Genomic DNA, 56358 nt, shown 5'->3' on the forward strand with positions numbered 1-56358 from the left:
GCCCTGGGCAGGGGGTCCGGGCGGAGGGCGCCGGCGGTCGCGGCGGCGTCGGCGTGGGTCTGGCAGGCGTCGAGGAGCCAGAGCTGGCGCGGGTGGCCGGGGGCGCCGTCCGAGCGGTAGAAGGCGAGGGCGGCCTCGACGTCCAGGCAGCGCAGGTCGTGCGGGACGGCGTCGGCGAACAGCAGCCGCCGGTCGCGGTCGGCGTCGATCAGGCCGTGGCCGGACCACGCGACGTACAGCCGGTCGCTGCGTTCGGCGGCGAGTTCGCGGGTGAGCACCCGGTGGACGGTGTCGCGGTCGGCCGGCCGGTAGGGGACGCCGGCGGTGCCGGCGAGGGCCGCGTTGCGGGCGAGGGGCGACAGCAGGAGGGTGATGTCCCCGTCCCGCACGCCGAGTTCACGCAGCCGGCCGAGGTGGCCGAGTGCGTCGCGCACCGGGCCGTCCAGGTCCCAGGCCGAGCCGGCCTCGTAGGACTCCACCCCGACGACGAGCGCCCGCATGCGTACCTCCCCGTTCCAGGGTAGGCCCGAACGGACCCAGGGCGTCTAGGTGTTGAGGAGATCCAGGCCCTCCTCCCAGCGGAACTCCACGGTCCTGACGCGGTCGGGGTCCTGGGTGCCCAGGCGGACGCCCATCCCCCGGAGCGTCTCCAGGCTCCGCCGGTAGGCGGGGTGGGCGGCCTGGGCGGTGCTGAGGCACGGCAGGGCGGCGATCGGGACGCCCATGCCGTACGCCTCGCAGAGGATGCCCAGCGCGAGGGTGTCGGAGATCCCGGCGGCCCACTTGTTGAGGGTGTTGAACGTGGCGGGGGCGACCACGACGGCGTCCGGGTCCGGCAGGGGGCGGGGGTCCCCGGGGCGGCGCCAGGCGGAGCGGATGGGGTACCCGGTCTGTGCCTCGACGGCGTCGGTGTCGATGAAGCCGAGGGCGAGCGGGGTGGCCACCACGCCGACGTCCCACCGCCGTTCCTGTGCGGCGGTGATGAGCTTGCCGACGTCGGCGGCGACCCCGGCCGCGCAGACGACGACGTACAGGAAGGGTTTCGGCGGCTGGTGCGGCACGTGCGGTCTCCGGTGGGGTGTCGTGGGGCGGGACGGTGGCCGGTCCCGGTGCGGTACACCGATGGTGGCGCAGGGGGCGCGGCCGGCGGTAGGTACCCTGAGCCCGTCGCGGACTCTCCCATCACCTCGCCCGTACGGCGCAGTTGTCGCGCCGCGCGTCGGCCGGGGTGGCGGATCGATCGGAATCAGGCAGGTGCACAGGGTGCTGGTGGCGGATCGGTACCGGCTGGAGTCGCCCATCGGCCGCGGTGCGATGGGCGAGGTCTGGCGCGCCACGGACGAGGTGCTGGGCCGGCCGGTGGCGATGAAGCTGCTGCTGGGGGACGACTCGGACGCGCAGACGGCGGCCCGGTTCCGGCTGGAGGGCCAGACGGCGGCCCGGCTGAGCCATCCGCACGTGGTGGCGGTGTTCGACTTCGGGGCCTGGGAGGGCCGTTTCTACCTGGTCATGGAGCTGGTGGAGGGCCGCAGTCTGGCGCAGGAGCTGGCGGCCACCGGCTCGTTGCCGGCGGCGAGGGTGGCCGCCGTGGCCGCGCAGACCGCGGCGGGGCTGGCGTCGGCGCACCGGCAGGGGATCGTGCACCGGGACATCAAGCCGGGGAACCTGATGGCGGACGCGGACGGGACGGTGAAGCTCGGGGACTTCGGGATCGCCCGGTTCGTCGACGATCCGGCCGCCGCGCTCACCCAGGCGGGGCAGATCGTCGGCACCAGCCTGTACCTGGCGCCGGAGCGGGCGCTGGGGCAGCCGGCCGGGCCCGCGTCGGACGTGTACTCGCTGGGGTGCGTGCTGTACCACCTGCTCACCGGGCGGCCGCCGTTCCACGCCGACACCGCGACGGCGATCCTCTACCAGCACATCGACACAGCGCCCGTACCGCCGCTGCGGCTGGGGGTGGACGTGCCGCCCGCGTTCGAGAACTACCTGCTGGGCATGCTGGCCAAGCAGCCGGAGGAGCGGCCCACCGCGCAGGAGGTCGCCGACTGGTTCGCGTCGGGCGCCTGGCAGGGGCGGGCGCAGTCGCTCCCCGGCCCGGCCACGGCTCCGGCCGCCGCGCCCGCCCCGGCGCACCGGGGGCCCGCGCGCGTCGCGGCCACGGCACCCGTCGCGGCGCCCGTCCGCCCCGGCGGCCCCCTGCCGACGGCGGCGCCCGTTCCGCCGGGGCCGGCGGGTGGCGGTGCGGGGACGACGTACGCGATGCCGAGCGTCCCGCGGCAGGGCGGGCGGGGCCGGCGTGCCCTGCCGGCCCAGCACGGGGTGGGCGGGGCACGGCAGTTCGTCCGGCGGCGGCCGCGGGTGGCGAGCCTGATCGCCGGGAGCGTGGCGTTCTTCGCCGCCGTGCTGGTGGGCATGGCCCTGTTCTCGCCCGACTCGACGTCGGCGGACACCCCGCAGGTCGAGATCGCGGTGACCCCCACCGACCCGGGCACCACCACCGGCCACTAGGGAGCGTGCGGGACACCGCGGCCCGGGAGGGACCGGGCGGACCCGGCCTGGTCCGGCCGGGGCTTCCCGGCCGCGCGTCCCTTCGGGGGGCCGGGTGCGCGCGGGCAGGCGAGGGGGCGGGTCAGGGGACGTCGGCCAGGGGCGGCATCTCGCCTTCCGCCCTGCTCATGTCGATGACCGAGAAGGCCGCGCCCTGCGGGTCGTGCAGGCTGGCGAAGCGGCCGAAGGGGGTGTCCATGGGGCCCCAGACGGCGGTCCCGCCGCGTTCGGTCGCCCTCGCCACCGCCGCGTCGCAGTCGTCGACGCCGAAGTACACGTTGATGTACGGCGGGACCTCGGGCGGGAACTCGTCGGTCATCGCCATCCGGCCCAGGACGGGGTCCTCACCGACGTGGAAGACCCGGAAGTCCATGCCGTCAGGGGTCTCCATGGTCTTGGCCCGGTAGGGGAAGACGGCCGGGAAGAAGGCGTCGGACTTCGCCAGCTCGCGGGTGAAGACCTCCGCCCAGCAGAACGCGCCCGGCTCGCCCCGGACGTCGAACCCCTCGTGAGTGCCCGACTGCCACACGCCGAAGACCACGCCCCCGGGGTCGCGGGCCAGCACCATGGAGCCGAAGTCACCGACCCGCATCGGCTCCATCAGGAGCTCGCCGCCGTTGTCGCGGATCTTGCGGGCGGTGGCCTCCGCGTCCGGGGAGGCGAAGTACAGGCACCAGGCCGACTGGCCCTCCGCCCCGGGCATCGGCGGTACGACGGCGGCCACCGCGCGGCCGTTCGCGTACGCCTCGGTGTAGTTGCCGAACTCGGTCTGCGACTCGCCGAACGTCCAGCCCAGCACGTCTCCGTAGAAGCTCTTCGCGCCTTCGACGTCCGCGAACATCGCGTCCGCCCAGCACGGCACGCCTTCCGGTTGCACCGGCATGATTCCGTCCCTTTTCCGCTGTTCCGGTCAGGAATTTCACGCTAGCGAGCATTCCGACGGGGCGCGCGCCGACACGGACCCACGGGCAAGGGACTCCCCTCGTGGCCCCCTGCCCGTGTTTTTTCGAGTTAACAGTGACGTAGAGTGGTTGCGCAAGTCTGCTTCTGATGCGGGAGTGGGATGCTCCGCTTTGTCTCCGTCGATTACAGTACGAGCCCGTTGACGGATTCGAACTCGCGCGACGTGGGGACCCCGATGAGCGACGGCGAACAGCGCGGCGGCGGACAGCCCACGCCGCCGCACCGGGGCACGCCCGAACTCCGGACGTTGCAGCAGAAGGTCGAGTACATGGTCGAGAAGACCTTCCCGGGCCAGAAGATCTCGGGGCGGGTCTTCGCCGACCTGGTGAAACAGCGCGGCGGATCCCTCTCCCACAGCTACTTCTCCAACATCCTGGCCGGGAAGGTCACCCACCCTTCCGAGGACATCCTCAAGGCCCTCGGCCTGGGCTTCGGCGTCGACTGGCGGTTCTTCAAGGACGAGTCGGAAGTCGTGGACGACGTCGTCGCGGGCCTCCAGTTCCTGGCGAAACGGCGCACCGGGGAGATCAGCGGGGTCGCCGCGCGCGGCAACGACGAGGACGGCATCCCGGCGGAACTGCTGGAATTCGCCCTCGCACTGCTGGAGGAGACCAAGCAGCCCGGGCGGCAGAACGCCGGACCGGACGAGCCGGACGGCCGGTAAACTCGCCGATCATCACGAGGGCAAGAGGCGTCCATGTCCATGCGCGAGCTGAGAAAAGAGTGCGAAGCCGGACTCGCGGACCTACCCATTCCGGCCCCCTTCACCATCGAGGGGCTGGTGGCCAACATGGAGGCCGCCCGGGGCCGCACCATCGTCCTGCGTGAACTGCCCGACCGCCTGGCGCGCGTCAACGCCGCCTGCGGGCTCCGGCTCAGCTCCGGCACCACCAGCTTCGTCCTCTACCGCCGGCGCCCCACCGCGTACCAGACGCAACACGTCATCCTGCACGAGCTGTGCCACGAGTGGTTCGACCACGGGGCGAGCCTGGACGCCGCCCAACTGCGGCGGCTGCTGCCGGTGTTCGACACCTCGCTGATCTCCCGGGTGCTCGACTCGGGCGCCACCGTCCAGGCCCGGGCGCAGTACGACACGCACGACGAACGGGTGGCCGAATTCGGTGCCTCGCTGATACCCCGGATGGCGCGGGACATGACGAGTGATGACATGGTGGGGCGGCTCGCCAACTCCCTGTCGCGGCCGGTCGCGAACCGGCGACGGGGGTTCTTCCGACGGAACCGCTGAGCACCGCTCGACCGCTGAGACCGAGGACCTTCCCGTGACCGCACTCGATCTGGTCGGCTACCTCATAGCCGGCCTGATGACCGCCGTCGCCCTGTGGCGCATGCCGGCCGCCCTGTGGGGCGACGAGGAGGACCGGCGCCGACGGGCACTGTGGGGCTGCTACGCGGGGTTCGCCGCCGCCCTGTGGACCAAGACGGAGGCCGTGCGCACCGGGCTCAACAACAGTCCCGTCGTCGACCTCGCCGTCCTCATCAAGCACTACACGTCGACGGTGGCGATCCTCGCCATCCTCAGCTACATCGTCGCCATCTACGGCCACTATCCGGCCGACGGCACGGTCCCGCGGCACGTCCGGTTCGCCCGCACGGTCCAGCAGGTCGCGGCGAAGGCGTCCGTCGCGACGCTCGTCCTGCTGACCGTGCTGTTCTTCACGGTCGTCGACCGTTCCACCCCCTCCGACCGGTTCGTGTCCGACCACGCCGGGCAGTGGGGCGCCACGCTCTACATGAGCGTGTTCTACCTCTACCTGGGCGCCGCGTCCGCCGTCTGCGCGTACCAGTGGGCCCTGGCGACCGGCAACGCGAGCCTGCGGCACCTGCGGGTCGGGCTCGGCATGATGACCGCCGCCATGTTCATCGGCGTCGCCTACACGGTGAGCCGGACGCTGTTCATGTGGGCCAGCGTCCTCCACCGGCCCGGTCACGCCTTCGCCCAGAACTTCGACAAGGCCACCGAGCTGGCCCAGGACGTGCTGTTCGCGCTCTTCGCGGTGGGCGCGTCCATCCCGGCGTGCAGCAAGGGCTGGCGGCGGGTGAAGCTCTGGCGGGCCCAGGCGCGGCTGCACCCGCTGTGGCGGGAACTGATGACCGCCTTCCCCGACCAGCCCTTCGAGCCGCCGGCCCCGCTGGTGCGGGAGCTGACCCGGTTCGGCACCCCCTCGGACCTGCGGGTCGACCGGTGGGCCGCCGACATCGCCGACGCGGTGGAGAAGCTGCGGCACTACGTGCCGGACGGCCTGCTCGACGCCGCCGCGTCCGCCGCGGGCGGTCCGGGACCCCTCGCCGACGCGTACTGGATCAAGGCGGCCCTGGCCGCCAAGGCGGACGGGGCACCGGCCGGGAAGGCCGCCGCCGTGCGCCAGCGGCACGCCACCGACCAGGACGACGAGGTGGCGTGGCTGGTACGGGTCGCCGCGGCCTACCGGAGGGTCGGCGCGGACCGGGCGCGCGCCCTGCTCGCCCCCCTGGAGCGCACGTCATGAGCCGCCCCACGGGCACCGGCCCGGAGACCACCGTCCGCCCCGGCGCCACGCGGACCACCGGCCCGGACACCACCGGCCCGCATGCCACCGGCCCGGAGGCCACCGTCCGCCCCGGCGCCGCCGCCGGCGACGACCGCGGTGGGGCCGCGCGTACCGTCACCGACGTCCTCCAGCCCCGCAACGTCCTGCTGGCCGGCATGCTCGGCATCGGCTGGGCGGCGGCCGGCCACTGGTCCGGCCTGCTGTGGGGCCTCCTCGGCGCGCTGTGCGCGGGGCTCGTCCCGGCCGGGTACATCGAGTGGGAGCGGGGGCGCGGCACATGGGGCGACCGGCACGTCGTCGACCGCACCAAACGGGCGCCGATCTTCTTCGTGATCCTGGGCTCCATCGGCACCGGCTCGGTCGTCATGGTCCTGGGGCACGCCCCGGCGGGGATCCTGGCCGCCATGCTGGCGCTGTGGGTGATGACCGTGGGGCTGCTCGCGGTGAACACCGTCTGGAAGATCTCCGTCGACTCGGCCGTCGCCTCGGCCGTGGTCGCCCTGCTGTCGGTGGTTCACTCGCCCTGGTGGCTGGCGGCGTACGCGATGACCACCGCCGTGTGCTGGTCCCGGGTGGCGCTGCGTTACCACACGATCGCGCAGACGGTCGCGGGCGCGGCGCTGGGCGCGGCGACCGCGGCGGCGGCCTGGTTCATGTGAGCCGTCGGGCCACCCCTGGTGGCGGTCAGCCGGCGGCCAGGAGCTCCGCGAGGAACGCGTCCAGCTCCTCCAGGCGCTCCTGGCCTTCGGGGATCTCGTGGTAGGTCCGTTCCAGGAAGCGGCGCAGCGAGGGCACCCACACGGTGAAGACGGCGGTGTGCAGCAGTTCTATTCGCAGCTCCTCCCGGGTGCCGTTGAGAACCGGCCACATCCGTACGTCGCCCTCGCCGACCGCGTGGGCCATGCCGTCCCGGAGCATGTCGCGGTCCAGGCGCCACTCGGCGTACACGAACCCGGCGTGGGTGAAGCCGACCGTCACCGCGTACGGGTCGCGCGGGTCGTAGGTCAGGTGGGCCAGGACGGGGAGCTCGTGGCCGTCCGGCGAGAGAAGTCGCATGAAGACCTTGTCACGCAGGACCGCGTTCATGTCGTTCCTCCTGAGGGATGGGGGACGGGAGCCCCCTAGCAGGTGCCCCGGGAAACCCGAGTAATGCGGAGGAGGGGGTGACCCGCGGTACTCCGGTCGGCCCTCTCCCGCCCTGCGGGGGGTGCGCCCCGTCCCTACCGTGGCTGAATGATCGTCAGTTCGTTTCTGGCCGCCGCCCTGCTGTTCGTCCCCGCGGTGCCCGGGGTGCCCGGGGTGCCCGGTGGTCCGGCCGCCGGGCCGCGCCCCGTCGAGCCGGTGCCGCCGCCCGCGGCCGTACGCGTCGACCCGGCGGTCCTGCACCGCCCCGGCACCCAGGTGCGGGTCCCGCCCGGCGTCGCGGCGCCGCCCCGGCTGTCCGCCCGGTCCTGGCTGGTGGCCGACGCCGCCACCGGTGACGTGCTGGCCGCCCACGACGCCCACCGGCGGCTGCCGCCCGCCTCCACACTGAAGACGCTGTTCGCGCTGGCGACCCTGCCCGGCCTGCCGGCCCAGCGGCAGCACACGGTGAGCGAGCACGAGCTGCGGGGCATCGGGGAGGGCAGCAGCCTGGTGGGCGTGCGCGAGGAGGTCACCTACCGGGTGGCCGACCTGTGGCGCGGGGTCTTCCTCAGCTCCGGCAACGACGCCGTCCGCGTCCTCGCGGGCCTCGGCGGCGGCTGGGAGGCCACCACCCACAAGATGCAGGCCACCGCCCGGGTCCTGGGCGCCCTGGACACCCGGGTGGTGTCCCCCGACGGGTACGACGCCCCGGGCCAGGTCTCGTCGGCGTACGACCTCGCGGTCTTCGGCCGGGCCGGGCTGCGCGACCCGGACTTCGCCCGGTACGCCGCCACCGCGTACGCCAAGTTCCCGGCGGGACGCTGGTCGTACGGCATCCGCAACACCAACCGGCTGCTCACCGGCGCCGACGGGGTGCGGCGGTACCCGGGGCTCCTCGGCATCAAGAACGGCTACACCACCCACGCGGGCCACACCCTGATCGCGGCCGCCCGCAAGGGGGCGCGCACGCTGGTCGTCTCGGTGATGAACCCGCGCCGGGGCGGTGCCCACGCGGTGTACGAGGAGGCCCGCGACCTGCTGGACTGGGGCTTCGCGGCGGCGCCGCACGTCCGACCGGTGGGCTCCCTGCTGCCCCCGCGCGCCACGCTCCCGGTCCGGGCGGCCGCCGCCCCGGCGTCCCCGCGCACCACCCCGCCCGCACCGCCCGCACCGCCCACGGCGGCCGCGTCCACGGCGCCCGTCGCCGCCGCGACCGCCCGCGGTGACGGCGGGACGGGCCTCCTGCTGACCGTCACGTTCATCGGCTCGGCCTGTCTGGCCGCGGCCGCCCTGTGGCTGGCCCGCCGGCGGAGTGAGCGGTGAACGCCCGCCCGGAAGGTTCCGTCCTTGCCACACTGCCCCCATGACGCCCACCGCCGTGCCGCCCACCGCCGTGACCCCCGATCCCGTGACGCCCGTCCCCGTGATCCTGGACTGCGACCCCGGCCACGACGACGCCTTCAACATCCTGCTGGCCGCCGCCCACCCCGCCGTCGAGCTCCTCGCGATCACCACCGTCGCCGGCAACGCGACCGTCGAACGGACCACCCTCAACGCCCGCCGGGTGTGCACGGTCGCCGGCATCGAGGGCGTGCCGATCGCCGCCGGACTGGCCGGGCCGCTGCACGGGCCCGGCATCGTGGCCGGGAACATCCACGGCGAGTCCGGCCTCGACGGGCCCGGGTTCGGCGAGCCGACCGTCCCGCTCGACCCGCGCGACGCCATCACGCTCCTCCGCGAGACGCTCCTCGCCCACCCCGGCCCCGTGACGCTCGTCCCCACCGGACCGCTCAGCAACATCGCCGCGTTCCTGCTCGCCCACCCGGCCCTGGCCGCCGACCGGATCGGGCGGATCGTGCTGATGGGCGGCTCCACGGGGCGCGGCAACCGCACCCCGGCGGCCGAGTTCAACATCGCCGCCGACCCGGAGGCCGCCGACATCGTGTTCTCCAGCGGCCTGGACGTCACCATGATCGGGCTGAACGTCAGCCACCAGGCGCCGGCCACGCCCGACGTCCTCGCCCGGCTGGAGGCGCTCGGCACGCCCCTGTCACGGCTGTGCGTCGACCTGCTGACGTACTTCGGCACCACGTACCGCGAGGTGTTCGGACTCGCCGCGCCGCCGCTGCACGACCCGCTGACCGTCGCCCACCTCATCGACCCGGACCTGATCACCACGGTCCGCGCCCCGGTCGCCGTCGAGCTGACCGGCACCCACACGCGCGGCGCCACGGTGGTCGACCTCGACGGCGTGACCGGCCGCCCCGCCAACGTCCGTGTCGGCACCGGTGTGAACGCCCCCGCCTTCTGGGACCTCGTCATCGACGCCGTCCGTACCCTGGGGTGACCCGCCTTCCCCGGCCCCCGGTGGACACCGCGCGGCAAACCCCGCCCGTTTCGTCCCTGTTGGGTGGGTACCCGTACCCCATGGACACGGACACGCACACGGACACCGGTGGGAACAGAGACGGGAAGACCACGGCCCCGGCGGCCTTCGAGCCGCCGGTCACCATGAGGCGGCGCGAGCCGCACGGCCGGATCCGCACGCACCGGCCCGCCGTCGCCGACGGCACCACCGCGGACGGGGCGGTCGAGGGCAACATCGTGCGGGGCGAGGACTGAGCCGCGCATAGGCTCGGCGCATGACCGCCTACGCCGTTTCCCTGGCCAACTCGCAGCGCTCACTGGGGGATCCGAGCCTGCGCTACCCCCTCCACCCGCCGCTCCTGCGGGGCTGCCCCCGTACCGCCACGCCCGGCCTGGTCCACCCCCTGGAGGTCGACTACGCCTACGAGGACACCCCGGCGGACCTGTTCACCTCGTCCCCGCGCGGCGGGGGGCTGGAGCGGTGGGCGCCGCTGCTGCCCCCGCTCGACGCGCCGGGGCTGGGCGAGGGCGGCACCCCGCTCATCCCGTTCGGCGACGGCACGTGGATCAAGGACGAGTCGCGCAACCCCACCTGGAGCCACAAGGACCGGCTCAACCGGGTCGCCGTCAGCGCCGCCGTCCACATGGGCGCCGAGGGCATCGCGGTCGCGTCCTCCGGCAACCACGGGGCCTCCGCGGCCGCGTACGCCGCCCGGGCCGGGCTGCGCTGCGTCGTCCTGGCCTCGGCCGGCGCGCCCCCGGCGATGGCCTCCTTCGTCCAGGCGTACGGCGCCGACGTCCTGGCCGTCCCGAGGGAGGCGCGGTGGCCGCTGCTCGCCGAGATCGCGGAGCGCCTCGGCTACCACACGGTCAGCAACCTGACCCCCACCCACACCGGGCACCCCTTCGGCCCGGAGGGCTACAAGACCGTCGCGTACGAAATCCACGGCGAACTGGGCGTGCCCGCCGCGGTGTTCGTGCCCACCGGCTACGGCGAGCTGCTGTTCGGCGTCTGGAAGGGCTTCCGCGAACTGCGGGACCTCGGGGTCACCGACCGGGTGCCCCGGGTGTTCGGCTGCGAGCCGGCGGCCGGCGGTCCCCTCGCGGCGGCCGTACGGACCGGGGTGCCGGCCGCGGTGGTGGAGGTGGGCCCCACCGACGCGTACGGCATCTCCTGCTCGGCCGGCGGTCACCGGGCCGTGCGGGCGGTCCTCGACAGCGGGGGCGACGCGCTGCTGGTGACGGACGGGGAGATGGCCCGCGCCCGGGACGAGCTGGCCCGGCAGGGCGTGTGGGCGGAGCTGTCGGCCGCGGCGGGGCTGGCCGGCTTCCGCCAGTGGGCGGCCCGCGAGGGCGGCTTCGACGGGCCGGTGGTGTGCGTGTCGACGTCCAGCGGGTTCAAGGACCGCTCGGTGGGCGGCGACCCGATGGAGCCGGTCGAGCCCACGTGGGAGGCCGTCTCCCGGCGGCTGCGCCGGTAGGGCGGCCTCCCCGGTTCCGGGCGGACCCGCCCGGCGGCCGTCACCGGAGGTGGGCCCAGGAGTGCGGGTGGGCGGTGAGGTACTCGCGCAGCGTCATCGGGGCGTGGCCGGTGAGACGGCGGACCGTGTCGGCGACGGTCGCCATCTCGCCGGTGGCGATCGCCTCGTAGGAGGTGACCCAGCCGGTGACCTCCCAGTGCTCGGCGCCGTACGCGGCGCGGGAGGCGTACGCCTCGGCGCGGGTCTCGGGGACGTAGGCGACCGGCCGGCCGGCCGCGCGGGACAGCTCCTCTGCCGCCTCGGCGAGCGTGAGCGCCTCCTCGCCGGTGACGTCGTACGTCGCGCCGTCGTGCTCGCCGCCGCCGAGCAGGACGGCCGCCGCCACGTCCGCGATGTCCTCGTGGGCGACCGCCGCGACCCGGCCGTCGCCCCCGGGGCCGCGCAGCACGCCGTCCTCGCCGGTCATCGCGGCGAACCCGGCGAGATACCAGCTGTCCCGCAGGAACGTGTGCGGCACGCCCTGCGCCTCGATGTACCGCTCGGTGTGCCAGTGGTCGCGGGCGAAGGTGAACGTCGCCTGCGGGGCGGCCCCCAGGAACGACACGTACACGATCCGCCCGACGCCCGCCGCGAGCGCCGCGTCGACCGCCGTGCGGTGCTCCTGGATCCGGTCGGGGCTCTCGTGCGCCGACACCAGGAACAGCGTGTCGGCGCCGTCCAGGGCGCGGCGCATCGCCTCGCCGTCCCCGTACGGCGCGGGCGGCGCCTTCACCGCGTCCGGCAGGTCCGGCAGCCGGCCGGGATCACGGCCGAGCAGCCGGGCCTTGACGCCCTGGTCGGCGAGGCGGCGGGCGACACGGCCGCCGATACGGCCACTCGCCCCGGTCACAGCGATCACGGATGACATACCGGCGAGTGTGTCAGGCGTACACCTCGGTGACCTCCAGCACGCGCGCGGTGATGCGCCCGTCCGGCGTACGCCCCGGGTCGGCCAGGTAGGCGCGGTAGGCGTCCTCGGTCGGGAACCGCACGAGGTGGACCTCCGACAGCCCGTCGGCGGTCCGCAGCCGCCGCTCCAGCCGCCCGCCGTGGCGCGGGAGGAGGGCGAGCGCCTTCTCCTCGTACGCCGTGGCCTCGTCCACCGCGTCGGCCGGGTAGTCCAGGAGCACGGCCAGTTGGAAGGACGGGGCGGGCGGGCCGTCCAGCGGCTTGTAGAAGTGGACGTCCACGTTCCCGCCGGGGAAGCCCTCGGAGCGGCCGGTCTCGACGTAACCGAGGCGCCGGTAGAAGGCGGGCGCCTGGAAGGAGAACGACGACACGATCACGCGATCGCAGCCGCGCCGCCGCGCCTCCTCCTCCGCCGCGCGCAGCAGCCGCGTCCCGAGCCCGGTGCCGCGCCGGTCCTCGCGGACCCAGACCATGGAGACGCCGGCGAGTCCGCCCCACGTCCAGCCGGTGAGCCCGCCGGTGATCTCGCCCGTCGCGTCGTCGGTGGCGCGCACCGACAGCCCGGCCTCGTCGGAGGCGCCCGTGGCGGCCCGGTTGAAGGCCGTCAGCTCCGCGTCGAGGCGGGCCGCCAGTTCCTTGTCCTCGCCGCCGGCCGTGAGCGTCGTCGTCACTTGTCCTCCAGGTCTCCCTCGGTCTCCAGGAAGACCTGCTTCAGCCGCTCCAGGATCGCCGGGTCGGGCTTCTCCCACATGCCGCGCGACTCGGCCTCCAGCAGCCGCTCGGCGATGCCGTGCAGGGCCCAGGGGTTGGCCTCCTGGAGGAACGCCTTGTTCTCCGGGTCGAGCACGTAGGTCTCGGTGAGCTTGTCGTACATCCAGTCGGCGACAACGCCGGTCGTGGCGTCGTACCCGAAGAGGTAGTCGACGGTCGCTGCCAGTTCGAAGGCGCCCTTGTAGCCGTGGCGGCGCATCGCCTCGATCCAGCGCGGGTTGACCACCCGGGCGCGGAAGACGCGGGAGGTCTCCTCGACGAGGGTGCGGGTGCGGACCGACTCGGGGCGGGTGGAGTCGCCGATGTACGCCTCGGGGGCGGTGCCCTTGAGCGCGCGGACGGTCGCGACCATGCCGCCGTGGTACTGGAAGTAGTCGTCGGAGTCGGCGATGTCGTGCTCGCGGGTGTCGGTGTTCTTGGCCGCCACCGCGATGCGCTTGTACGCCGTCTCCATCTCGTCGCGCGCCGGGCGTCCTTCGAGGCCGCGCCCGTACGCGTAGCCGCCCCAGACCGTGTACACCTCGGCGAGGTCGGCGTCGGTGCGCCAGTCGCGCGAGTCGATGAGCTGGAGGATGCCGGCGCCGTAGGTGCCGGGCCGGGAGCCGAAGATACGGGTGGTGGCGCGGCGTTCGTCGCCGTGCTCGGCGAGGTCGGCCTGGGCGTGGGCGCGGACGAAGTTGTCGTCGGCCGGCTCGTCGAGGGAGGCGGCGAGGCGGACGGCGTCGTCCAGGAGCCCGATGGTGTGCGGGAAGGCGTCCCGGAAGAAGCCCGAGATGCGCAGCGTCACGTCGATCCGGGGCCGGCCCAGCTCGGCGAGCGGGATCGCCTCCAGGCCGGTGACGCGGCGGGAGGCGTCGTCCCAGACGGGGCGGACGCCGAGGAGCGCGAGGGCCTCGGCGACGTCGTCGCCGGCGGTGCGCATGGCGCTGGTGCCCCACAGGGACAGGCCGACGGAGTCGGGCCACGCGCCGTTGTCGTCGCGGTAGCGGGTCAGCAGCGACTCGGCGAGCGCCTGGCCCGTCTCCCACGCGAGGCGGGAGGGGACGGCCTTGGGGTCGACGGAGTAGAAGTTGCGGCCGGTCGGCAGGACGTTGACCAGGCCGCGCAGCGGCGAGCCGGACGGTCCGGCCGGGACGAACCCGCCGTTCAGGGCGTGCACGGCGTGGTCCAGCTCGTCGGTGGTGGCGGCGAGGCGCGGGACGACCTGGCGGGCGGCGAAGTCGAGGACGGCGGCGACGGCGTCGTCGTAGCCCTCGGCGACCGTGGCGACGGCGGCCGGGTTCCAGTCGGCGGCCTCCATGGCCTCCACCAGGGCGCGGGCCTTGGCCTCGGCCTCGTCGGCGCCGGTGCGGGTGGCGGCGGACTCGTCCAGGCCGAGGGCCTCGCGGAGGCCGGGCAGGGACTGGGTGCCGCCCCAGATCTGGCGGGCGCGGAGGATGGACAGGACCAGGTTGACCCGCTCGGGGCCGGTGGGGGCGCCGCCGAGGACGTGCAGCCCGTCACGGATCTGGGCGTCCTTGACCTCGCACAGCCAGCCGTCGACGTGCAGCAGGAAGTCGTCGAACCCGTCGTCGTCCGGGCGGTCCTCCAGACCGAGGTCGTGGTCGAGCTTGGCGGCCTGGATGAGCGTCCAGATCTGGGCGCGGATGGCCGGCAGCTTGGACGGGTCCATGGAGGAGATCTGCGCGTACTCGTCGAGCAACTGCTCCAGGCGGGTGATGTCGCCGTACGACTCGGCGCGGGCCATCGGCGGCACCAGGTGGTCGACGAGCGTGGCGTGCACGCGGCGCTTGGCCTGGGTGCCCTCGCCCGGGTCGTTGACCAGGAACGGGTAGACCAGCGGGATGTCGCCGAGGGCCGCGTCGGGGCCGCAGGCGGCGGACAGGCCGGCGTTCTTGCCGGGCAGCCACTCCAGGTTGCCGTGCTTGCCGAGGTGGACCATCGCGTCGGCGCCGAAGCCGCCGTCCTCGGCGCGGGCGGCGATCCAGCGGTAGGCGGCCAGGTAGTGGTGCGACGGCGGCAGGTCCGGGTCGTGGTAGATCGCGATCGGGTTCTCGCCGAAGCCGCGCGGCGGCTGGATCAGGATGAGGAGGTTCCCGCGCCGCAGGGCGGCGAGGACGATGTCGCCCTCCGGGTTGCGGGAGCGGTCCAGGAACATCTCGCCGGGCGGCGGGCCCCAGTGCCGCTCGACCTGCTCGCGCAGCTCCGCCGGCAGGGCGGCGTACCAGCGCTTGTAGTCGGCGGCCGGGATGCGGACCGGGTTCTTGGCGAGCTGCTCCTCGGTGAGCCAGTCCTGGTCGTGGCCGCCGGCCTCGATCAGGGCGTAGATCAGCTCGTCGCCGTCGCCGGACGCGAGGCCCGGGACGTCCTCGGCGCCGAAGTCGTAGCCCTCCTCGCGGAGCCGGCGCAGCAGTGCCACGGCGGAGGCGGGGGTGTCGAGGCCGACGGCGTTGCCGATGCGGGAGTGCTTGGTGGGGTACGCGGAGAGGACCAGCGCCAGGCGCTTGTCGGCGTTCGGGATGTGCCGCAGCCGGGCGTGCCGGACGGCGATCCCGGCGACGCGGGCGGCGCGCTCGGCGTCGGCGACGTACGCGGGCAGGCCGTCGGCGTCGATCTCCTTGAACGAGAACGGCACGGTGATGAGGCGGCCGTCGAACTCGGGGACGGCGACCTGGCTGGCGGCGTCGAGCGGGGAGAGGCCCTCGTCGTTCTCCTCCCAGGCGGCCCGCGAGCCGGTCAGGCACAGGGCCTGGAGGATCGGCACGTCCAGGGCGGCGAGGGCGCCGGCGTCCCAGGCCTCCTCGTCGCCGCCCGCCTGGGCCTCGGCGGGCTTGGTGCCGCCGGCGGCGAGGACGGTGGTGACGACCGCGTCGGCCGTGCGCAGGCTCTCCAGCAGCTCCGGCTCGGGGGCGCGCAGCGAGGCCACGTACAGCGGGAGGGCCTGGCCGCCGGCGTCCTCGATGGCGTCGCAGAGGGTGGAGACGAAGGCGGTGTTGCCGCTCATGTGGTGGGCGCGGTAGTAGAGCACGGCGACCACGGGGCCGGTGGTGGCGCGCGCGGTGCGCTCCAGGGGGCCCCAGGTGGGGGCGGCGGCCGGGGGCTCGAAGCCGTGGCCGGTGAGCAGGACGGTGTCGGAGAGGAAGCGGGCGAGCTGCTCCAGGTTGTCCGGACCGCCGTGGGCGAGGTAGGCGTGCGCCTCGGCCGCGATGCCGATCGGGACGGTGGAGGTCTCCATGAGCTGGGCGTCGGGGGCCTGTTCGCCGGTGAGGACGACCAGCGGCTTGCCGGTCGCGCGCAGCGCCTGGAGGCCGTCCTCCCAGGCGCGGATGCCGCCGAGGAGGCGTACGACGACGAGGTCGGCCCCGTCGAGGAGGCCCGGGAGGTCGTCCATCGGGAGCCGGGCGGGGTTGGCGAACCGGTACGCGACGGGGCCGCCGGCCGCGCGGGCGCTGAGCAGGTCGGTGTCGGAGTGCGACAGCAGCAGGATCGTCGTGGCGGGCGCCGGGGCGGGCGCCGTCTCGGGCGTGGTCGCGTGCGTCATGACGTGCGCAGGCCTTCCTCGGGGTGTCCGCGCCCCGGGTGGTCGTAGGACGGCGGGAGTTCCTGACTCGTCCGGTTTCCGGCCGGACTCACAGTGGCGGGACCGCGCCGGATTCTCACCGGGCTTCCTCCCTAGGGCCCTGGGACCCTGTGCCGTCTGCATAGTAGAGGCTGCGCGTATGCTCGCCGCCATGCCGCCCAGCTCACCAAATCCCCAGGACCGGGGTGAAGCGCACATACGGGACCGTGTCCGCGAGCGCGGTGACGCGTGCCCCGGTGCGCTCCGGCTGCACCGGGCCGACGACGGGTCGCTGGCCCGGCTCCGCCTCCCCACCGGCGTTCTGACGCACCGTCAAGTCCTGGCGCTGGCCGACGCGGCGGACCGCCTGGGCGACGGGCACCTCTCCCTCACCTCGCGCGGCAACGTGGAGTTGAGGGGCCTCGGGGAAGGCTGCGGACTCGGGCTGGTGGACCTGCTGCGGGACGCCGGACTGCTGCCGTCCGAACGGCACGAGCGGGTACGGAACATGGTGGTCTCGCCGCTCGCCGGCGCCGGCGTGCAGGCGTGGGCCGCGCGCCTGGACGAGCTGTTGTGCGCCGAGGACTGGACGCCGGAGCTCTCCGGCCGCTTCCTGTTCGCCGTGGACGACGGGCGGGGCGACGTGGCGGGCCTGGCCGCCGATGTGACGTTGATCGCAGAGCCCGCCGGGACCGGCCTGGTCCGGGTGGGGCGTACGACCCACCGGGTGTCCTCCGCCGACGCGCCCCGCGCCGCGCTCGCGGCGGCCGGGGCGTTCCTGGCGGCGGCCCGCGCGGCCGGCACCGGCGCCTGGCGGGTGCGGGAGCTGCCGGCTGGGCAGGACGTGGACGTGGACGGACACCTGCGCCGGGCCGGCGTCGCGGCGGAGCCCGTACCGGACGCGGCGTTCCCCACGTGCCCCCCGCCCGCGCCCGGAACGGCCGGCGACGGCATGCTGTCCGTCCTGGCCCGCCTCGGCCGGGTGACCACCGCCCAGTTCCGCGCCCTGCTGCCCGCCGGGGAGGTGCGGGTCACCCCGTGGCGCGGGTTCGTCCTGCCCGGCTTCACCGACCCGGCGGCGGCCCGCGAGCGGCTGCGCGCCCTGGACGGGGCCGGGTTCATCACCCGTACCGACTCCCCCTGGATCGGCGTCACCGCGTGCACCGGGCGCCCCGGCTGCGCCAAGTCCCTCTCCGACGTACGGGCGGACGCCCGGCCCCGCGAGGGCGCCCTGCCCGTCCACTGGTCCGGCTGCGCACGCCGCTGCGGCCACCCCCAGGGCGCGTGGACCGACATGGTGGCGACCGGCGAGGGCGCGTACCAGCCGACCGTACAAGGACCGACGAAATGAGCGAGAGCAGAGTGTTCGACTACGAGAAGGACGGGGCGGAGATCTACCGCCAGTCCTTTGCCACGATCCGCGCCGAGGCGGATCTCGCGGGCCTGCCGGCCGACGTCAGCCAGGTCGCCGTGCGGATGATCCACGCGTGCGGCATGGTCGACCTCGTCCGCGACCTGGCCTACACGCCGGACGTGGTGGCCCGCGCCCGCGAGGCGCTGCGCGCCGGCGCGCCGATCCTGTGCGACGCGCAGATGGTCGCCAGCGGCGTCACGCGCAAGCGGCTGCCCGCCGGCAACGACGTGGTCTGCACGCTCTCGGACCCGTCCGTCCCGGCGCTCGCCGCCGAACTCGGCACCACCCGCAGCGCGGCCGCCATGGAGCTGTGGCGCGACCGGCTCGAAGGGTCCGTCGTCGCGGTGGGCAACGCCCCGACCGCGCTGTTCCGGCTGCTGGAGATGATCGAGGCGGGCGCGCCCCGCCCGGCGGCCGTCATCGGCATACCGGTCGGGTTCATCGGGGCGGCCGAGTCCAAGGACGCGCTGGCCGCCTTCCCGGGCCTGGAGCACCTGGTGGTGCGCGGCCGGCGGGGTGGCAGCGCGATGGCGGCGGCGGCGATCAACGCGATCGCGCACGAGGCGGAGATCCAGGCATGAGCGGCAAGCTGTACGGCGTGGGGCTCGGCCCCGGCGACCCGAATCTGATGACGGTCGCGGCGGTGAAGGCCATCGCGGCCGCCGACGTGATCGCGTACCACTGCGCCCGCCACGGCCGTTCCATCGCCCGTTCCATCGCGGCCGAGCACATCCGCGAGGACCACGTCGAGGAACGCCTGATGTACCCGCTGACCGTCGAGACGACGGACCACCCGGGCGGGTACCGGGGTGCGCTGAACGACTTCTACGAGGAGGCGTCGGCGCGGCTGGCCGCCCACCTGGACGCGGGCCGCACGGTCGCCGTCCTCGCCGAGGGCGACCCGCTGTTCTACGGCTCCTACCAGCACATGCACAAGCGGCTGGCGGACCGGTACGACACCGAGGTCATCCCCGGTGTCACCTCGGTGAGCGCGTCGGCGGCCCGGCTGGGCAAGCCGCTGTGCGAGGCGGAGGAGATCCTGACGATCATCCCCGGCACGCTGCCGGAGGAGGAACTGACGGCCCGCCTGGCGGCCACCGACTCGGCCGTCGTCATGAAGCTGGGCCGGACGTTCCCGACGGTACGGCGCGCCCTGGAGCGGGCGGGCCGGCTGGACGACGCCCACTACGTGGAGCGGGCCACGATGGCCGGCGAACGGACCGGCGCCCTGGCGGACGTCGACCCCGGATCGGTCCCCTACTTCTCCGTGGCGGTGCTCCCGTCGCGCGTCGACTCCGGCCCGGCCGTGCCCGCCTCGGGCGAGGTCGTGGTCGTCGGCACCGGCCCGGCGGGCCCCCTGTGGCTGACGCCCGAGACCCGGGGCGCGCTCGCCTCGGCGACCGACCTGGTGGGCTACACCACCTACCTGGACCGGGTCCCCGTGCGCCCCGGCCAGGAGCGGCACGGCTCGGACAACAAGGTCGAGTCGGAGCGCGCCGAGTTCGCCCTGGACCTGGCCCGCCGCGGGCGCCGGGTGGCGGTGGTGTCGGGCGGCGACCCGGGCGTGTTCGCCATGGCCACGGCCGTCCTGGAGGTCGCCTCCCAGGACCCGTACCTGGACGTCCCGGTCCGCGTCCTGCCCGGCGTGACCGCCGCGAACGCCGCCGCCGCGAAGGCGGGCGCCCCGCTGGGCCACGACTACGCCACCCTCTCCCTGTCGGACCGGCTCAAGCCCTGGGAGGTCATCGCCGAGCGCCTCCGCGCGGCGGCCGCCGCCGACCTGGTGCTCGCCCTCTACAACCCGGGCTCCGCCAGCCGCACCTGGCAGGTCGCCAAGGCCCGCGAACTCCTCCTGGAACTCCGGGCCCCCGACACCCCGGTGGTCGTCGCCCGCGACGTGGGCGGCCCGGAGGAGTCCGTCCGCGTCCTCCCGCTCGCGGACCTGGACCCGGCGGAGGTCGACATGCGGACCCTGCTCCTCATCGGCTCCTCCCAGACCCAGGCGGTCCGCCGCGCCGACGGCACCACGATCGCCTGGACCCCCCGCAGGTACCCGGAGGCGTAACCCCGCCGGGGCCGGCGTCACCGCGACGCCGGCCCCCGCGCCCTTCCCGCCGCCACGGCATGCCGGCGCGGTGCCGCCGCCGGTACCCTCCGCCCCCACCTGCCGCCCTTACCGGGCGTCATGTCACGGCCACCCATTTTTTCGCGGTTCCGCACAGACCCCGGGCCTTGGACGCTAGGGTTCCGGAACAGTACATGTGTGACGCACCACACACTGTTTTCCGCTGGCTGCCGGGGTGCGTCCCGAGGCGGCTGTGCATCTGGGGGGCCGCATGCACACGATGGTCAAGGGCGCCAACATCGGTCTGTCGGCGCTCAGTGCGGACACCGGTTCCGTGACGGTGGGGCTGAGTTGGAGCAGCAGCACCGGTGAGGGCGACGCCGACGTGTCCGTGCTCCTGCTGAACGGCACCGGAAAGGTGCGCAGCGACGCCGACTTCTACTTCTACAACAACCCGGTCGCCGACGACGGAAGCGTGCAGCTTCTGGGCAAGACGCCCACCCCCGACGGCAGCGTGGACCGGATCAGCTTCGACCTGGAGGCCGTACCGCCCGACGTCGAGCGGATCATCGTGGCCGCCAGCCGGTACGACGGAGCGCATTTCGGTGAGCTGGACGACCTGTGCCTGTCGCTCGTCGACGGTGCGGGAGAGGGACTGGTCCGCTTCCCCGTCGACGACGCCGGTGTGGTGAGCGCCTTCATCTTCGGGGAGCTGTACCGGCGGGCCGGTGAGTGGAAGTTCCGCGCCGTGGGTCAGGGATACCACTCCGGGCTGGTCGGCCTGGCGACGGACTTCGGTGTCGACATCGAGGACGACACGGAGGAGGACGTCCCCGAAGCCGGGCCGAAGGAGGAGACGGTGAGCGGCCCGGTGCCGCCCGTGGTCCGGGAAGCGGCGCACGTCCCGCCGCCCAGGGCCGGCGAGGCCGCCCCGGCGGGAGCGGCCGCGCCCAGGAAGCCCGCCCGGCCACGCGCCGCGAAGAAGAAGGTGACCCTCCCGAAGACCGTCAAGAAGTCCCTCGCCGAGAACGAGTCCTGGCGGACCGCCCGGCTCTTCCCCGTGACCGCGCTCAAGAGCGACCGGGAGCGCGAGACGCGGGCCACGTCGGTCCTGCTGTCGGTGATGGCCCAGGTGCCGGAGTTCGGCCGGCGCCTCACCGCCGGCTTCGGCGCACCGGCGGGACGAATGGAGACGTTCACCGAGGTGTCGCTGCCGCACGGCGACTCCCCGAGGCGTCCCGACGGCGTCATCCGCGTCGAACGCGCCGGAAAGCTGTGGACCGCCCTCGTCGAGACCAAGACGAACGGCAACCCGCTCAAGTCCGAGCAGGTACAGGCCTACGTCGACATCGCCGCACGACGCGGTTACGAGGCCGTGATCACGCTGTCCAACGATGTCGCCCTCGAGGGCAGTCCGCTGGTCGACATCAAGATCGACGGGCGGCGCAAGCACAAGGTGGCCCTCTGGCACCTGTCCTGGGCCGAAGTCGCCCACCAGGCCCAGATGCTGATCCGGCACGAGGGCGTCGGGAACGCGGCGCACGCCTGGCTGCTCCAGGAACTGCTGCACTACCTCCAGCACGACAACTCGGGATGCCACGGGTTCCAGAACATGGGAGCGGCGTGGGTGCCGGTGCGGAACGGGATCGACAACGAGACCCTGTGCCAGGGCGACGCGCGGGCCACGGAGGTCACCGAGAGCTGGGAGCGGCTGATCCGGCAGGTGTGTCTGCGCCTGGGCGGTGAACTGGGGCGGAAGGTGCTGCCCGTCCAGCGCGCCAGACGAGGTACGGATCCCCGTACCCGCCGTGCCGAGATGGCGGAGCGGCTCTGCCTGGAGGGACGGTTGCACGCCGAGCTGCGCATGGAGGACACGCAGGGGATCCTCGCCATCACGGCGGATCTGCGCACGGGCAAGCTGCGCACATCGATCGAGCTGCCGTCGGCAGAGCAGGGCTACCCGCTCACCAGGGCCAAACGCCTGATTCGCCAGTTGGCGGCCGCTCCGGCGGACCTGCACATCGAGACCCTGGTCGCGGGACCGGGAGTGGGGCCGAGGGGCACCTTGGAACGGCTGCGCCCCGAACCCGCGGACATCCTGCCGAAGGACGGCGCCGAGATCGTCGGCTTCCGGCTCTCCCTCTTCAAGGGCATGGGTACGGGGCGCGGCTCTGCCGAAACCGGGTTCATCCGCAGCGTGGACGAGGCCGTGGACCGCTTCCATGCCCAGGTCATCACCCACCTGGACCGACGCGGCTCGCACCGGGCTCAGGCCGAGGAGACGGCGGCCGACCGCTGACGTCAGCCGGCCGGGGCGGCGCGCCGGGGCGAACCAAGATCCTCCCTTCGGGGAACAGCAGGTGACTGTGTGGCCTGTTGGGGGGATGCGTGGTGGAGAGCCGTAGGTGGTTGCTGAAGGCCGCAGGGGGCGGTGCGGCGGCGGTGGCGTTGGCCGGAGGTGGGTTTCTGGTGGGACGGCGGGCTCCCGGCGAGCAGGTGGCGGTGCCCGGCGGGCTGCCGTTCACGTTCGCGGTGCGGGGTTTCCGGTGCGTGCTCGACGTGCCCGACGGGATGCGGCCGTGGCGGGACCGGGTGGCCCCGCGCGAGGACGAGGGGACGCACGACGGGGACGGGGTGCGGATGTTCCGGTGGAAAGGGGGGCTGCACGACCACCCGGTCGGGCAGATCCAGTACGGACTGGAGAACCTGGCCGCCCACCGGCGCAGCGGGGACGTGTTCTTCCTCGACCGGGCGCGGGCGCAGGCCGAGCGGGTGATGGCGCGGCGGCACGAGCGGCGCGGGGCGTGGTTCTTCCCGTACCCGTTCGACTTCACGCACGACGTGCACACCGGTGTCTCCTACGAGGCGCCCTGGTACTCCGGCATGGCGCAGGGCGAGGCGCTCAGCCTGTTCGCCCAGCTCGCCGGGCTCCCGGCCGTTCCGGCGGAGGCGCGGGAGCGGTACCGCCGGGCGGCCGACGGGGCGTTCCGGTCACTGCTGGCCGGGGACGGCGGACAGCCGTGGGTGGTGGCCCGGGACGAGACGGGCCACCTGTGGATCCACGAGTACCCGATCGACGCGCCGGGCACGTCCGACCACACGTACAACGGCTTCATGTTCGCCGCGCTCGGGCTGTGGGACTACTACGCGCTGACCCGCAGCCCACTGGCCGCCGACCTCTTCGACGGCTCGCTGACCACCCTCGCCGCGAACTTCCGGAACATGCGCAACCCCCGCTGGCTGTCGCACTACTGCCGTACACACGCCGTCCCGACGAAGTCGTACCACCCCGTGCACGTCACGCTGCTGCGCCGGCTGTCCTGGCTGTCCTGGCTGTCCGGCAGCGAACTGCTCGCCGCGCAGTCGGACCTGCTGGTGGACGACTACCCGGCGCCGTCGCTCGGGAAGGACGGCGGGCGGGTGCACCTCGCGGAGGGGACACACACGCTGTTCCGGTACGGCGACGACGGCACCGTCACCGGCACCCGAACCCTTGAGCTGGCCGGCCCGACCGAGGCCACCGCCTCGCACCGGATCCGGATCGAGGGGCGGGACGTGCACTACCTCCTCACGGAGGGTCCTGGCGCCGGCTGGTACGTGGCCGAGCGCTACCCGGCCGCGTACCTGCGGGGCGAGTGGTGCGCGTCCGACTACCTGCCGGCACGGCGGGCGCGGTTCCGGGCCGGGGTGAGCGTCGTGTGCCGCCGGGGCACGGAGGAGCGGACGGTGACGTACCCGAAGGACACTCCGGTGCGGTACGACCGCCGCGCCCTCGTCGACGGCCGCATGATGCTGCGCGCGGTCGACGGGGACGTCAAGGGCTGGTGGGTGCCGGGCTCCCAGCTGCTGGCGGGCTGACCCGGCTCCGGGGGCGGCTCGGCGGGAGTGCCGTCGCGCCGTTCGTCGCCCACACCGCGGCCTCCTCCGGGGTCGCCGCCAGCGGGACGCCGTCCGGGACCGGTGGGCGGCGGACCACGACGACGGGGACGCCCGCCTCGCGGGCCGCGGTGAGCTTGGGTGCCGTCGCCGCGCCGCCGCTGTCCTTGGTGACCAGGACGTCGACGGCGTACCGCCGCAGCACCTCCCGCTCGCCGTCCAGGCTGAACGGTCCCCGGTCGAGCAGGACCTCCATGTGCGGCGGGTACGGCGGTTCCGGGGCGTCCACCGAGCGGAGCAGGAACCAGGCGTCGGTGATGTGCGCGAAGGCGGCGACGCCCATGCGCCCCGTGGTGAGGAACACCCGGCGGCCCAGCGCGCGCGCCGTGTCCGCGGCCCCCGCCAGGGTGTCCACCGGATGCCAGTCGTCCCCGTCGACGGGGGCCCACCCGGGCCGGCGCAGGGCGAGCAGGGGAACATGGGCGTCGGCGGCCGCCTCGGCCGCATGGAAACTCATCGTGTCCGCGAAAGGATGGGTGGCGTCGATGACCGCGTCCACCTGGTGCTCGCGCAGCCACCGCGCCAGGCCCCCGGCCCCGCCGAACCCCCCGACGCGGACCTCGCCGGGGGGCAGCCTGGGCGCGGCGACGCGGCCGGCCAGCGAGCTGGTCACCCGGACGGCCGGGCGGTCGTGGAGCATCTCCGCGAGGCGGCGGGCCTCGGTCGTTCCGCCGAGGATCAGTACGTGCATCGGGAGCCGTCCATGAATACGAGTACGGGTGCCGGCGCGGCCGGAGCCGCGAGCGAGGGCGCGAGCGGGGGACGCAGCGCCCAACTCAAGCACACCGGTCTCCGGTCCGGATGGACGACCGGGGCGTGCGCGACGGCGGCGGCGACCGCCGCGTACACCGCCCTGCTGACGGGGGACTTCCCCGACCCGGTGACGATCACGCTCCCGAAGGGCCACACCCCGGCGTTCGCGCTGGCGGCGGAGGAGCTGACGGACGCGTACGCCATGGCCGGGATCGTGAAGGACGCCGGCGACGACCCGGACGTGACCCACGGGGCCCTGGTCCGTGCCACCGTCCGGCTCCTGCCGGCCGGCTCCGGGGTGGTGTTCCGGGCGGGTACGGGGGTGGGGACGGTGACCCGGCCCGGCCTGCCGCTGGAGGTGGGCGAGCCCGCGATCAACCCGGTGCCCCGGCGGCTGGTGCGCGAGCACGTGGCGGAGGTCGCGGCGGCGCACGGCGGCACCGGGGACGTCGAGGTCACCGTCTCGGTCGACGACGGGGAGGAGATCGCCCGCTCGACGTGGAACCCGCGCCTCGGGATCCTCGGCGGGCTGTCGATCCTGGGCACGACCGGGGTCGTCGTGCCGTACTCGTGCTCCGCCTGGATCGACTCCATTCGGCGCGGGGTGGACGTGGCGCGGGCGGCGGGCCGCCGGCACGTCGCCGGGTGCACCGGCTCGACGTCGGAGCGGACGGTCACGTCCCTGTACGGGCTCCCCGAGGACGCCCTGCTGGACATGGGCGACTTCGCGGGCGCGGTGCTGAAGTACGTACGCCGGCACCCGGTCGACCGGCTGACCGTCTGCGGCGGCTTCGCGAAGCTGTCCAAGCTGGCGGCGGGGCACCTGGACCTGCACTCGGCGCGCTCCCAGGTCGACAAGGGCTTCCTGGCGGAGCTGGCCAGCCGCGGCGGCGCCGACGAGGACCTGGCGGCTCGGGTGGCGGCCGCCAACACGGGGCTCGCCGCGCTCCAGTTGTGCGCCGCGGCCGGTGTGCCGCTGGGCGACCTCGTCGCCGAGACGGCCCGCGACCAGGCCCTCGAGGTGCTGCGCGGCGCGCCCGTCACGGTCGACGTGGTGTGCATCGACCGCGCGGGCACGGTGGTGGGGCGCAGCGAGCCCAGGGGCCTTCAGCAGATGTGACGGTCCCGCTCCGGCGAGTACAGGTGGCTGTCGCGGAACTGCGTCGCCGCGAGGGTGCGGCCGACCAGGATGACGGCCGTGCGCGTGATGCCGGCCTCCTTGGTGGCGGCGGCGATGTCGGCGAGCGTGCCGCGCAGGATGACCTCGTCCGGGCGGCTGGCCATCGCGACCACGGCGGCCGGGCAGTCGGCGCCGTAGTGCGGGGTGAGCTCGGCGACGACCCGGTCGACGTACCGGGCCGCGAGGTGCAGCACCAGCAGGGCCCCGCTGCGGCCCAGGGTGGCCAGGTCCTCGCCCTCGGGCATGGCGGTGGCCTGCTCGGCGATCCGGGTGAGGATGACCGTCTGGCCCACGGTCGGCACGGTCAGCTCCCGCTTCAGCGCGGCCGCGGCGGCCGCGAAGGCCGGGACGCCGGGGACGACCTCGTACGGGACACCCACCGCGTCCAGCCGCCGCATCTGCTCCGCGACCGCGCTGAAGACGGCCGGGTCGCCCGAGTGGAGGCGGGCCACGTCGTGGCCCGCCTCGTGGGCGCGGACCAGCTCGGCGGTGATGGCGTCCAGGTCGAGGCGGGCCGTGTCGACGAGCCGGGCGCCGGGCGGGCACTCGGCGAGCAGCTCGCGGGGGACGAGGGACCCGGCGTACAGGCACACCTGGCAGGAGGCGAGGGTGCGGGCGCCGCGCACGGTGATGAGGTCGGCGGCGCCGGGGCCCGCACCGATGAAGTAGACGGTCATCCTTCGGTCTCCTGCTTGGTTACGGACCATTGCGTGACCGGCATGGCCTGGCGCCAGCCGGTGAAGCCGCCCACCGGGACGGCGTGGGCGACGGCGAGCCGGACCAGTTCGCCGCCGTGGCGGCGGTACCGGTCGGCGAGCAGCGCCTCGGATTCGAGGGTCACGGTGTTGGCGACCAGCCGCCCGCCCGGTCCGAGGGCCGCCCAGCAGGCGTCCAGCAGGCCGGGGGCGGTGAGCCCGCCGCCGATGAACACGGCGTCGGGGGTGTCCAGTTCCGCCAGTCCGGCGGGTGCCGCGGCGGTGACGACCTCCAGGGCGGGTACGCCGAGGGCGGCCGCGTTGCGGGCGATGCGGGCGGCCCGCTCGGGCGACCGTTCCACCGTGACGGCACGGCAGGTGCGGTGCGTGCGCATCCATTCGATGCCGATCGAGCCGGACCCTCCGCCGATGTCCCACAGCAGTTCGCCGGGCGCGGGCGCCAGGGCGGCGAGGGTCGCGGCGCGGACGTGCCGCTTGGTGAGCTGGCCGTCGTTCTCGTACGCCTCGTCGGGCAGTCCGGGTACGGCGCCCAGGCGCGGGGCGGCGGGGTCGCGCACGCACGCGACGGCGATGACGTTCAGGGGGTCGCCGGGCGGGTGCGGCCAGTGGTCGGCGGTGCCGGCCAGGTGGTTCTCGCGGTCGGAGCCGAGCTGTTCGAGGACGGTCAGCCGGCTGGGCCCGTAGCCCCGGTCGCGCAGCAGGCCGGCGACCTCGCCGGGGGTGGCCGCGCCGGCGCTGAGCACCAGCAGCCGGCGCCCGTCGTGGAGCGCGGCGGCCAGGGAGGCGAGGGGGCGCCCGACGAGCGTGACGGTCTCGGTGTCCTCCAGCGGCCAGCCGAGGCGGGCGCACGCGTAGGAGACGGAGGACGGGTGCGGCAGGACGCGCAGCCGCCCGGGGCCGGCCGTCTCGGCGAGGGCGCGGCCGATCCCGTAGAACATGGGGTCGCCGCTGGCGAGCACCGCGAGGCGGCGGCCGTCGCGGGTGTGCTCGGCCAGCAGGGCGGGTACGGCGGGGCGCAGCGGGGACGGCCAGGCGATCCGCTCGGCGCGGCACTCGGCGGGCAGCAGGGCGAGCTGCCGGTCGCCGCCGATGACGGCGTCGGCGGCCCGCAGGGCGGCCCGGGAGGCGTCGGGAAGCCCGGTCCAGCCGTCCGCGCCGATACCGACGACGGTCACGGGCGGGGCGGGGGCGGTCACGGGGCCGGGGCTGCTCACGGGCTGGAACCCTACCCGCCGGTCGTCGCGCCCTAGGGTCGGGGGCATGACCGACCGTACGCCCGGTGGCGCCCCGCTCGATCTGACGCTGCTGCGCACGTTCCTGGCCGTGCACCGCTCCGGTTCGTTCACGGCCGCGGCGCGGCTGGTGGGCCTGTCGCAGCCCACGGTGACCGCGCAGATCCGGGCGCTGGAGCGGCGGCTCGGGCGGGAGCTGTTCACCCGGTTGCCGCGCGGGGTGGCGCCGACGGCGGTGGCGGACGGGCTCGCCGCCCGGGTGGCCGAGCCGCTGGACGCGCTGGAGGCGGTGACCGGTGGCGGCCCGTCGGAGGGCGAGGCCGAGCCCGTACGGCTGGCGGGGCCGGCCGAGCTGCTGTGCGTGCGGGTGCTGCCCGCGCTGGCGGCGGTGGTGGCGGGGCGGGGCGTGGTGCTGCGGGTGGCGACGGGGCTGACCGACGGGTTGCTGGACGGGCTGCGGGCGGGCCACCACGACCTGGTGATCGCCACGTACCGGCCGAGGGGGCGGGCGCTGGTGGCGGTGCCGCTGATGGACGAGGAGTTCGTGCTGGTCGCCGCACCGGTGTGGGAGGACGCGATCGGGACGGGGCGGGTGGCGGCGGAGGGCGCGGCGGCGCTGCGGGGCGTGCCGCTGGTGGCGTACGCGGAGGACCTGCCGATCACCCGGCGCTACTGGCGGCACGTCTTCGGCACCCGGCTGACCGCCCGGCCGTCGCTGACGGTGCCGGACCTGCGGGGCGTGCTGGCGGCGGTGGCGGCGGGCGCGGGGGTGGCGGTGCTGCCGCGGTACCTGTGCCTGGACGAGCTGGCGTCGGGGGCCCTGGTGCCGCTGCTGTCGCCGGAGGACCCGCCGATCAACACGGCGTACCTGGTGCGGCGGCCGGGCACGGTGGACCACCCGCACCTGGCGCTGGTGGCGGACCTGCTGCTGCGGGAGGCGCGGGGCTGGTGAGCCCGGAGCGCCGCGCGGGTCACTTGGCGGCGTGCTCGCCGACGTAGAAGAGGAGCCAGACGAACCCGGCGAACAGGTGCGTGACGAAGACGTACACGAAGACGCGCAGCGCCACGCCGCGCTCCTTCCACTGCTCGCTCTCGGTCACGGCGTCTCCCGGGGGTCGGTGCGGGGCCGGTCCGGCCCCGGTCCGGGCCCGTCCGGCGGGGGACCCGGCCTTCAGCGTACGGGGCGGAATACCCGGCCGGCGGTCACCGTTCCCCTGGTAGTTTAAGATTCAATCAATGAGTCGCCGACCGCCCTGCGCCCGGCGACCGACCACGAGAGGTGAGCGCGATGCAGTTCGGGATCTTCACCGTCGGTGACGTGACGCCCGACCCGACCACCGGCCGCACCCCGACCGAGCACGAGCGGATCAAGGCCATGGTCACCCTCGCGCTCAAGGCCGAGGAGGTCGGCCTGGACGTCTTCGCCACCGGCGAGCACCACAACCCGCCGTTCGTCCCGTCGTCCCCCACCACGATGCTGGGCCACATCGCCGCCCGCACCGAGCACCTGGTCCTGTCCACCTCGACGACCCTGATCACCACCAACGACCCGGTGAAGATCGCCGAGGACTACGCGATGCTCCAGCACCTGGCCGACGGGCGCGTCGACCTGATGATGGGGCGCGGCAACACCGGCCCGGTCTACCCCTGGTTCGGCCAGGACATCCGCCAGGGCATCCCGCTCGCCGTCGAGAACTACGCGCTCCTGCACCGGCTGTGGCGGGAGGACGTCGTCGACTGGGAGGGCCGCTTCCGCACGCCCCTCCAGGGCTTCACCTCCACCCCGCGCCCGCTGGACGGCGTCCCGCCCTTCGTCTGGCACGGCTCCATCCGCTCGCCCGAGATCGCCGAGCAGGCCGCGTACTACGGGGACGGCTTCTTCCACAACAACATCTTCTGGCCCCAGGAGCACACCCGGAAGATGGTCGAGCTCTACCGGCGGCGGTACGCCCACTACGGCCACGGCACCCCCGAGCAGGCCGTCGTGGGACTGGGCGGCCAGGTGTTCATGCGGAAGAACTCCCAGGACGCGGTACGGGAGTTCCGGCCGTACTTCGACAACGCGCCCGTCTACGGGCACGGACCCTCCCTGGAGGAGTTCACCGAGCAGACCCCGCTGACCGTCGGCTCCCCGCAGGAGGTCATCGAGCGCACGCTCGGCTTCCGGGAGACCGTCGGCGACTACCAGCGCCAGCTCTTCCTGATGGACCACGCCGGACTGCCGCTGAAGACCGTGCTGGAGCAGCTCGACATCCTCGGCGAACAGGTCGTGCCGGTCCTCCGCGAGGAGTTCGCCCGGCTGCGCCCGGCCGGCGTCCCCGAGACCGCCCCGGCCCACCCCGCCACCACACGTGGCACCACGCCCCGCAAGGAGTTCGCATGAGGCTCACCGTCGTGTCCGCCGGGCTGAGCACCCCCTCGTCCACCCGCCTGCTGGCCGACCGGCTCACCGAGGCGGTCCGCGCCCGGCTGCCGGAGGCGGAGGTGGAGGTCGTCGAACTGCGCGGCCTGGCCCTGGACATCGCCAAGCACCTGGTCACCGGCTTCCCGCCGGCCGCGCTGGGCTCCGCGCTCGACGCTGTGGCCGGGGCGGACGGGCTGATCGCGGTGACGCCCGTGTTCAACGCCTCGTACAGCGGCCTGTTCAAGTCCTTCTTCGACCTGGTCGACCGGGACGCCCTGAACGGCACGCCGGTCCTCCTCGCCGCCACGGGCGGCACCGCCCGCCACTCGCTGGTCCTGGACCACGCGCTGCGGCCGCTGTTCGCCCACCTTCGGGCCCAGCCCACGGCCACGGCCGTGTACGCCGCGTCCGAGGACTGGGGCTCGCCCGGACCGGACGCCTCCGGGTACGGCGAGGGGCTGGCGTCCCGCGTCGACCGGGCGGCCGGCGAACTGGCCGCCCGGATGACCGCCCGGCCCGCGCGCCCCGGCGCCCCCGGACGTCGTGCCCTTCGCACAGCACCTGGCCCGGCTGGGCGGCTGACGGCGGGCGGCTACTCGTGGGTGTAGAAGGCGTAGAACGCCGCCAGGCCCGCGCCCGCCGCCGTCAGGAGGGAGACCACGGCCACCGTGAGGACGCTGTTGCCGGACAGGCTGTAGAGGAACCCCACGCTGAGGCCGACGAGGAGGCCGAAGGCGGCCGCCCTGAGTTCGCGCGGCAGGGCGTGGCGGATGCTGAGATAGGCGAACCAGAGGACGCCGAAGACCACCATGCTCACCACGGCGAGCACGGCCTGGCCGCCGGTGAAGGCACCGTCGCCGTGACGGACGATGACCTCGGCGTAGAGGCCGTAGAGAACGGCGCACACGGCGAGCACCGCGAGGGTGGACCGGTGGAGGCGGGGACGGGCCGCCCGCTCCCCGGTGCGGCGGTGTCGTCCCGGCAGCGTGACGTGTGAGGCCATGGCGTGCTCCTTCCGCTGACCTCCCTCCAGGGCACACCCCCGGTCCCCTCCCGGCAAGTGGATCAGCGGGGCGGGGGACCGCGGCGGGCCGGCCGTGAGAGGGTGTCCGCTTGGCCGTTCCGTACACCTCCCGACCGTTGCGCCGGGCCGCCGCGTGGGCCGCCGGGGTGCTGCTCGTCGTGCCCACCGCCGTGGCCGGGTGCCGGCTGGCCGGCACCGACGCCGTCACCCCCGTACCGCAACTGCTGGCCCTGCTGCCCTGGCTCGCCGTGCCCGCCGGGGCGGCCCTCCTCGTGTCGCTCCCCGCCCGCCGGCCGGCCCTGACCGCCTGGGCCGCCGCGGTGCTCGCCGCGACGCTCTGGTCCGCCCGGCCGTACGGCCCGGACGCCACGCCCGCGGACGGTCCCGTCACCGGGCGGCTGCGGGTGCTCGCCGCCAACACCGAGTTCGGCAACGCGGCCGGCGACCTGCTCGCCACCGTCCGGCGCGAACGCCCCGACCTGGTCTTCGTCTCCGAGTGCGACCCCGCCTGCGCCCGCACGCTGAGCGTCCACTTCCCCTACGGCGCCCAGGTCGCCGCCGCCGGGTCCGCCGGCTCCGTCATCCTCGGCACCACCCCGCTGACCGCCGAACCCGCCCTGCCCGGCACCACCATGGGCATGCCGGGCGCCACCGTGCGCGTCGGCGGCGAGGACGTGACGCTCCGCCTCGCCCACCCCATGCCGCCACTCCCCGGCCAGGTCGGCCTCTGGAAGCACGAGCTGGCCCTCCTCCGGGACTTCGCCGCCGCCCACCGGGGCCGCCCCCTCATCCTGGCCGGCGACTTCAACGCCACCCAGGACCACGCCGCCTTCCGCGCCGTCCTCGACGCCGGGGACCTGCACGACTCCGCGCGCCTCGCCGGCGCCGCCCGGACCGGGACCTGGCCGCGGGGAGGCACGCCACCGCCGTTCGCGCAGATCGACCACGTCCTGGTCAGCGGCGACTTCACGGTGCGCGGCGCCCGGTTCCTCGACCTGCCCCGCACCGACCACCGCGCCCTCCTCGTCGACCTCGACCTGCGTGCCCGCCCCTGATCCGGGAAGGTGGGGACCATGGACAACGAGCAGTGCGGCGATGCCCCGGACGCCACGGCAGGCCGGCCGCCCGGTGAGCCGGAGGGCTACCTCAGCTGAGCGCCACCACCGCGCACCTCGCGCCGCCCGAGTGGCTGGTGCGCGGACTGCGCCCGCAGCCCACGCCCGTCCCCTGGGCGACCGTCGCCCGCGCCGCCGTCGCCCTCGCCGCGCCCCTCGCCGCCGGGCTCGCGGCCGGCCGCTCACCGAGCCGCCGCCCACCGGGACGCGCGCGGCCGCTTGGTGGCCGCTGTGCGTGGCGGTGGAGCGGATCGCCGACGCCACGACGGCCGCCCGGGTACGCGTCGGCCAGGGCGCGCCGGCACCCGGCGCCGGGGAGGTCGCGCGCGTCGAGGGGGAGTTGCGCGAGCTGGCGGGGACGCTGCGCCCCGGCCACGCCCTGGTGGGCGTCCGCGCGGGGCCAGCGGCCGGCGAGGGGAACGATCAGGTCAGGGACGAGGACGGCGTACTGGCTCCGCTCCGCCAGGAGGTCGGGGCCGCCCGCGCCATCGTTTCGCCCCACCCGGACGAACCCTGACCCGGTTTCCGGCGCCCGTCGCCGCCTCTCCCGCCCCAACAGACCCATCCTGCACCACCCGTAACGCGGCGATACATTCCGGACGTCATCCTTCCGGGTGGCGTCACCGCACCGCGTCCGCCCGACTACGATGCGCTCGGCCCACGCGTGCCGCCCCCTCCCGCGGTGTGCGCGGTCCGCTCCCGCTCCACCGCCATATGCCGTGCCATACAAGGACGTCCGTCATGCGCAGCAGCTCAAGCAAGGCTTCCAGCAGGCCTCCCGGGCGGGGGCTCCAACCCAATGTCCTCGGCACGTTCGACACCGTCGTGATGGCCGTCGCCGGCAGCGCGCCCGCCTATTCGCTGGCCGCCACCTCCGCCGTCCTGGTCGGCACCGTCGGCTTCGCGGCACCCGCCGCGCTGCTGTACTGCGCCGTCCCGATGCTGGGCATCGTGCTGGCGTTCAGCCGGCTCGGCCGGATCGACGTCAACGCCGGTGCCAGCTACTCCTGGGTGGGCCGGACGCTGCACCCCGCGCTGGGCTTCCTGTCCGGGTGGGCGCTGATCGTGGCCGCGACGCTCTTCATGGTGGCCGGTTCGCTGCCGGCCGGGCAGCTCACCCTGGAGCTCCTGGCCCCCGGGCTGGCCGGCGACACCGCGGCGGCCACCGCCGTCGGCGCGGGCTGGTTCCTGATCATGCTGCTGGTGGTCCTGGGCGGCGCCCGGCTCACCGTACGGGCGCAGCTCCTGCTCACCGGCGTCGAGTTGCTGATCCTGCTGCTGTTCATCGTCGGCGTGGTGCTGCACCGTGGCGCGGCCGCCGCCTTCGACTGGTCCTGGCTGGGGTTCTCGCACTTCGACGGGGTGTCCGGTTTCGCCTCCGGGGCGCTGATCGCCGCCTTCTCCTACTGGGGCTGGGACGTGACCAGCAACCTGAGCGAGGAGACCCGCGACAGCCGCCGCACGGCCGGCTTCGCGGCGCTCGTGGGGATCGGGGTGGTGTTCCTGCTCTTCGAGGCGTTCACGATCGCCGTCAACGTGGTCCTGTCGGCGGAGGAGATCGGCGCGGGCGGGGCGAACGTACTGGCGCTGCTCGGTGACGCCGTCTGGCCGGGCGTGGGCGGCAAGCTGCTGATCGTGGCGGTGATGCTGTCGAGCGTCGCCACCCTGGAGACCACCCTCATCCAGGTCACCCGGTCGCTGTTCGCGATGGGCCGGGACCGGACGATGCCGGCCGCCCTCGGCGCGGTGCACCGCCGCTGGAACACCCCGTGGGTGGCGATCGCGGTGGTGGGGGCGGTGGCGCTGGTGATGTTCGTGGCGGCGACGGCCCTCGGTTCGGTCGGCGACATCCTGGACAACGCCGTCAACGCCATGGGGCTCCAGATCGCCTTCTATTACGGGCTGGCCGGTCTCGCCGCCGTGGTGGCCTACCGTGGGCTGCTGCTGAAGTCCGTGCGCGACTTCGTCCTCGGGGGCGCGTGGCCGCTGGCCGGCGCCGTCTTCATGTTCTGGATCTTCTACGAGTCGCTGGGCGAGCTCAGCGGCACCACGGTCGCGATCGGCCTGGGCGGTCTGGGAGCGGGGATCGTCCCCATGGTCCGGTACTGGCGGAAGGGCAGCGCGTACTACCGCCCCGCCCGGCTGGACGCGGCCCGCGCGATGGCGGCGTCGGGTCCGTACGACCTGCCCCGGCAGCACCAGCGGGCGGACGGGAACGAAACGCTGGCGACCGACTTCTAAGAGAAGGACGGGAATTCACGACAGGACCGCGCTTTCGACGGGGGACAGGGAATTGGCCGTACGCCGCAGTCGCCGCTCCATGCGTTTCGCGCCCGACTTCGACCCGGACTCGGGTGACCGGGCGCTCACCGACGCCCGCCACGACATCGTTATCGGACGCTGGCAGGGCGTGCGTGACCTGCTGCGGGACACCGGGGACGACTGGGCCCTCCGTACGCACCGGCTGCGGCTGCTGTCCCACGCGGCCGCCGACAGCACCGCCGTGGAGGCGTGGCGGGCGGCCGAGCCGGACGATCCGGACGCGGCCGTGCTGCGGGCGGCGACCGAGGTCGTACGGGTCTTCAACCGGGCGATCGCGGCGGGCCGGGGCACGGCGGTGGACCGGTCCCGGCTCGACGTGACGGTCATGGCCTGCCTGGGCGCCGCCGACGCGCGGCCGGCCGACCCCATGCCGTGGGTGTCGCTGCTGACCGTGGCGCGGCTGTACGAGGGCGGGGTGGGGCGGGTGGAGCTGCGGCGCTGGTGGGACGAGCTGCGGCGGCGCGACCCGCACAACCTGGAGGGCCATGTGCAGTTGCTGCGGTACTGGTCGGCCCGGTGGCACGGCACGCACGGCTCGATGTACGACTTCGCGCGGGACGCGGCGGGGGCGGCGCCGCCCGGGTCGCCGCTGCCGGTGCTGGTGCAGATCGCGCGGGTGGAGGAGTACCGGTACCTCGCGGACGCGGCGCGGGGGCGGGGGCCGGTGCGCGGGTTCGACCAGCACTGGAAGCACGAGCTGGCGGCCACGGAGGTGCGGCGGACGCGGGAGCGGTGGCTCGGCGGCCGGCCGCCAGGGGCGGTGCGGCCGGAGGAGGTCGAGCCGCTCAACTACCTGGCGCACGCCGCCTGCTGGGCGGGCCTGCCCGAGGTGTACGGGGAGCTGTTCGGGCTGCTGGGGACGCGGGCGTCCTGGGTGCCGTGGTCGTACACGGGTGACCCGGCGGAGCAGTTCACGAGGTGGCGCGGGAACGGCCGCGCCACCTCGTGACGGCGGGGGAGGCCGCGGGCGCGGGGCGGCCCCCGGGGCGGCGGGGGCCCCGGGGGCCCCGTGCCCCGGGGGCCCGTGCCTCAGACGCCGATGTCGCGGCCGTCCTGGCGGTACACGGCGACGACCGACGGGCGGACGATCCGGCCCGGACCGTCGGGCCAGGTGGAGGCGGGCTTCTCGACGGACGCCCCGTCGACCTCGCCCGGGTGCTGGACGGCGACGAGGACGCGGCGGTCCTGGATGAGCGGGCCGCACGTCTCGGCGCCGGCCGGCACGGTGAGGAACTGCTTCAGCTCACCGCGCCGCTCGCCCTGGGTGGCCACGCCGAACAGGCCGTCGTGCGAGCCGAGCTGGTTGCCGTCGGTGGAGATCCACAGGTTGCCGTGCGCGTCGAAGGCCACGTTGTCGGGGCAGGAGATGGGGCTGACCTTCTCCTTGGGGTAGCCCGCGAAGTACGTGGCCGGGTCCTCCGGGTCGCCCGCGACCAGGAACAGCCGCCAGGCGAAGCCGTCGGAGGCCGAGTCGTCCCAGTGCTCGGCCAGCTCCAGCACCTGGCCGTGCTTGTTGTTGTTGCGCGGGTTGGCCTCGTCGGCGCCGGCCTTGCCCGCCGCCCCGCGGTCCTTGTTGTTCGTGAGGGCGACGTACACCCGGCCGGTGCGCGGGGACGGCTCGACGTCCTCGGGGCGGTCCATCTTGGTCGCGCCGACCTTGTCACCGGCGAGGCGGGTGAAGACGTACACCTCTTCGGCGGTCATGCCGGGGACGTGCGAGACGTCGCCCGTGGCGAGCGGGATCCAGTGGCCGCTGCCGTCGAACTCACCGTCGTCCGGGAGCTTGCCGGTGCCGTCGACGTCCTGCGGGCTGTCGCCGGTCAGCTTCGCCACGTACAGCGTGCCCTCGTCGAGGAGGGTGAGGTTGTGCTCGCGGGCCTTGCGCGAGTTCCCCTTCATCATGCGCTTCGACGAGACGAACTTGTAGAAGTAGTCGAACCGCTCGTCGTCGCCCATGTAGACGACCGGGCGCCCGTCGGCGGTCAGGCGCGGCTGGGCGGCCTCGTGCTTGAAGCGGCCGAGCGCGGTGCGCTTGCGGGGCGTGGAGTCGGGGTCGTACGGGTCGAGCTCGACGACCCAGCCGAAGCGGTGCGGCTCGTTGGGCTCCTGCTTGACGTCGAAGCGCTTGTCGAACCGCTCCCACTTGCGCTCGGTGGCGCCGGAGCCGATCCCGTACCGCTTGTCCGTGGGGCTCGACCCGTTGGCGAAGTACTGGTTGAAGTTCTCCTCGCCGTGGAGGGTGGTGCCCCACGGGGTGGTGCCGCCGGCGCAGTTGTTGAGCGTGCCGAGGACCGTACGGCCGGCCGGGTCGGCGCTGGTGCGCAGCAGCGCGCTGCCCGCCGCCGGGCCGGTGAGCCGGAACCGGCTGGTCGCGGTGAGGCGGCGGTTGAGGGGGTGCCGGGTGACGGGGGTGAGCCTGCCGTCGCGGTGCTGCTCCTGGACGACGACCACGGACAGGCCGTGCGCGGCCCAGGCGATCTCGGCCTGCTCGCGGGTCGGGTTCTCGGGGTCGTACCCCTTGAACATCAGGATCTCGTCGGTGTACTCGTGGTTGGCCACCAGGACCTGGCGCCCGTGCTCGCCCTTGAGCGGCAGCAGGGACAGGAAGTCGTTGTTGTACCCGAACTGGCCGGCCTGGGCCTCGGCGGTCTGCCGGTCCGGGTCGAAGGCGGGCGCCCCGCGGAGGATGGGCTCGCCCCAGCGGATGACGACGCTCTGGGCGTAGCCCTCGGGGACGGTGACCTTGTCGTCCGTGTTGGGGGCGACGGGCGTGAAGCGCAGCCCGCGGGCGCCGGCGCCCTTGCCCTTGCCGGCGGCGGTCGGGGGCGTGGCGGCGACCGCCTGCTGTCCGGCACCCTGGGCGACGACGGCACCGCCCGCGGTGGCGGCGACCGTGACGACGGCGGCGGCGCGCATCAGGGACCGGCGTGACAGGACGCCGGCAATGACGTCGCCGACGTACTCGTTGTCGCTGGTGTTGGGCACCTCGTGGAAGCAGGCGTCGCCGCACCGGTATCGGCAGGTGAGGGCGGAACGGCCGCCTCCGTGCGGGTTGGTGCTCAGCAGCGGCAGCAGCTTGCGCACTTCGTCCTCCTCCGGCGCAGCCTGCGCCGACATGGTGTCGGGAATCGGGTCCGGCGGTGACGTTATGCGGGGAGAAGTGCAGGTCGGCGGCTGCCGGATGAACGGTGGATGAATCCGGTACGTCCGGGCCGGGTTGACGCGAATGCCCCTTGCCTTTCGGCGGGACGCGGGGCGGCTAACCTTACGTGTCCGCCCTGGCCAGGGATGATTCCTAGCAGTACGGACATACACGGCACCCCACATGCGAAAGGCCTCGCCCATGGGCATTCGGAGCTTGCTGCGCAAGGTGTTTGGACGCGACCGTGCGGAGCGCGACGGGACGGCGACCGCCTCCGTCCCGCCCCAGGCGGAACGTGCGGTGCCCCAGGAGGAGCCCACGGCCCCCGCGACCCCGGCGGCCACGGTCCCGTCCCAGTCGTCGCCCCCGGAGGAGCCCGCCGCGCCGTCGGAGGACGCCTCGGCCGAGCGGGCGGCGGAGCTGGCGGCGGCGGACCTGGTGGCGGCGTCGTTCGACAACCCCCAGTCGCGCCGCGCCACCGTCCCGGCCGCCCGCGAGGCGGAACCGGAACCGGAGGCCGAGCCGGAGGCCACGCAGGCCGCCGCTGCGGAGCCGGAGGAGGACCCGGAGCCCGCGGAGCCCGTCGCTGCGGAGGGCGAGCCGGAGCCTGAGCCCGTCGCTGCGGAGGCGGAGCCTGAGCCCGTCGCTGCGGAGCCGGAGCCTGAGCCCGTCGCTGCGGAGGCGGAGCCTGAGCCCGTCGCTGCGGAGCCGGAGCCTGAGCCCGTCGCTGCCGAAGCGGAACCCGAGCCCGAGGCCCCGCAGGCCGCCGAACCCGAAGAGGACCCGGAGCCCGTGCAGGCCGCCGAGCCCGAAGAGGAGCCGGAGCCGGAGGCGGAGCCCGTCGCTGCCGAGGCGGAGCAGGACCCGGAGCCCGTGCAGGCCGCCGAGCCCGAAGAGGAGCCGGAGCCGGAGGCGGAGCCCGTCGCTGCCGAGGCGGAACCGGAGCCCGAGGCCCCGCAGGCCGCCGAGCCGGAGGCGGAACCGGAGCCCGAGGCGGAGCCCGTCGCTGCCGAGCCGGAACCGGAGCCCGAGGCCCCGCAGGCCGCCGAGCCGGAGGCGGAGGCGGAGCCGGAGCCCGAGGCGGAGCCCGTCGCTGCCGAGGCGGAGCAGGACCCGGAGCCCGTGCAGGCCGCCGAGCCCGAAGAGGAGCCGGAGCCGGAGCCGGAGCCCGTCGCTGCCGAGGCGGAGCCGGAACCCGAGCCGGAGCCCGTCGCTGCCGAGGCGGAACCGGAGCCCGAGGCCCCGCAGGCCGCCGAGCCGGAGCCGGAATCGGAGCCCGAGGCCGCCCCCGAGGCGGAGGCCGCCCCCACCGCCGCCCCCGCCGCCGCGCCCGCCGGGAAGCCCGCCCTGTCCCTCGCCCGGGTCAAGGGCAAGGCGCCCCAGTTGGCCGAGGCGTACAAGGCGGCCGGGGCCGCGCTGCGCAAGCGGGACCTCGTGGGTGCGCGTGCCGCGGTGTACCTGGTCCTCGACCGGTCCGGGTCGATGCGCCCGTACTACAAGGACGGCAGCGCCCAGCACCTCGCCGAGCAGGCGCTCGCGCTCGCCGCGCACCTCGACGAGGAGGCCACCGTCCGGGTCGTCTTCTTCTCGACCGAGATCGACGGCACCGGCGAGGTCACGCTCGGCGACGTGGAGGGCAGGATCGAGGCCCTGCACAGCGCCCTCGGCCGGATGGGCCGTACCAACTACGACCGCGCCATCCGCGAGGTGCTGGACCTGCACGGGAAGTCCGGCGCGGCCGACCGCCCGGCCCTGGTCGTCTTCCAGACCGACGGCGCGCCCGAGTCGCGGACGGCCGCCACCGAGGCGCTGGCGGACGCGGCGGCCGGCGCGAGCGGCGTCCACTGGCAGTTCGTGGCGTTCGGGGAGGAGGACGCCAAGGCGTTCGACTACCTGCGCAAGCTGGAGGCGCCCAACGCCGGGTTCTTCCACGCGGGCCCCGCGCCCCGTGAGGTCCCGCACGCCACCTTCTACCGCGAGCTCCTCGCGGACTGGTCCCTTTAGGTCGTGTCAGCCGTCCCGGCCGTACCCGCCGGGACCGGCAGGCGCACGGTGACGACCAGGCCCCCGCCGTCCCGGCACCCGGCCGTCACCGTGCCGCCGTGCGCGGTGGCGACCGATCGCACGATGGACAGCCCGAGCCCCGCGCCGGGCCCCATCCGGTCCCGCCCCTCGCCCCGCCGGAAGGGTTCGAAGAGCCCCGGTACGTCGGCCTCGGCGATCACCGGCCCGGTATTGGCGACCGTCAGCACGCCACCGTCCACCGTCACGCGGACCCACCCGCCCGGGACGTTGTACGCCACCGCGTTGGCGACCAGGTTCCGTACGAGCTGCCCGAGCAGCACCCGGTTGCCCGGCACCACCCCGCCGGCGCCCGACACCTCCTCCACCCCGTACCGGGCGCACTCCTCCGCCACCACCTCGCCCAGCGGGACCGGCTCCCGCTCGGCCAGGCCCCGCTCGCCGCGCGCCAGCAGCAGCAGCCCGTCGATCAGCCGCTCGCTGCGGCGGTTGGTGTCCAGCAGCACCTGCCGGACCGGGGCGGGGACCGAGTCGTCGAGGCCCACCTGGATCGCCGCGCGCTGGGTGGCCAGGGGCGTACGGAGCTCGTGCGAGGCGTTGGCGATGAACCGCCGCTGGCTGTCGAACGCCGCCTCCAGCCGCGCCAGCAGCGCGTCGATCGTGTCGCCCAGCTCCTTCAGCTCGTCGTCCGGGCCGCCCGGCGCGAGCCGCTCGCGCAGGTTCCGCTCCGAGAGCCGCCGCGCCCGGGCGGTCATCTCGTGCACCGGGCGGAGGACACGGCCGGCCGTCCACCAGCCGACCACCACCGCGCACAGCGCCATGACCAGCAGCGCGCCTCCCGACCAGATCAGCAGTTGTTCGGAGGCCGCCCGGCTGACCTCACCGGTGAGCTCGTCCACCCGGAAGGGACCCGTGGCCCCCGCCTCGGCCCCGGCCCAGTCCCCGACCCAGTCCCCGGCGCCGGCCCGCTCCGCGATGGCCTCCGCCTCGCCGCGCGTCCCCGCACGGGAGAGCAGGTTCACCACCAGGAGCAGGCAGCCGCCGAGCACCAGGAAGACACCCCCGTACACCAGGGCGATACGCGTCCGGATGCGCGAGCCGGGGCCGATCACAGCGCGTACCCCACGCCCTGCACCGTGCGGATGAGCGCGGGCGGCCCGAGCTTGGCGCGCAGCTTGCTCATGCACACCCGTACCGCCCCGGTGAAGGGGTCGGCGTGCGCGTCCCAGGCGCGTTCCAGCAGCTCCTCCGCCGACACCACCGCGCCCTGAGCCTCCAGCAGGACCTGGAGCACCGCGAACTCCTTCGGCGACAGGTCCAGGTCCCGCCCGTCGCGGTGGGCGGTGCGGCGTACGGTGTCGAGCCGCAATCCGTGCCGTTCCAGGAGCGGGGGCAGGGGCGGCCGGGCGCTGCGCCGCCGCAGAGCGCGCACCCGCGACACCAGCTCGGGGAACTCGAAAGGCTTGCCCAGGTAGTCGTCGGCCCCGAGGTCGAGCCCCTCGACCCGGTCCTCCAGCCCCACCGCCGCGGTCAGCATCAGGATGCGGGTCCGTGCCCCGCCCGCCACCATCCGCCGGGCCACCTCGTCGCCGTGCACCCCGGGCAGGTCGCGGTCGAGGACGACGACGTCGTAGTCGTAGAGCCCCAGGTGGGCGAGGGCGTCGTCCCCGCTGTGGACGGTGTCGACGGCGAATCCGGCACGCCGCAGCCCCGCGGCGACGAGCCCGGCGAGGACGGTCTCGTCCTCGGCAACCAGTACACGCATGCGTCCACTCTCCACGCACCGTGTTTCGCGGACGTCTCCCCCCTCGGAACGAGGGTGAGGGCAGCTTCCGCGGCCGGATAGGATTTCGACCATGGCGGCCACTGGATCCGAGAAGCAGGGGGCGAAGGCGTTCTACGTCACGACCCCCATTTACTACGTCAACGACGCTCCTCACCTGGGCCACGCCTACACGACCGTCGCAGGCGACGTGCTCACCCGCTGGCACCGTCAGCGCGGCGAGAAGGTGTGGTACCTCACCGGCACGGACGAGCACGGTCAGAAGATCATGCGCACGGCCGACGCGAACGGGGTCACCCCGCAGGAGTGGTGCGACAAGCTCGTCGAGGAGGCCTGGAAGCCCCTCTGGGAGCACCTGGAGATCGCGAACGACGACTTCATCCGTACGACGGAGAAGCGGCACACGGACCGTGTGCAGGAGTTCGTGCAGGACCTGTACGACAAGGGCGAGATCTACAAGGGCGGGTACGAGGGCCCGTACTGCGTGGGCTGCGAGGAGTACAAGCTCCCCGGCGACCTGATCGAGGACGAGCAGGGCGTGAAGCTCTGCCCGGTCCACAAGAAGCCGGTGGAGATCCTCAAGGAGGAGAACTACTTCTTCAAGCTCAGCGAGTACGGCCCGAAGCTGCTGGAGTTCTACGAGGCGAACCCGGACTTCATCCAGCCCGAGTCGGCCCGCAACGAGGTCCTGAACTTCGTCAAGCAGGGCCTTCAGGACCTCTCGATCTCCCGCTCGACCTTCGACTGGGGCATCCCGATCCCGTGGGACGACAAGCACGTCATCTACGTGTGGGTCGACGCGCTGCTGAACTACGCGACGGCCGTCGGCTACGGCTCGAACCAGGCGAAGTTCGACGAGACGTTCCCGGCGAACGTGCACCTGGTCGGCAAGGACATCCTCCGCTTCCACGCGGTGATCTGGCCGGCGATGCTGATGGCGCAGGGCCTGCCGGTGCCGGGCAAGGTCGCGGCGAACGGCTGGCTGATGGTCGGCGGCGAGAAGATGTCGAAGTCGAACCTGACGGGCATCAAGCCGCAGGACCTGACCTCGCACTTCGGCGTGGACGCCTACCGCTGGTACTTCCTGCGGGCGATCGCGTTCGGCAGCGACGGCTCCTTCTCGTGGGAGGACTTCACCGCCCGCTACACGAGCGAGCTGGCCAACGACTACGGCAACCTCGCCTCGCGCGTCGCGGCGATGGTCGGCAAGTACTTCGAGGGCACCCTGCCGGAGGCCACGGTCGCCGGTGACGCCGAGCAGGCGGTCCGGGACGGCCTGGCCAAGGCGGTCGCCGAGGCCGACCGGAAGATCGGCGAGGAGCTGGACTTCCAGGGCGGCATCCTGGCGATCTTCGACTTCGTGAAGCAGGTCAACGGCTACATCACGGAGCAGGAGCCCTGGAAGGTCGCCAAGGACACCTCCGACGAGGGCCGCGCCCGCCTGGCGACGATCCTCTACACCGCCGCCGAGGCGCTCCGCGCGGTCGCCGTCCTGCTGAACCCGGTCATGCCGGACACCTCCCAGAAGCTCTGGGACTCCCTCGGCGCGGAGCCCGTCCTGGGCCCCCTCGCCGACCAGACCGTCGACTCCGCCGCCGCCTGGGGCCTCCTCCCCGCCGGCGCCACGGTCACCAAGGGCGCGGTGCTCTTCCCGCGCCTGGAGGAGCCGAAGAAGGACTGACCTCCTTCCACTCCGCACGACCGGGACCGCCGCCCCTTCGAGAGGGGCGGCGGTCCTTTCGTCCATGCTGCGCCGCGTTTCGGCCGTTCTCCGCCAAAGCGATTGCAGTCGAAAATCCGTACGTGTGATGATCTCCGCCATGATCACGCACCGGGACAGCGGGACGGCGGGCGGACCGATACCGGACCGCCCGTCGAGACTGACGGAACTGGCCAGCGATCCGGCCGCCCCCGCGGCACCGTCGGCCCCCGCGGCACCGTCGACCCCCGCGGTACCGTCCGCGCCGGAAGCGGCGCCACCGCGACCCCCGTCCTCCGCCCGGCACGAGTTCGCCGCTTTGCTGGGGGAATTCCGCCGGACCGCGGTCCTGGTCCCCATCGATCCGTACGGCAGCCTGTGGACCGCCGAGCACGGCGGCGTCCGGTGGATCTGCGCCTTCTCGAACGAGGGGACGCTCGCCCGGTTCGCGTACGCGCGCGGCGACCTTGGACGGGCGTGGGAGTACCGGACGATCCGTGGGGCTCGGCTGCTGGACGTGCTGGTGCCGAAGCTGGGCGTCCCGGCAGGTGTGGCGCTGGACGCGGGCAGTGCCGACGGCGTGCTGTTCCCGCCGGTCGCGGGCATCGTGCCCGACTCGGCGGCGATGGATCCGGAGGCGGCACGATGACCGGCACCGATCCCGACCTCGCCGCGTCGCGGGCCGCCCTGGCGCTGATCGCGGCGGGTATCGACAAGGCGCACGAGGAGCTGAAGGACCTCGGCATGATCGGCCGGGCGACGGCGGGCCGGGGCTTCTCGGAGCTGGCCCTGTCGGGCCTGGAGATGGGGCACGCGGGGCTGGCAGCCGGTTTCGGGACGTTCTGCGAGCGCTGGGAGTGGGGCGTACGCGACCTGATGCAGCGGGGCAACGCCTTCGCCTCCGGTCTCGGGCTGTCGGCGGGCGCCTTCCACGAGCAGGAGCTGTACGTCAAGGACACCCTCAAGATCGCGGTCAACGGGCTGAACGGCAACCCGCACCTCACCGAGGACGAGGTGAAGGCCAAGGACTGGGACGAGATCAGGTCCCAGCGGGCGACCGACAACCCGGATTACAGCCCGGAGTCCATGGCGGCGGCCCACGAGAACGTCAAGCAGACGTGGCAGGACACCGGCTACGACGTGGAGGACGCCGTTCTGGACTCGCTGGAGAACAACGGCGCCCTGGATCCGACGGTGCGTGAGGCGCTGGACGAGCGCATGCGCGAGACCTACGAGCCCTCGGAGGAGGCCGTCAAGCGGGCCGAGCAGCCGATGTGGGGGAGCGAGTAGATGACCGACTGGCTGGGCAGGGCCGAGGACCTCTGGAACGGCGGCAAGAAGGTCGTCGGCATCGGCATCGACAAGGGAACCGATGCCCTCGGGGGCGCCCTCGACTACGTCGGCGCCGAAGGTGTGGCGGAAGCGGTCACCGACTGGGGTGACGGCGCGGCCTCCACGCTGGGCGCGGAGGTGGGCGAGAAGCAGCTCGGTGAGAGCGAGGAGGCCGAGGAACTGGTCCACGGCCGCGCTTCCCTGATCACCTCGAGCGCGGACAACCTGCGTGACTTCGCGACGGCGTTCAACCTGGTCGGCTCGGGCATGAAGAACCTCGACTCCGGCGCCTGGAAGGGCGAGGCCGCCAACACCTTCCGTGAACAGTTCGGGGCCCTGCCCACGGACTGGCTGCGCGCGGCGGACGCCTTCGAGGCGGCAGCCGCCGCGCTGACGGCGTACGCCGCGACGGTGACCGCCGCGCAGAGCATGGCCAGGGAGGCGATCGCCCTGTTCAAGCAGGGCAACGAGACCTCGCGGAAGGCCGTCGCCGCGTACAACAAGAAGGTCGACGCCTACAACAAGGCCCGCACCAGTGACGCCCCGCTGCCCGAGCCGGGTCCCTTCAGCGACCCCGGGCTGGCCGCGCGCGACCAGGCCCAGGAAATCCTGGAGAACGCCCGCCGCCAGCGTAACCAGGCCGCCGAGAGGGCCAACCAGGTCGTCACCGCGGCCCTCGCCCACGCCCCCGCCGAGAAGTCCGCGGCCGAACGCGCCCGGCTCGGCGTGCTGGACCTCGCTCTGGGCAACGGCGTCGAAACGACGCACTTCGTCGGCGGAGCCGTCAAAGGCACGGTCGGCCTCACCAACTTCGTCCGCTCGCTCAACCCGCTCGACCCGTACAACCGCACGCACCCGGCCGAGTACTACGAGAACGTCAACATGACCCTGGCCGGGCTCGTCTCGACCGGCGCCCACCCGGACCGTGCGCTCAAGGCCGCGTGGGACTCGTTCCAGGAGGACCCGCACGAGTTCGGCGGGCGCCTTCTCCCGGAAGTGCTGGGCACCCGGGGCGCGGGCGGGCTGAGGTCCCTGGTGCGCAAGGGCCTGGACGACACCCCGAGCGGGGGCGGCAAGGGGCGTGCCGGACATCAGGAGGGTCCGCACGACAGGTCACGCGAGTGCACCGACCGGCGGTGCGAGGGGGACCCCGTCGACATGGCGACCGGCCGGATGGTCCTTCCGCAGACGGACATCGCCCTCCCGGGGTCACTGCCGCTTGCCTTCACTCGCACATTCGAGTCCTCCTACCGCGCGGGACGCTGGTTCGGCCCGGCGTGGGCGAGCACCGTCGACCAGCGCCTGGAGATCGACTCCGAAGGCATCGTGTTCATCTGCGAGGACGGCAGTCTGCTGGCCTACCCGCATCCCGCACCCGGCGTGCCGGTCATGCCCACCCACGGCCGCCGCTGGCCCCTGGACCGCGACCGGGACACCTATACCGTCACCGACCCCGCCACCGGCCGCGTCTGGCACTTCACCGAGCAGGGCGCCGAGCTGGCCCTGCTGACGCAGATCGACGACCGCAACGGGCGGTGGATCGGTTTCGAGTACGACCAGGCCGGCGCCCCGACCTCGATCGTCCACCACGGTGGCTACCACCTGAAGCTCACCACCGACCAGGGCCGGATCACCGCCCTCCACCTCGCCGGCGCCGCCCCGGACGGCACCGACCAGGAGATTCTTCGCTACGGCTACACGGACGGGCACCTGACCTCGGTCACCAACTCCTCGGGCCGTCCCCTGCGCTTCGGCTGCGACGAGCACGGCCGGATCACCTCGTGGACCGACACCAACGGAAGCCACTTCGACTACGTCTACGACGAGCGGCACCGCTGCGTGTACCACTCGGGCTCGAACGGACATCTTGAATCCCGCTTCACCTGGGACGACACGGACGCCGCGACCGGTCTGCGGCAGACCTCCGTCACCGATGCCCTGGGCCACACCACCCGCTACCTCATCAACGACAGGGTTCAGGTCGTCGCCGAGATCGACCCGCTCGGCGCGGTCGTCGGCTCCGAGTACGACGCCTACAACCGGCTCCTGTCCCGCACGGACGCCCTCGGCCACGTCACCCGCTTCACCTACGACGAGCAGGGCCGGCTGACCGAGGTGGTGAGACCGGACGGACGCCCGATGTCGGCCGAGTACAACTCACTGGGCCTGCCGGTACGGGTGCGCCGCACGGACGGGACGGTGGTACGCCAGACGTACGACGAGAGGGGCAACCGCACCTCGGTCACCGACTCGACGGGCGCCACCACCACGTTCGCCTACGACGCGACCGGCCACCTGACGACGATCACCGACGCGCTCGGCCACTCGACCGTCGTACGGTGCGATCGGGCCGGCCTGCCCCTCGCGGTCACCGACCCGCTCGGTGCGACCGTCCACTACAAGCGCGACGCCTTCGGCCGCCCCACCACGATCACCGACCCGCTGGGCTCGTTGACCCGCCTGGAGTGGACCGTCGAGGGCCGGCTGGCCCGGCGCATCGACCCGGATGGCACCGAGCAGTCGTGGACGTACGACGGTGAGGGCAACTGCCTGTCGCACACGGACGCGATGGGCGGGGTGACCCGGTTCGAGTACACGGACTTCGACCTCCTGACGGCCCGCACCGGCCCGGACGGCGTGCGCTACGAGTTCGCGCACGACACGAATCTCCGGCTGACGCGGGTGATGAACCCACAGGGCCTGACGTGGAACTACACCTACGATCCGGCGGGCCGGACGCTCACCGAGCAGGACTTCGACGGCCGGACACTGGTCTACGCGTACGACGCGGCGGGCCGGTTGGTCTCCCGCACGAACGGCCTCGGGCAGACGATCCGGTTCGAGCGCGACGCCCTCGGCCGGATCGTCCGCAAGGACGCCGAGGGTGCCGTCACCACCTTCGAGTACGACGTCTTCGACGAGCTCGCCACGGCTACGGGCCCGGACGTGACGCTGGTACGGCTGCGGGACAGGCACGGACGGCTCCGGTCCGAGACGGTCAACGGCGCGCGGCTGGAGTTCTCGTACGACGTCCTCGGCCGCCGGACGGGTCGGACCACCCCCACCGGGGCGGTGAGCGAGTGGACGTACGACGAGGCGGGCCGCCGCACCGAACTGGTGACGGCAGGACGCTCCCTGCGGTTCGCGTACGACGCGGCGGGCCGGGAACTGTCCCGCCACATCGGTGACACGGTCACACTGACCCACGCTTTCGACCCGCTGGGCCGCCTCACGGACCAGCACGTCACCGGCGGAGGCCGCAGCGTCCAGCGCCGCGCCTACACGTACCGTGCGGACGGAAACCTGATCGGCATCCAGGACCGGCTCTCCGGCACCCGCACCTTCGACGTGGACGTCACCGGACGCGTCACCGCCGTCCACGCGGAAGGCTGGACCGAGCGGTACGCGTACGACGAGGCCGGTAACCAGACCGAAGCGTCCTGGCCCGCCTCCCACCCGGCCCACGAAGCCACAGGCACCCGCTCCTACACCGGCACCCGCATCAGCCGCGCGGGCAGCATCCGCTACGAGCACGACGCGCAAGGCCGCGTCGTCCTGCGCCAGAAGACCCGCCTCTCCCGCAAGCCGGACACATGGCGCTACGAGTGGGACGCTGAGGACCGTCTGGTGTCCGTGACCACACCGGATGGCACGGTGTGGCGGTACCTCTACGACGCGCTCGGCCGTCGCATCGCGAAGCAACGTCTGGCGGCGGACGGTGCCTCCATTGCCGAGCGGGTCTCCTTCACCTGGGACGGCACGACTCTCTGCGAGCAGACCGCCTCCGGCGAGACCCTCCCCAGCCCCGTCACCCTCACCTGGGACCACGACGGCCTTCACCCGCTGACCCAAACAGAACGCATCGGCGCCGCGGACGCTCCACAGGACACGGTCGATGAGCGCTTTTTCGCCATCGTCACCGACCTGATCGGCACACCGACTGAACTCGTCGACGAGTCAGGAGCCCTCGCCTGGCACACCCGCAGCACACTGTGGGGCTCCACGACCTGGGCCAGCGACAGCACGACTTACACGCCCCTCCGCTTCCCGGGCCAATACTTCGACCCGGAAACGGAGCTCCACTACAACTTCCGCCGACACTACGACCCGGTAACCGCGCGTTACCTCACGTCGGACCCGCTCGGCCTGGCACCCGCACCCAACCCGGCGACGTATGTGCACAATCCTCAGACATGGGCCGACCCGCTGGGGCTGTCTCCCTGCCCCCGAGGTCCTTACGATTTCCGTGAACCCAATCCGGAGCACCCGCCAAGCACAAACCTTGCCGAAGCGATGCGAGCCGCCCCCAAGGGGTCGGAAATTGACTGCTCAGACATCGCGGCCTTCATTTCCCGACGCGCAGATGGTGAAGGCAGAATCGTTCACTACGTGACCTATTCGGGTAACGATATCCGAATTCCGGAACAGGGCGGCGCCATCCTTGAAGATTACATGTTTCACGACGTATACACTGATGGGCGGTATGTCTATGATCCGACCCTCAGCGAGAACCCCGTGCCTCTGGGAGACTACGAGAGAGCACTACGACTGTCGAACGAGCATGAAAAGATTCTGAGGCATAATGGCGATTACAAAATACTTCCGCCATGGGGGCGTCACTGAGGGCGAGTGGCGCCGTGTCGGGTAACTCGCGCAATCAACGAGCCAAGAACACCCTCAGCAACTTCGGGCAAGTAGTGTGGTTCCGAGCACCCACAGAACGTCACCCCGTGCACGGTTACCTCCAGGTTTCATTCATCGGGTGGCGCTTTGCAGAGCCCAAGGATGAACTCAAACCAACATTTGCGTCAGCCTTGCAGTCCACACCTACACAGGTGGACTGGAGCTTCACGACGGGAAAGAACTGGATGATTTTGCCGACCAGGCTGCTCGAAGAGTCCGGTCCGGATACGCGAGACTTCAACGAAGCAGTGGCCCGCATCACGCAGAGCGATCAGGACTTCTGCGCAGCGACAGTTGCAGACCTCGAGATCATCCTGGCGGCGATCGCTGCGGCAGGACCCGACAAGAACGACTAGCGGACCAAGACTCCGGTTCTGAAGCCGCCCAGGGTGCTGGTGGCGGATCACTGCGGAGTGGCGAGAGGTGGAGACCCTCCAGACACCGTGGCGATCGCCTCGTCCAGGACCTCGCGGGAGCGAAGCAGGTCGGTGATCAGGTCGTCGATACGCGCGCGTTCGCGGGTGAGGTCGGCGATCAGGCGGGGGGTGGCGATGGCGGAGGGGCCGCCGTCCGTGTCGCGCAGGCAGGGGAGGAGCTGGGCGATCTTCTTGCTGTGGAGGCCCGCCGCGTAGAGGGCCTGGATGCGGATGACCCGGTCGACGGCCCATTCGCCGTACGTACGCTGGCCGCCCGGGGTGCGGTCGGCGGTCAGGAGGCCCTGCGTCTCGTAGTACCGGAGTGACCGCTCGCTGACGCCCGTGCGACGGGCGAGTTCACCGATTCGCATGGCGCACCTCTCGTGCGGAAAAAAGCACTTGAACCTGACACCGGTGTCAACTCCTACCGTACCGGCATGACGAACACAGCGAACAAGCCGGAGACGTCCCGCCTCTTCCAGCCCACCCGGCTCGGCCCCCTGGAACTGCCCAACCGCCTGGTCATGGCACCGCTGACCCGGAACCGCGCCGGGGCCGACGGGATGCCGCAACCGGTCATGGCCACGTACTACGCGCAGCGTGCCTCCGCCGGTCTGATCATCGCCGAGGCGACCACGCCCAACGCCGTGGGGCAGACGTACCCCAACATCCCCGGGATCCACGACCCGGCCCAGGTGGCCGGCTGGCGGCAGGTCACCGAAGCGGTGCACGCCGCGGGGGGTCGGATGTTCCTTCAGCTCCAGCACGGCGGTCGGGTCGGCCACCCGGACAACAGCGGCCTGATGCCGGTCGCGCCGTCACCCGTGCCGTTGCCCGAAACCATCCACACCCCGAGCGGACGCAAGGACGCCGTCGTGCCCCGGGAGATGTCCTTCGACGACATCCGGTCCACCGTGGCCGACTTCGCCGCTGCCGCCCGCAACGCCATTGACGCCGGTTTCGCCGGGGTGGAGGTGCACGCCGCCAACGGCCACCTCCTGCACCAGTTCATGGCGCGGAACACCAACCACCGCACCGACGGCTACGGCGGCTCGGTGGCCGGCCGGATCCGGTTCGCCGTCGAGGTGGTGCGGGCGGTGGCCACGGCCATCGGCCCCGAGCGGGTCGGCCTGCGCGTCTCCCCCGGCAACACCGTCAACGGCATCGACGAGGGCGACACCGAGGACATCTACCCGGCGCTGGTCGAGGCGCTCGCCGACACCCGCCTTGCCTACCTGCACACCGTGTTCGCCGACCCGGACGCGCCCCTGTGGCAGGACATCCGCAAGCGGTGGTCCGGCACCCTGGTCGCCAATCCGGCGCTCGGCTGGGGCGGTCCGCTGCCCGCCGACGGTGGCAGGGAGGCTGGTGAGCGACTGCTGGCCGCCGGTGCCGACCTGATCGCCCTCGGCCGGGCCTTCATGGCCAACCCCGATCTGGTCGAACGGCTGCGAATCGGCGCGCCGCTCAACCCGCTGAGGGACGAGGGCTGGATGTACACGGGCGGCGAGAACGGGTACACCGACTACCCGACGCTGACGGCCGCGTGACCGTGGACCACACCCGGAGAGGTGGCGACCTCGACGCGGGAGTCGCCTTCGCTGCCGGTGCTGTAGCTGCTCTCCCATCTCGTACCGAGAAGAAGTGCACGTACATGTGGAACGGTTGAGGACACTCGTGATGGCCAGATAGCCCGGAGCCGAGGAACATTACTACTGTGACCAATGATCTGAAGCTGGTGAACGCCGGGGACCTCATAAACCTGTACGGGAAGGTTCCGGACCTTCGGCGATTTCGCTTGCGCTCAATCAATCTGGATTGGCGAGGGCCGACGGTCACCCTGCGACTGGACCTACCGAGCTTCCCGAAGAAGATTCCGCCGGAGTGGCGAGGCACCGACGTCGACACCGTGCAGTGCCACGTACAGTTTCTCGCTGTGGAGGACCTCACTATGCCTGAGTGGGAGCCACCCGTCCGTTCCGCCTTTTTGGACACGCAGCTCCTGGCAGAGAAGCGGAGAATTCGAGTGCAGGTGACAGGATCCGGGGTAGCCCTTGGGTTCACCAGCAGCGAGTCCGTACAGGTGGGGCATGTGAGCGCCTTCAAAATCTCGGACGACGGCACGGACGAAACCCAGCACTTCTTTTCAAAGAGGCTCGACGCCGTACGCTACGCATCCATCCCGGCAACCGAAGAGAAGACTTTCTATGGGCGGATCTGACTGGACGGGCATCGTTGCCGGGACGGAGGAGATGTTGGAGGCATACATCACGCCCCCCGATCTGAACGACTGCAGACTGTATTACACGCAGATCGACGAAAGAGAAGCGTCGGTAACTCTGGGCTTCGAGACGTCCACCCTTCCCTCGAACCCTCCTGCCGAGTGGACCGGCCGGGAATACAACACAGTCGAGTTCTACCTGCGGTTCGCCGGTGTGAGCGATCTCAGTGTCGCCGGTTGGACGTTCAGCGCCCGTGACGCCGACGTCACCCTGAGTGCTCACGGAGGCGATGGGGTCAGGGTCAGCATCGAAGCCACGGGGTCGCATCTGGAATTCACGGCATCCACGTCATCTCTCGCTCGGCTGCGTTCCTACCTCGCTGCGCGCGGGTGACTGGGGGAACAGTCGAACGGACCTCCCACCGGGCGCCATGGCGCTGACGGACAGGGTGACTCGCCCGCCGTCAGTTGCCCGACGCGTACGACACGAAGTGGGCCCACGCGCCCGGGGTGAGGGCGAGCTGGGGGCCGGCGGGGCACTTGGAGTCGCGGATGTGGACCGTGCCGGGGGAGGTGGCGACCTCGACGCAGGAGTCGCCCTCGCTGCCGCTGCTGTAGCTGCTCTTGAACCACGCGAGTTCGGACGAGGCCCCGACCGAGGTGTGGCGGATCATGTCTCTCCCAGCAGTTGCTCGATGAGGGCTCTCGACTCGCGGGGAGTGAGAGCCTGGGCCCTGATGATGCCGTAGCGCAGCTCCAGGATATGGAGCTGCCGCCCATCCGTCACCGGGCGTCCGTTCGCCACCACGGGAGAGCGGCCGACCGCCGAACCGTCACCGAACTTCAGCAACTCGATGCCGCCGTCCACTCCAGCGTGTTCCTCACGGTCCATCGGCATCACCTGAAGCTCGACGTTCCGCATGTGGGCCACCGTCAGCAGGTGTTCGAGCTGGGCGCGTAGCCGGGTCCTTCCGCCCAGCGGGCGCCGGAGCGTCCATTCCTCCAGGACGAAGCCCATCTCCGGCGCGGGGTCCCGTTCGAAGACGGACTTGCGGGCCATCCGACCGGCCACCATCCGTTCCACCTCGTCCTGCGAGTACGCCGGCCGTCGCATGAGCAGCAGTCCGCGCGCGTACTCCGGTGTCTGCAACAGGCCGTGGATGTTGAGCGGGTCGTACAACTGGAGCTCCACCGCCTGGGCCTCCAGCTTGGCCAGTTCCCGGACCTTTTTGGGGTACCGGACCTTCGACACGTCCTCCTTCATGGCCGACAGCAGCCCACCCGCCCCCAGGACCTCGTCCGCCTTGTCCAGGAACTCGGGCCGGGGGATCCGCTTACCGCCCTCGATCTTGTAGACGAGGTCCTCGCCATACCCGACGGCCACGCCGAAGTCGGGGGCACGCATGCCCACCGCTTCCCTCCGCAGCTTCACCTGCCGTCCCACCGTGGCGATGACGGCCACGCCCCAGTCGTCGTCCGGGTCCACCTCCCAACCCGGCTCGTCCGCCTCGCTCTTGAGCCGTACTCCGGTCTCGCTGTCCACCGACATGCCCCGCACCTCTCCGTCCGCGCACTCGTTCCGCGACGTCCCTACCCCTGCGGCTCGTCTGGACAGCCTGGACAGCGGTGGACAAGCTCCGGACAGTCACCCTACGCCTACGTGCTGTCACTGTTCACGGCGGGCGAGGGCGGCCACTCTCGGTGAGGTGAAGCAGACGAACGTCTCTCAAGTCGGTACGAGCAGGGCTCACTTCGGTGTCCTGCTGTCCCCCACGCCTCGCGGTGCGCGGCTCGCCCGGCTGCTCGCCGTCGAGTGGCTTCGGGACCGGCACGAGGTGCCGTACCGCATGGCCGAGACCGCCGCGCAGCTCGTCGCGGAGCTCGCGGCGAACGCCGCCACGCACGGCCGCGTCACCGGCCGGAGCTTCCGGCTCGCGCTCCTCGCCGACCGGGGCGTCCTGCGGATCGAGGTCACGGACACCCGGGCCGACGCGCTGCCGCGCCGCAGGCCGCCGTCGCCCGACGCGGAGTCCGGGCGCGGGCTGCTATTGGTCGAGGCGCTGGCCAACCGCTGGGGCGCCACGCTCGGGCCCGCCCCCCAGAAGACCGTGTGGGTGGAACTCGACCTCCCGGTGTCCTGACCGGCGTACGGGAACCGGGACTCCGGTGGGGCCGCCGGTCTACCAAGGAACGACGAGAGAGAAAGAAACCGGACCAAACCCCACCCCTCCTCCCCCTCGGCGAGCCGCTCACTCACGCGGGTGAAAAACACCAACTGGGCTGGCTTTGGGACGGGTTGCTTGATCTACGCTCAGCGCGACACACCACATCACCGCTGACATGCGTCGGCCCCCGCCGGGACCGCTAATCCCAGTGCGGGGGCCTGACCATCAAGGAAGAAGCACCTTCCCGATGGATACTCGGAACAGTAGCGTGCGCCCGCCCGCCCACGCCCGTAACGACCGGAAAAACCACTCCTCCCGGCGAGCCCGTGGGGCTCCGCATGGCGGCGGTGTCATCCACGACAACTCCCGGCACACCACCCGTTTCACGGTGATCGGCAACCACCTCGCCCAGCACACCGAACTGTCGCTCCTGGCGATCGGCTTGGCCGTTCACATCCAGTCGCTCCCCAGCGGCGCGCAGATCGACATCGGGACCCTCGCCGACCGCTTCCCGGAGGGAAGGACCCGGATCGCCGGCGCCCTGCGCGAGCTGGAGGCCCACGGCTACCTGCGCCGCACCCGTGTGCGCACCGAAGGGGGCAGGATCGTCACCCGCACGGTGTCCTGCAACCAGCCGGGCCGGACCGGCGCCACGGAGGAGCCGAAGCCCCGGCCCCGGCGCGGCACCGACCAGCAGACGCGCCGCCGCGCGCTGCCCGCCGTGCCGCAGCCCGCTTACCCGGCCCCGGACCTTCTCCGGACCGCCCTGGGGGTCCTCTCCGGTCTCCGTCGCGAGGATCGACGGCTCCTGCTCTCCGCCACGGACGCCGACCATCTCGTCCCGGGCGTCGCCGCGTGGCTCGAGCGCGACCTCGGTCCCGAGGCCGTCCAGCGCGCCCTGACCACCGACCTGCCACCGGAGCCGCTGCACCGTCCGGCAGCCCTGTTGGCCCACCGCCTCGCCGCCCGGCTCCCGCCCCTGCCCGCCTTCCGCACACCGGACACCCCCGCGGCCGTCAGGCATCCGCTCCAGAACTGCGACCTCTGCGACCGCGCCTTCCGCGGCCCGGAGCCGGGAACCTGCGGGGCTTGCGCTCCCGGGCGGTGAGCCCGGGAACGCGAAGGCCCGGGATCCGAGGATCCCGGGCCTTCGTGAAGCAGTGGTGGACTACTTGTCCGCGACCGGCTTGCGGAGCGCGATGTTCAGTTCCTTGAGGCGGGCCTCTTCCAGCTCCGTCGGGGCACCCATCATCAGGTCCTGGGCGTTGCCGTTGAGCGGGAAGGCGATCGTCTCGCGGATGTTGGGCTCGTCGGCGAGGAGCATGACGATGCGGTCGACGCCGGGGGCGATGCCGCCGTGCGGCGGGGCGCCGTACTGGAAGGCGCGGAGCATGCCGGCGAACTCGGTCTCGACGGTCTCGCGGGAGTAGCCGGCGATCTCGAAGGCCTTGAACATGATGTCGGGCTCGTGGTTGCGGATCGCGCCGGAGGACAGCTCGATGCCGTTGCAGACGATGTCGTACTGCCAGCCGAGGATGTCCAGCGGGTCCTGGGTCTCCAGGGCCTCCAGGCCGCCCTGCGGCATCGAGAAGGGGTTGTGGGAGAAGTCGATCTTCCCGGTGTCCTCGTCCTTCTCGTACATCGGGAAGTCGACGATCCAGGCGAAGCGGAAGACGTTCTCCTCGAACTGGCCGGCGCGCTTGGCGGCCTCGACCCGGACCGGGCCCATGATCTTGGAGACCTCGTCGAACTCACCCGCGCCGAAGAAGACGGCGTGGCCGGGCTCCAGGCCCAGGCGCTCGGTGAGGACCTTGACGTTCTCCTCGGTGAGGAACTTGGCGATCGGGCCGGTGAGGGCGTTGTTCTCGCCGACGCGGACCCAGGCCAGGCCCTTGGCGCCGAGGGAGACGGCGTAGTCACCGAGGCCGTCGAAGAACTTGCGCGGCTGGTCACCGGTGTTCGGCACGGCCAGGGCACGGACGTGCTTGCCGGCGAACGCCTTGAACTCGGAGTTCTCGAAGACATCGGTGATGTCGACGAGCTCCAGGTCGGTGCGCAGGTCCGGCTTGTCGTTGCCGTACTTGAGCATCGACTCGCGGAACGGGATCCGCGGGAACGGCGACGTGACGTGGCGGCCGCCGCCGAACTCCTCGAAGAGCTCGGTCATCAGCTTCTCGATCGGCTGGAAGACGTCCTCCTGCTCGACGAAGCTCATCTCGACGTCGAGCTGGTAGAACTCGCCCGGCGAGCGGTCGGCGCGGGCGTCCTCGTCGCGGAAGCAGGGCGCGATCTGGAAGTAGCGGTCGAACCCGGAGATCATCAGGAGCTGCTTGAACTGCTGCGGCGCCTGCGGCAGCGCGTAGAACTTGCCGGGGTTCAGACGGGACGGGACGACGAAGTCACGGGCGCCCTCGGGGGAGGTCG

51 protein-coding genes, 1 pseudogene and 1 riboswitch (2 of these 53 running past the window's edge) are annotated in these 56358 nt (G+C 73.1%); of the genes and pseudogenes, 33 read left to right on the forward strand and 19 right to left on the reverse strand.

The genetic code is table 11. The annotated features are described in order from the left end of the window. Both ACF068_RS19935 and ACF068_RS19940 read right to left on the reverse strand, forming a co-directional pair. Window positions 1-500 carry the 5' portion of a hypothetical protein gene (locus ACF068_RS19935; RefSeq protein WP_392275566.1) on the reverse strand. It extends 592 nt beyond the left edge of the window, so 500 of the gene's 1092 nt are visible here — the first part of the coding sequence; the start codon lies at window positions 498-500; its stop codon lies off the left edge, out of view. 45 nt (window positions 501-545) lie between these two features. Then, window positions 546-1061: a flavoprotein gene (locus ACF068_RS19940; protein WP_392275567.1), complete on the reverse strand. Its 516-nt coding sequence runs from the start codon at window positions 1059-1061 to the stop codon at window positions 546-548. Between the two features lie 253 nt (window positions 1062-1314). On the opposite strand from ACF068_RS19940, the gene ACF068_RS19945 reads away from it, so the two are divergent. Then, the gene (locus ACF068_RS19945; RefSeq protein ID WP_392275705.1) at window positions 1315-2508 is read left to right on the forward strand and encodes a serine/threonine-protein kinase; all 1194 of its coding nucleotides are present in this window, start codon (window positions 1315-1317) and stop codon (window positions 2506-2508) included. Window positions 2509-2629: 121 nt separating this feature from the next. Here ACF068_RS19945 and ACF068_RS19950 read toward each other — a convergent pair whose 3' ends face one another. Beyond that, entirely contained in the window at window positions 2630-3430 is an 801-nt protein-coding gene (locus ACF068_RS19950) for a VOC family protein (RefSeq protein ID WP_392275568.1), read from the reverse strand. 255 nt (window positions 3431-3685) lie between these two features. Here ACF068_RS19950 and ACF068_RS19955 point away from each other — a divergent pair, with 255 nt between their 5' ends. Genes ACF068_RS19955 through ACF068_RS19970 form a run of 4 tightly spaced genes read left to right on the forward strand, consistent with a single transcriptional unit; the run spans window position 3686 to window position 6718 of the window. Continuing rightward, complete coding sequence (locus ACF068_RS19955) at window positions 3686-4174, forward strand: hypothetical protein (RefSeq protein ID WP_392275569.1); 489 nt, start codon at window positions 3686-3688, stop codon at window positions 4172-4174. Between the two features lie 33 nt (window positions 4175-4207). Then, complete coding sequence (locus tag ACF068_RS19960; protein WP_392275570.1) at window positions 4208-4756, forward strand: toxin; 549 nt, start codon at window positions 4208-4210, stop codon at window positions 4754-4756. Window positions 4757-4790: 34 nt separating this feature from the next. Then, a complete protein-coding gene (locus ACF068_RS19965; protein WP_392275571.1) occupies window positions 4791-6017 on the forward strand; it encodes an MAB_1171c family putative transporter in 1227 nt (408 codons plus the stop codon). Continuing rightward, window positions 6014-6718 carry a hypothetical protein gene (locus ACF068_RS19970; protein ID WP_392275572.1) on the forward strand — a complete coding sequence of 235 codons (705 nt, stop codon included), beginning with the start codon at window positions 6014-6016 and terminating at the stop codon, window positions 6716-6718. Before ACF068_RS19965 ends, ACF068_RS19970 begins: the two co-directional genes overlap by 4 nt. Window positions 6719-6743: 25 nt before the next feature. Here the strand turns inward: ACF068_RS19970 and ACF068_RS19975 are convergent, their stop codons facing one another. Then, window positions 6744-7145 carry an SsgA family sporulation/cell division regulator gene (locus ACF068_RS19975; protein ID WP_392275573.1) on the reverse strand — a complete coding sequence of 134 codons (402 nt, stop codon included), beginning with the start codon at window positions 7143-7145 and terminating at the stop codon, window positions 6744-6746. Between the two features lie 147 nt (window positions 7146-7292). On the opposite strand from ACF068_RS19975, the gene ACF068_RS19980 reads away from it, so the two are divergent. The 4 genes from ACF068_RS19980 (at window position 7293) to ACF068_RS19995 (ending at window position 11032) form a co-directional block, all read left to right on the forward strand. Continuing rightward, complete coding sequence (locus tag ACF068_RS19980) at window positions 7293-8507, forward strand: D-alanyl-D-alanine carboxypeptidase family protein (protein ID WP_392275574.1); 1215 nt, start codon at window positions 7293-7295, stop codon at window positions 8505-8507. Between the two features lie 40 nt (window positions 8508-8547). Next, on the forward strand, window positions 8548-9531 hold the full coding sequence (locus ACF068_RS19985; protein ID WP_392275575.1) for a nucleoside hydrolase: 984 nt from the start codon (window positions 8548-8550) through the stop codon (window positions 9529-9531). Window positions 9532-9611: 80 nt separating this feature from the next. Continuing rightward, complete coding sequence (locus tag ACF068_RS19990; RefSeq protein WP_392275576.1) at window positions 9612-9806, forward strand: hypothetical protein; 195 nt, start codon at window positions 9612-9614, stop codon at window positions 9804-9806. Between the two features lie 20 nt (window positions 9807-9826). Then, window positions 9827-11032, forward strand: a complete 1206-nt coding sequence (locus ACF068_RS19995; RefSeq protein WP_392275577.1) for a pyridoxal-phosphate dependent enzyme — start codon at window positions 9827-9829, stop codon at window positions 11030-11032. 40 nt (window positions 11033-11072) lie between these two features. On the opposite strand, the gene ACF068_RS20000 is transcribed toward ACF068_RS19995, so the two are convergent. Genes ACF068_RS20000 through cobN form a run of 3 tightly spaced genes read right to left on the reverse strand, consistent with a single transcriptional unit; the run spans window position 11073 to window position 16292 of the window. Continuing rightward, a complete protein-coding gene (locus ACF068_RS20000) occupies window positions 11073-11939 on the reverse strand; it encodes an SDR family oxidoreductase (protein WP_392275578.1) in 867 nt (288 codons plus the stop codon). Between the two features lie 13 nt (window positions 11940-11952). Beyond that, window positions 11953-12651, reverse strand: a complete 699-nt coding sequence (locus tag ACF068_RS20005) for a GNAT family N-acetyltransferase (RefSeq protein ID WP_392275579.1) — start codon at window positions 12649-12651, stop codon at window positions 11953-11955. Beyond that, the gene (gene cobN / locus ACF068_RS20010; protein ID WP_392275580.1) at window positions 12648-16292 is read right to left on the reverse strand and encodes a cobaltochelatase subunit CobN; all 3645 of its coding nucleotides are present in this window, start codon (window positions 16290-16292) and stop codon (window positions 12648-12650) included. Before cobN ends, ACF068_RS20005 begins: the two co-directional genes overlap by 4 nt. Window positions 16293-16325: 33 nt before the next feature. After that, a riboswitch (cobalamin riboswitch) is annotated at window positions 16326-16464 on the reverse strand. A 6-nt stretch (window positions 16465-16470) separates the two neighbouring features. On the opposite strand from cobN, the gene ACF068_RS20015 reads away from it, so the two are divergent. From ACF068_RS20015 to ACF068_RS20035, 5 genes are all read left to right on the forward strand, one after another. Next, window positions 16471-17661 (forward strand): cobalamin biosynthesis protein CobG, encoded by a 1191-nt coding sequence (locus ACF068_RS20015; protein WP_392275581.1) that lies wholly within the window; start codon window positions 16471-16473, stop codon window positions 17659-17661. Continuing rightward, complete coding sequence (locus tag ACF068_RS20020) at window positions 17658-18305, forward strand: precorrin-8X methylmutase (protein WP_392275582.1); 648 nt, start codon at window positions 17658-17660, stop codon at window positions 18303-18305. Before ACF068_RS20015 ends, ACF068_RS20020 begins: the two co-directional genes overlap by 4 nt. Continuing rightward, on the forward strand, window positions 18302-19789 hold the full coding sequence (locus tag ACF068_RS20025; RefSeq protein WP_392275583.1) for a precorrin-2 C(20)-methyltransferase: 1488 nt from the start codon (window positions 18302-18304) through the stop codon (window positions 19787-19789). The genes ACF068_RS20020 and ACF068_RS20025 overlap by 4 nt, the downstream gene beginning before the upstream one ends. A 271-nt stretch (window positions 19790-20060) precedes the next feature. Continuing rightward, the gene (locus tag ACF068_RS20030; RefSeq protein ID WP_392275584.1) at window positions 20061-22088 is read left to right on the forward strand and encodes a TerD family protein; all 2028 of its coding nucleotides are present in this window, start codon (window positions 20061-20063) and stop codon (window positions 22086-22088) included. Between the two features lie 170 nt (window positions 22089-22258). After that, a complete protein-coding gene (locus tag ACF068_RS20035) occupies window positions 22259-23647 on the forward strand; it encodes a D-glucuronyl C5-epimerase family protein (RefSeq protein ID WP_392275585.1) in 1389 nt (462 codons plus the stop codon). Here ACF068_RS20035 and ACF068_RS20040 read toward each other — a convergent pair. Next, the gene (locus tag ACF068_RS20040) at window positions 23604-24416 is read right to left on the reverse strand and encodes a cobalt-precorrin-6A reductase (RefSeq protein WP_392275586.1); all 813 of its coding nucleotides are present in this window, start codon (window positions 24414-24416) and stop codon (window positions 23604-23606) included. The genes ACF068_RS20035 and ACF068_RS20040 overlap by 44 nt on opposite strands. Window positions 24417-24428: 12 nt before the next feature. Here ACF068_RS20040 and ACF068_RS20045 point away from each other — a divergent pair, with 12 nt between their 5' ends. After that, window positions 24429-25598 carry a cobalt-precorrin-5B (C(1))-methyltransferase gene (locus tag ACF068_RS20045; RefSeq protein ID WP_392275587.1) on the forward strand — a complete coding sequence of 390 codons (1170 nt, stop codon included), beginning with the start codon at window positions 24429-24431 and terminating at the stop codon, window positions 25596-25598. On the opposite strand, the gene cobM is transcribed toward ACF068_RS20045, so the two are convergent. Together cobM and cbiE are read right to left on the reverse strand one after the other, a co-directional pair. Beyond that, complete coding sequence (gene cobM / locus ACF068_RS20050; RefSeq protein WP_392275588.1) at window positions 25586-26335, reverse strand: precorrin-4 C(11)-methyltransferase; 750 nt, start codon at window positions 26333-26335, stop codon at window positions 25586-25588. The genes ACF068_RS20045 and cobM overlap by 13 nt on opposite strands. Continuing rightward, window positions 26332-27588 (reverse strand): precorrin-6y C5,15-methyltransferase (decarboxylating) subunit CbiE, encoded by a 1257-nt coding sequence (gene cbiE, locus ACF068_RS20055; RefSeq protein WP_392275589.1) that lies wholly within the window; start codon window positions 27586-27588, stop codon window positions 26332-26334. Before cbiE ends, cobM begins: the two co-directional genes overlap by 4 nt. A 46-nt stretch (window positions 27589-27634) precedes the next feature. On the opposite strand from cbiE, the gene ACF068_RS20060 reads away from it, so the two are divergent. Beyond that, window positions 27635-28558: a LysR family transcriptional regulator gene (locus ACF068_RS20060; protein WP_392275590.1), complete on the forward strand. Its 924-nt coding sequence runs from the start codon at window positions 27635-27637 to the stop codon at window positions 28556-28558. 19 nt (window positions 28559-28577) lie between these two features. Here ACF068_RS20060 and ACF068_RS20065 read toward each other — a convergent pair whose 3' ends face one another. Further along, the gene (locus ACF068_RS20065) at window positions 28578-28706 is read right to left on the reverse strand and encodes a DUF6126 family protein (protein WP_392275591.1); all 129 of its coding nucleotides are present in this window, start codon (window positions 28704-28706) and stop codon (window positions 28578-28580) included. Window positions 28707-28894: 188 nt separating this feature from the next. On the opposite strand from ACF068_RS20065, the gene ACF068_RS20070 reads away from it, so the two are divergent. Both ACF068_RS20070 and ACF068_RS20075 read left to right on the forward strand, forming a co-directional pair. Next, complete coding sequence (locus ACF068_RS20070) at window positions 28895-29989, forward strand: LLM class flavin-dependent oxidoreductase (protein ID WP_392275592.1); 1095 nt, start codon at window positions 28895-28897, stop codon at window positions 29987-29989. Then, the gene (locus ACF068_RS20075) at window positions 29986-30618 is read left to right on the forward strand and encodes an FMN reductase (RefSeq protein ID WP_392275593.1); all 633 of its coding nucleotides are present in this window, start codon (window positions 29986-29988) and stop codon (window positions 30616-30618) included. The genes ACF068_RS20070 and ACF068_RS20075 overlap by 4 nt, the downstream gene beginning before the upstream one ends. On the opposite strand, the gene ACF068_RS20080 is transcribed toward ACF068_RS20075, so the two are convergent. Further along, on the reverse strand, window positions 30603-31013 hold the full coding sequence (locus tag ACF068_RS20080; RefSeq protein ID WP_392275594.1) for a hypothetical protein: 411 nt from the start codon (window positions 31011-31013) through the stop codon (window positions 30603-30605). The two genes, ACF068_RS20075 and ACF068_RS20080, sit on opposite strands and share 16 nt — an antisense overlap. 110 nt (window positions 31014-31123) lie before the next feature. Between ACF068_RS20080 and ACF068_RS20085 the strand changes: the two genes are divergently transcribed. The 4 genes and pseudogenes from ACF068_RS20085 (at window position 31124) to ACF068_RS20100 (ending at window position 35420) form a co-directional block, all read left to right on the forward strand. Next, entirely contained in the window at window positions 31124-32089 is a 966-nt protein-coding gene (locus ACF068_RS20085) for an endonuclease/exonuclease/phosphatase family protein (protein WP_392275595.1), read from the forward strand. A gap of 184 nt (window positions 32090-32273) precedes the next feature. After that, window positions 32274-32666, forward strand: a pseudogene (locus ACF068_RS20090) (FUSC family protein); the annotation flags it as partial. A 224-nt stretch (window positions 32667-32890) separates the two neighbouring features. Next, window positions 32891-34390 (forward strand): APC family permease, encoded by a 1500-nt coding sequence (locus ACF068_RS20095; RefSeq protein ID WP_392275596.1) that lies wholly within the window; start codon window positions 32891-32893, stop codon window positions 34388-34390. Window positions 34391-34469: 79 nt separating this feature from the next. Then, on the forward strand, window positions 34470-35420 hold the full coding sequence (locus ACF068_RS20100; protein WP_392275597.1) for a hypothetical protein: 951 nt from the start codon (window positions 34470-34472) through the stop codon (window positions 35418-35420). A gap of 80 nt (window positions 35421-35500) precedes the next feature. Here the strand turns inward: ACF068_RS20100 and ACF068_RS20105 are convergent, their stop codons facing one another. Then, window positions 35501-37555 carry a PhoX family protein gene (locus ACF068_RS20105; protein WP_392275598.1) on the reverse strand — a complete coding sequence of 685 codons (2055 nt, stop codon included), beginning with the start codon at window positions 37553-37555 and terminating at the stop codon, window positions 35501-35503. A 259-nt stretch (window positions 37556-37814) separates the two neighbouring features. Here ACF068_RS20105 and ACF068_RS20110 point away from each other — a divergent pair, with 259 nt between their 5' ends. Beyond that, window positions 37815-39617, forward strand: coding sequence for a VWA domain-containing protein (locus ACF068_RS20110; RefSeq protein WP_392275599.1), 1803 nt, complete (start codon window positions 37815-37817; stop codon window positions 39615-39617). Here the strand turns inward: ACF068_RS20110 and ACF068_RS20115 are convergent. Together ACF068_RS20115 and ACF068_RS20120 are read right to left on the reverse strand one after the other, a co-directional pair. Further along, a complete protein-coding gene (locus ACF068_RS20115) occupies window positions 39614-40747 on the reverse strand; it encodes an ATP-binding protein (protein WP_392275600.1) in 1134 nt (377 codons plus the stop codon). The genes ACF068_RS20110 and ACF068_RS20115 overlap by 4 nt on opposite strands. Further along, window positions 40744-41400, reverse strand: coding sequence for a response regulator transcription factor (locus ACF068_RS20120; RefSeq protein WP_392275601.1), 657 nt, complete (start codon window positions 41398-41400; stop codon window positions 40744-40746). The genes ACF068_RS20115 and ACF068_RS20120 overlap by 4 nt, the downstream gene beginning before the upstream one ends. A 91-nt stretch (window positions 41401-41491) precedes the next feature. On the opposite strand from ACF068_RS20120, the gene metG reads away from it, so the two are divergent. The 5 genes from metG to ACF068_RS20145 all read left to right on the forward strand — a co-directional run bounded on the left by metG (window position 41492) and on the right by ACF068_RS20145 (window position 49488). Continuing rightward, window positions 41492-43099: a methionine--tRNA ligase gene (gene metG, locus ACF068_RS20125; RefSeq protein ID WP_392275602.1), complete on the forward strand. Its 1608-nt coding sequence runs from the start codon at window positions 41492-41494 to the stop codon at window positions 43097-43099. 139 nt (window positions 43100-43238) lie between these two features. After that, a complete protein-coding gene (locus ACF068_RS20130) occupies window positions 43239-43766 on the forward strand; it encodes an SseB family protein (protein WP_392275603.1) in 528 nt (175 codons plus the stop codon). After that, on the forward strand, window positions 43763-44407 hold the full coding sequence (locus ACF068_RS20135; protein ID WP_392275604.1) for a hypothetical protein: 645 nt from the start codon (window positions 43763-43765) through the stop codon (window positions 44405-44407). Before ACF068_RS20130 ends, ACF068_RS20135 begins: the two co-directional genes overlap by 4 nt. Then, complete coding sequence (locus ACF068_RS20140) at window positions 44408-49072, forward strand: putative T7SS-secreted protein (RefSeq protein ID WP_392275605.1); 4665 nt, start codon at window positions 44408-44410, stop codon at window positions 49070-49072. 107 nt (window positions 49073-49179) lie between these two features. Continuing rightward, entirely contained in the window at window positions 49180-49488 is a 309-nt protein-coding gene (locus tag ACF068_RS20145) for a hypothetical protein (protein WP_392275606.1), read from the forward strand. A 47-nt stretch (window positions 49489-49535) separates the two neighbouring features. Here the strand turns inward: ACF068_RS20145 and ACF068_RS20150 are convergent, their stop codons facing one another. Further along, window positions 49536-49919 carry a MerR family transcriptional regulator gene (locus ACF068_RS20150; RefSeq protein WP_392275607.1) on the reverse strand — a complete coding sequence of 128 codons (384 nt, stop codon included), beginning with the start codon at window positions 49917-49919 and terminating at the stop codon, window positions 49536-49538. 66 nt (window positions 49920-49985) lie between these two features. On the opposite strand from ACF068_RS20150, the gene ACF068_RS20155 reads away from it, so the two are divergent. The 3 genes from ACF068_RS20155 to ACF068_RS20165 all read left to right on the forward strand — a co-directional run bounded on the left by ACF068_RS20155 (window position 49986) and on the right by ACF068_RS20165 (window position 52163). Beyond that, a complete protein-coding gene (locus ACF068_RS20155; protein ID WP_392275608.1) occupies window positions 49986-51098 on the forward strand; it encodes an alkene reductase in 1113 nt (370 codons plus the stop codon). 167 nt (window positions 51099-51265) lie between these two features. Beyond that, entirely contained in the window at window positions 51266-51769 is a 504-nt protein-coding gene (locus ACF068_RS20160) for an Imm50 family immunity protein (protein WP_392275609.1), read from the forward strand. Further along, the gene (locus ACF068_RS20165) at window positions 51756-52163 is read left to right on the forward strand and encodes an Imm50 family immunity protein (RefSeq protein ID WP_392275610.1); all 408 of its coding nucleotides are present in this window, start codon (window positions 51756-51758) and stop codon (window positions 52161-52163) included. Before ACF068_RS20160 ends, ACF068_RS20165 begins: the two co-directional genes overlap by 14 nt. 70 nt (window positions 52164-52233) lie before the next feature. Here the strand turns inward: ACF068_RS20165 and ACF068_RS20170 are convergent, their stop codons facing one another. Continuing rightward, window positions 52234-52443, reverse strand: coding sequence for a DUF397 domain-containing protein (locus tag ACF068_RS20170; RefSeq protein ID WP_392275611.1), 210 nt, complete (start codon window positions 52441-52443; stop codon window positions 52234-52236). After that, window positions 52440-53318, reverse strand: coding sequence for a helix-turn-helix domain-containing protein (locus tag ACF068_RS20175; protein ID WP_392275612.1), 879 nt, complete (start codon window positions 53316-53318; stop codon window positions 52440-52442). Before ACF068_RS20175 ends, ACF068_RS20170 begins: the two co-directional genes overlap by 4 nt. Window positions 53319-53475: 157 nt before the next feature. On the opposite strand from ACF068_RS20175, the gene ACF068_RS20180 reads away from it, so the two are divergent. Together ACF068_RS20180 and ACF068_RS20185 are read left to right on the forward strand one after the other, a co-directional pair. Continuing rightward, window positions 53476-53910, forward strand: a complete 435-nt coding sequence (locus tag ACF068_RS20180) for an ATP-binding protein (protein WP_392275613.1) — start codon at window positions 53476-53478, stop codon at window positions 53908-53910. A 271-nt stretch (window positions 53911-54181) separates the two neighbouring features. Then, window positions 54182-55042 carry a helix-turn-helix domain-containing protein gene (locus ACF068_RS20185; RefSeq protein ID WP_392275614.1) on the forward strand — a complete coding sequence of 287 codons (861 nt, stop codon included), beginning with the start codon at window positions 54182-54184 and terminating at the stop codon, window positions 55040-55042. A 60-nt stretch (window positions 55043-55102) separates the two neighbouring features. Here the strand turns inward: ACF068_RS20185 and aspS are convergent, their stop codons facing one another. Then, window positions 55103-56358, reverse strand: the 3' portion of a protein-coding gene (gene aspS, locus ACF068_RS20190; protein ID WP_392275615.1) for an aspartate--tRNA ligase. Its footprint extends 511 nt past the window's final position; the window shows 1256 of its 1767 coding nt (coding positions 512-1767); its start codon lies beyond the right edge, outside the window — the gene reads right to left on this strand; its stop codon occupies window positions 55103-55105.

Origin of the sequence: Streptomyces sp. NPDC016309, assembly GCF_043077235.1 — a bacterium.
GTDB lineage: Bacteria > Actinomycetota > Actinomycetes > Streptomycetales > Streptomycetaceae > Streptomyces.

Bases quoted from the DNA above. Each gene is read 5' to 3' on its own strand.
- ACF068_RS19945 (WP_392275705.1), top strand. From the start codon at position 1,315: ATGGGCGAGGTCTGGCGCGCCACGGACGAGGTGCTGGGCCGGCCGGTG.
- ACF068_RS19950 (WP_392275568.1), bottom strand. From the start codon at position 3,430: ATGCCGGTGCAACCGGAAGGCGTGCCGTGCTGGGCGGACGCGATGTTC.
- ACF068_RS19955 (WP_392275569.1), top strand. From the start codon at position 3,686: ATGAGCGACGGCGAACAGCGCGGCGGCGGACAGCCCACGCCGCCGCAC.
- ACF068_RS19960 (WP_392275570.1), top strand. From the start codon at position 4,208: ATGTCCATGCGCGAGCTGAGAAAAGAGTGCGAAGCCGGACTCGCGGAC.
- ACF068_RS19970 (WP_392275572.1), top strand. From the start codon at position 6,014: ATGAGCCGCCCCACGGGCACCGGCCCGGAGACCACCGTCCGCCCCGGC.
- ACF068_RS19975 (WP_392275573.1), bottom strand. From the start codon at position 7,145: ATGAACGCGGTCCTGCGTGACAAGGTCTTCATGCGACTTCTCTCGCCG.
- ACF068_RS19980 (WP_392275574.1), top strand. From the start codon at position 7,293: ATGATCGTCAGTTCGTTTCTGGCCGCCGCCCTGCTGTTCGTCCCCGCG.
- ACF068_RS19985 (WP_392275575.1), top strand. From the start codon at position 8,548: ATGACGCCCACCGCCGTGCCGCCCACCGCCGTGACCCCCGATCCCGTG.
- ACF068_RS19990 (WP_392275576.1), top strand. From the start codon at position 9,612: ATGGACACGGACACGCACACGGACACCGGTGGGAACAGAGACGGGAAG.
- ACF068_RS19995 (WP_392275577.1), top strand. From the start codon at position 9,827: ATGACCGCCTACGCCGTTTCCCTGGCCAACTCGCAGCGCTCACTGGGG.
- ACF068_RS20000 (WP_392275578.1), bottom strand. From the start codon at position 11,939: ATGTCATCCGTGATCGCTGTGACCGGGGCGAGTGGCCGTATCGGCGGC.
- cobN (WP_392275580.1), bottom strand. From the start codon at position 16,292: ATGACGCACGCGACCACGCCCGAGACGGCGCCCGCCCCGGCGCCCGCC.
- ACF068_RS20015 (WP_392275581.1), top strand. From the start codon at position 16,471: ATGCTCGCCGCCATGCCGCCCAGCTCACCAAATCCCCAGGACCGGGGT.
- ACF068_RS20020 (WP_392275582.1), top strand. From the start codon at position 17,658: ATGAGCGAGAGCAGAGTGTTCGACTACGAGAAGGACGGGGCGGAGATC.
- ACF068_RS20025 (WP_392275583.1), top strand. From the start codon at position 18,302: ATGAGCGGCAAGCTGTACGGCGTGGGGCTCGGCCCCGGCGACCCGAAT.
- ACF068_RS20030 (WP_392275584.1), top strand. From the start codon at position 20,061: ATGCACACGATGGTCAAGGGCGCCAACATCGGTCTGTCGGCGCTCAGT.
- ACF068_RS20040 (WP_392275586.1), bottom strand. From the start codon at position 24,416: ATGCACGTACTGATCCTCGGCGGAACGACCGAGGCCCGCCGCCTCGCG.
- ACF068_RS20045 (WP_392275587.1), top strand. From the start codon at position 24,429: ATGAATACGAGTACGGGTGCCGGCGCGGCCGGAGCCGCGAGCGAGGGC.
- cobM (WP_392275588.1), bottom strand. From the start codon at position 26,335: ATGACCGTCTACTTCATCGGTGCGGGCCCCGGCGCCGCCGACCTCATC.
- ACF068_RS20060 (WP_392275590.1), top strand. From the start codon at position 27,635: ATGACCGACCGTACGCCCGGTGGCGCCCCGCTCGATCTGACGCTGCTG.
- ACF068_RS20070 (WP_392275592.1), top strand. From the start codon at position 28,895: ATGCAGTTCGGGATCTTCACCGTCGGTGACGTGACGCCCGACCCGACC.
- ACF068_RS20075 (WP_392275593.1), top strand. From the start codon at position 29,986: ATGAGGCTCACCGTCGTGTCCGCCGGGCTGAGCACCCCCTCGTCCACC.
- ACF068_RS20080 (WP_392275594.1), bottom strand. From the start codon at position 31,013: ATGGCCTCACACGTCACGCTGCCGGGACGACACCGCCGCACCGGGGAG.
- ACF068_RS20095 (WP_392275596.1), top strand. From the start codon at position 32,891: ATGCGCAGCAGCTCAAGCAAGGCTTCCAGCAGGCCTCCCGGGCGGGGG.
- ACF068_RS20100 (WP_392275597.1), top strand. From the start codon at position 34,470: ATGCGTTTCGCGCCCGACTTCGACCCGGACTCGGGTGACCGGGCGCTC.
- ACF068_RS20110 (WP_392275599.1), top strand. From the start codon at position 37,815: ATGGGCATTCGGAGCTTGCTGCGCAAGGTGTTTGGACGCGACCGTGCG.
- ACF068_RS20120 (WP_392275601.1), bottom strand. From the start codon at position 41,400: ATGCGTGTACTGGTTGCCGAGGACGAGACCGTCCTCGCCGGGCTCGTC.
- metG (WP_392275602.1), top strand. From the start codon at position 41,492: ATGGCGGCCACTGGATCCGAGAAGCAGGGGGCGAAGGCGTTCTACGTC.
- ACF068_RS20130 (WP_392275603.1), top strand. From the start codon at position 43,239: ATGATCACGCACCGGGACAGCGGGACGGCGGGCGGACCGATACCGGAC.
- ACF068_RS20135 (WP_392275604.1), top strand. From the start codon at position 43,763: ATGACCGGCACCGATCCCGACCTCGCCGCGTCGCGGGCCGCCCTGGCG.
- ACF068_RS20140 (WP_392275605.1), top strand. From the start codon at position 44,408: ATGACCGACTGGCTGGGCAGGGCCGAGGACCTCTGGAACGGCGGCAAG.
- ACF068_RS20150 (WP_392275607.1), bottom strand. From the start codon at position 49,919: ATGCGAATCGGTGAACTCGCCCGTCGCACGGGCGTCAGCGAGCGGTCA.
- ACF068_RS20155 (WP_392275608.1), top strand. From the start codon at position 49,986: ATGACGAACACAGCGAACAAGCCGGAGACGTCCCGCCTCTTCCAGCCC.
- ACF068_RS20165 (WP_392275610.1), top strand. From the start codon at position 51,756: ATGGGCGGATCTGACTGGACGGGCATCGTTGCCGGGACGGAGGAGATG.
- ACF068_RS20170 (WP_392275611.1), bottom strand. From the start codon at position 52,443: ATGATCCGCCACACCTCGGTCGGGGCCTCGTCCGAACTCGCGTGGTTC.
- ACF068_RS20175 (WP_392275612.1), bottom strand. From the start codon at position 53,318: ATGTCGGTGGACAGCGAGACCGGAGTACGGCTCAAGAGCGAGGCGGAC.
- ACF068_RS20185 (WP_392275614.1), top strand. From the start codon at position 54,182: ATGGATACTCGGAACAGTAGCGTGCGCCCGCCCGCCCACGCCCGTAAC.